General features: G+C 64.9%; 41 protein-coding genes and 2 rRNA genes (2 of these 43 running past the window's edge). 24 read left to right on the top strand and 19 right to left on the bottom strand.

All coding sequences use genetic code 11. The annotated features are described in order from the left end of the window. The 3 genes in view from ACR9Y6_RS16415 to ACR9Y6_RS16405 are tightly spaced (at most 16 nt apart) and all read right to left on the bottom strand, a layout consistent with a single transcriptional unit that may run on beyond the window. On the bottom strand, positions 1-301 hold the 5' portion of the coding sequence (locus ACR9Y6_RS16415; RefSeq protein ID WP_481282255.1) for a fimbria/pilus outer membrane usher protein. It extends 2,198 nt beyond the left edge of the window; the window shows 301 of its 2,499 coding nt (coding positions 1-301); it begins with the start codon at positions 299-301; the stop codon falls past the left edge of the window. A 16-nt stretch (positions 302-317) separates the two neighbouring features. Then, on the bottom strand, positions 318-1,019 hold the full coding sequence (locus tag ACR9Y6_RS16410) for a fimbria/pilus chaperone family protein (protein ID WP_481282254.1): 702 nt from the start codon (positions 1,017-1,019) through the stop codon (positions 318-320). Then, positions 1,019-1,660 carry a hypothetical protein gene (locus tag ACR9Y6_RS16405; protein ID WP_481282253.1) on the bottom strand — a complete coding sequence of 214 codons (642 nt, stop codon included), beginning with the start codon at positions 1,658-1,660 and terminating at the stop codon, positions 1,019-1,021. Before ACR9Y6_RS16405 ends, ACR9Y6_RS16410 begins: the two co-directional genes overlap by 1 nt. 122 nt (positions 1,661-1,782) lie before the next feature. Between ACR9Y6_RS16405 and ACR9Y6_RS16400 the strand changes: the two genes are divergently transcribed. The 10 genes from ACR9Y6_RS16400 to ACR9Y6_RS16355 all read left to right on the top strand — a co-directional run bounded on the left by ACR9Y6_RS16400 (position 1,783) and on the right by ACR9Y6_RS16355 (position 14,171). After that, positions 1,783-2,709, top strand: a complete 927-nt coding sequence (locus ACR9Y6_RS16400) for an AraC family transcriptional regulator (RefSeq protein WP_481282252.1) — start codon at positions 1,783-1,785, stop codon at positions 2,707-2,709. A 253-nt stretch (positions 2,710-2,962) separates the two neighbouring features. Next, entirely contained in the window at positions 2,963-4,327 is a 1,365-nt protein-coding gene (locus ACR9Y6_RS16395; RefSeq protein WP_481282251.1) for an ABC transporter substrate-binding protein, read from the top strand. Then, complete coding sequence (locus ACR9Y6_RS16390; protein ID WP_481282250.1) at positions 4,324-5,199, top strand: carbohydrate ABC transporter permease; 876 nt, start codon at positions 4,324-4,326, stop codon at positions 5,197-5,199. The genes ACR9Y6_RS16395 and ACR9Y6_RS16390 overlap by 4 nt, the downstream gene beginning before the upstream one ends. A gap of 10 nt (positions 5,200-5,209) precedes the next feature. Continuing rightward, positions 5,210-6,043: a carbohydrate ABC transporter permease gene (locus ACR9Y6_RS16385; RefSeq protein ID WP_481282249.1), complete on the top strand. Its 834-nt coding sequence runs from the start codon at positions 5,210-5,212 to the stop codon at positions 6,041-6,043. 11 nt (positions 6,044-6,054) lie between these two features. Further along, entirely contained in the window at positions 6,055-7,125 is a 1,071-nt protein-coding gene (locus tag ACR9Y6_RS16380; protein WP_481282248.1) for an ABC transporter ATP-binding protein, read from the top strand. A 10-nt stretch (positions 7,126-7,135) separates the two neighbouring features. Then, a complete protein-coding gene (locus tag ACR9Y6_RS16375; RefSeq protein WP_481282247.1) occupies positions 7,136-8,620 on the top strand; it encodes a mannitol dehydrogenase family protein in 1,485 nt (494 codons plus the stop codon). A gap of 78 nt (positions 8,621-8,698) precedes the next feature. Then, positions 8,699-8,857 carry a hypothetical protein gene (locus tag ACR9Y6_RS16370; RefSeq protein ID WP_481282246.1) on the top strand — a complete coding sequence of 53 codons (159 nt, stop codon included), beginning with the start codon at positions 8,699-8,701 and terminating at the stop codon, positions 8,855-8,857. A gap of 175 nt (positions 8,858-9,032) precedes the next feature. Further along, complete coding sequence (gene ubiA / locus ACR9Y6_RS16365; protein WP_481282245.1) at positions 9,033-10,040, top strand: 4-hydroxybenzoate octaprenyltransferase; 1,008 nt, start codon at positions 9,033-9,035, stop codon at positions 10,038-10,040. A 145-nt stretch (positions 10,041-10,185) separates the two neighbouring features. Continuing rightward, positions 10,186-12,675, top strand: a complete 2,490-nt coding sequence (locus ACR9Y6_RS16360) for a TonB-dependent receptor (protein WP_481282244.1) — start codon at positions 10,186-10,188, stop codon at positions 12,673-12,675. Then, entirely contained in the window at positions 12,675-14,171 is a 1,497-nt protein-coding gene (locus tag ACR9Y6_RS16355) for a CehA/McbA family metallohydrolase (RefSeq protein ID WP_481282243.1), read from the top strand. Before ACR9Y6_RS16360 ends, ACR9Y6_RS16355 begins: the two co-directional genes overlap by 1 nt. Positions 14,172-14,243: 72 nt before the next feature. Here the strand turns inward: ACR9Y6_RS16355 and ACR9Y6_RS16350 are convergent, their stop codons facing one another. After that, positions 14,244-14,969: a ComF family protein gene (locus tag ACR9Y6_RS16350; RefSeq protein ID WP_481282242.1), complete on the bottom strand. Its 726-nt coding sequence runs from the start codon at positions 14,967-14,969 to the stop codon at positions 14,244-14,246. 15 nt (positions 14,970-14,984) lie between these two features. Further along, on the bottom strand, positions 14,985-15,188 hold the full coding sequence (locus tag ACR9Y6_RS16345) for a hypothetical protein (RefSeq protein ID WP_371022294.1): 204 nt from the start codon (positions 15,186-15,188) through the stop codon (positions 14,985-14,987). Positions 15,189-15,324: 136 nt separating this feature from the next. Between ACR9Y6_RS16345 and bioB the strand changes: the two genes are divergently transcribed. Genes bioB through bioC form a run of 5 tightly spaced genes read left to right on the top strand, consistent with a single transcriptional unit; the run spans position 15,325 to position 19,972 of the window. Beyond that, positions 15,325-16,335: a biotin synthase BioB gene (bioB, locus tag ACR9Y6_RS16340; RefSeq protein WP_481282241.1), complete on the top strand. Its 1,011-nt coding sequence runs from the start codon at positions 15,325-15,327 to the stop codon at positions 16,333-16,335. Positions 16,336-16,358: 23 nt separating this feature from the next. Then, complete coding sequence (locus ACR9Y6_RS16335; protein ID WP_481282240.1) at positions 16,359-17,552, top strand: aminotransferase class I/II-fold pyridoxal phosphate-dependent enzyme; 1,194 nt, start codon at positions 16,359-16,361, stop codon at positions 17,550-17,552. 28 nt (positions 17,553-17,580) lie between these two features. Continuing rightward, positions 17,581-18,318 (top strand): sulfurtransferase, encoded by a 738-nt coding sequence (locus tag ACR9Y6_RS16330; RefSeq protein WP_481282239.1) that lies wholly within the window; start codon positions 17,581-17,583, stop codon positions 18,316-18,318. After that, positions 18,315-19,088, top strand: coding sequence for a pimeloyl-ACP methyl ester esterase BioH (gene bioH, locus ACR9Y6_RS16325; protein WP_481282238.1), 774 nt, complete (start codon positions 18,315-18,317; stop codon positions 19,086-19,088). The genes ACR9Y6_RS16330 and bioH overlap by 4 nt, the downstream gene beginning before the upstream one ends. Next, entirely contained in the window at positions 19,085-19,972 is an 888-nt protein-coding gene (gene bioC, locus ACR9Y6_RS16320; protein ID WP_481282237.1) for a malonyl-ACP O-methyltransferase BioC, read from the top strand. The genes bioH and bioC overlap by 4 nt, the downstream gene beginning before the upstream one ends. Positions 19,973-19,984: 12 nt before the next feature. On the opposite strand, the gene ACR9Y6_RS16315 is transcribed toward bioC, so the two are convergent. The 4 genes from ACR9Y6_RS16315 to ACR9Y6_RS16300 all read right to left on the bottom strand — a co-directional run bounded on the left by ACR9Y6_RS16315 (position 19,985) and on the right by ACR9Y6_RS16300 (position 23,546). Beyond that, positions 19,985-20,848 carry a DUF72 domain-containing protein gene (locus tag ACR9Y6_RS16315; protein WP_481282236.1) on the bottom strand — a complete coding sequence of 288 codons (864 nt, stop codon included), beginning with the start codon at positions 20,846-20,848 and terminating at the stop codon, positions 19,985-19,987. Between the two features lie 45 nt (positions 20,849-20,893). Then, a complete protein-coding gene (locus tag ACR9Y6_RS16310; RefSeq protein ID WP_481282235.1) occupies positions 20,894-21,442 on the bottom strand; it encodes a DNA-3-methyladenine glycosylase I in 549 nt (182 codons plus the stop codon). A gap of 143 nt (positions 21,443-21,585) precedes the next feature. Then, positions 21,586-22,545: a threonine ammonia-lyase gene (locus ACR9Y6_RS16305; protein WP_481282234.1), complete on the bottom strand. Its 960-nt coding sequence runs from the start codon at positions 22,543-22,545 to the stop codon at positions 21,586-21,588. Next, entirely contained in the window at positions 22,542-23,546 is a 1,005-nt protein-coding gene (locus ACR9Y6_RS16300) for an aldose epimerase family protein (RefSeq protein ID WP_481282233.1), read from the bottom strand. Before ACR9Y6_RS16300 ends, ACR9Y6_RS16305 begins: the two co-directional genes overlap by 4 nt. 75 nt (positions 23,547-23,621) lie before the next feature. Between ACR9Y6_RS16300 and pepN the strand changes: the two genes are divergently transcribed. The 6 genes from pepN to ACR9Y6_RS16270 all read left to right on the top strand — a co-directional run bounded on the left by pepN (position 23,622) and on the right by ACR9Y6_RS16270 (position 34,744). Then, positions 23,622-26,270: an aminopeptidase N gene (gene pepN, locus ACR9Y6_RS16295; protein WP_481282232.1), complete on the top strand. Its 2,649-nt coding sequence runs from the start codon at positions 23,622-23,624 to the stop codon at positions 26,268-26,270. A 490-nt stretch (positions 26,271-26,760) separates the two neighbouring features. After that, complete coding sequence (gene mnmG / locus ACR9Y6_RS16290; protein ID WP_481282231.1) at positions 26,761-28,635, top strand: tRNA uridine-5-carboxymethylaminomethyl(34) synthesis enzyme MnmG; 1,875 nt, start codon at positions 26,761-26,763, stop codon at positions 28,633-28,635. Positions 28,636-28,751: 116 nt separating this feature from the next. Next, positions 28,752-29,510: an RDD family protein gene (locus tag ACR9Y6_RS16285; RefSeq protein ID WP_481282230.1), complete on the top strand. Its 759-nt coding sequence runs from the start codon at positions 28,752-28,754 to the stop codon at positions 29,508-29,510. 104 nt (positions 29,511-29,614) lie between these two features. Further along, positions 29,615-31,960 carry a Tex family protein gene (locus ACR9Y6_RS16280; protein ID WP_481282229.1) on the top strand — a complete coding sequence of 782 codons (2,346 nt, stop codon included), beginning with the start codon at positions 29,615-29,617 and terminating at the stop codon, positions 31,958-31,960. A 235-nt stretch (positions 31,961-32,195) separates the two neighbouring features. Beyond that, on the top strand, positions 32,196-34,013 hold the full coding sequence (locus ACR9Y6_RS16275) for an autotransporter domain-containing protein (RefSeq protein ID WP_481282228.1): 1,818 nt from the start codon (positions 32,196-32,198) through the stop codon (positions 34,011-34,013). A gap of 239 nt (positions 34,014-34,252) precedes the next feature. After that, the gene (locus tag ACR9Y6_RS16270) at positions 34,253-34,744 is read left to right on the top strand and encodes a hypothetical protein (RefSeq protein WP_481282227.1); all 492 of its coding nucleotides are present in this window, start codon (positions 34,253-34,255) and stop codon (positions 34,742-34,744) included. Positions 34,745-34,826: 82 nt separating this feature from the next. On the opposite strand, the gene ACR9Y6_RS16265 is transcribed toward ACR9Y6_RS16270, so the two are convergent. From ACR9Y6_RS16265 to ACR9Y6_RS16250, 4 genes are all read right to left on the bottom strand, one after another. Then, positions 34,827-35,681: a YbaY family lipoprotein gene (locus ACR9Y6_RS16265; protein WP_481282226.1), complete on the bottom strand. Its 855-nt coding sequence runs from the start codon at positions 35,679-35,681 to the stop codon at positions 34,827-34,829. 307 nt (positions 35,682-35,988) lie between these two features. Beyond that, positions 35,989-39,030, bottom strand: a complete 3,042-nt coding sequence (locus tag ACR9Y6_RS16260) for a TonB-dependent receptor (RefSeq protein ID WP_481282225.1) — start codon at positions 39,028-39,030, stop codon at positions 35,989-35,991. A gap of 488 nt (positions 39,031-39,518) precedes the next feature. Further along, positions 39,519-42,548, bottom strand: coding sequence for a TonB-dependent receptor (locus ACR9Y6_RS16255; protein WP_481282224.1), 3,030 nt, complete (start codon positions 42,546-42,548; stop codon positions 39,519-39,521). Between the two features lie 475 nt (positions 42,549-43,023). After that, on the bottom strand, positions 43,024-46,104 hold the full coding sequence (locus ACR9Y6_RS16250) for a TonB-dependent receptor (RefSeq protein WP_481282223.1): 3,081 nt from the start codon (positions 46,102-46,104) through the stop codon (positions 43,024-43,026). A 556-nt stretch (positions 46,105-46,660) separates the two neighbouring features. On the opposite strand from ACR9Y6_RS16250, the gene ACR9Y6_RS16245 reads away from it, so the two are divergent. Then, positions 46,661-47,269 carry a helix-turn-helix domain-containing protein gene (locus ACR9Y6_RS16245; protein WP_481282222.1) on the top strand — a complete coding sequence of 203 codons (609 nt, stop codon included), beginning with the start codon at positions 46,661-46,663 and terminating at the stop codon, positions 47,267-47,269. A 58-nt stretch (positions 47,270-47,327) separates the two neighbouring features. On the opposite strand, the gene glyS is transcribed toward ACR9Y6_RS16245, so the two are convergent. Together glyS and glyQ are read right to left on the bottom strand one after the other, a co-directional pair. Continuing rightward, positions 47,328-49,472 carry a glycine--tRNA ligase subunit beta gene (glyS, locus tag ACR9Y6_RS16240; protein WP_481282221.1) on the bottom strand — a complete coding sequence of 715 codons (2,145 nt, stop codon included), beginning with the start codon at positions 49,470-49,472 and terminating at the stop codon, positions 47,328-47,330. Further along, on the bottom strand, positions 49,462-50,376 hold the full coding sequence (glyQ, locus tag ACR9Y6_RS16235; protein WP_481282220.1) for a glycine--tRNA ligase subunit alpha: 915 nt from the start codon (positions 50,374-50,376) through the stop codon (positions 49,462-49,464). The genes glyS and glyQ overlap by 11 nt, the downstream gene beginning before the upstream one ends. Before the next feature lie 65 nt (positions 50,377-50,441). On the opposite strand from glyQ, the gene tfpB reads away from it, so the two are divergent. Together tfpB and ACR9Y6_RS16225 are read left to right on the top strand one after the other, a co-directional pair. After that, positions 50,442-52,259: a type IV pilus assembly ATPase TfpB gene (gene tfpB / locus ACR9Y6_RS16230; protein ID WP_481282219.1), complete on the top strand. Its 1,818-nt coding sequence runs from the start codon at positions 50,442-50,444 to the stop codon at positions 52,257-52,259. After that, a complete protein-coding gene (locus ACR9Y6_RS16225; RefSeq protein ID WP_481282218.1) occupies positions 52,256-52,993 on the top strand; it encodes a glutamine amidotransferase in 738 nt (245 codons plus the stop codon). Before tfpB ends, ACR9Y6_RS16225 begins: the two co-directional genes overlap by 4 nt. Here the strand turns inward: ACR9Y6_RS16225 and ACR9Y6_RS16220 are convergent. The 4 genes from ACR9Y6_RS16220 to ACR9Y6_RS16205 all read right to left on the bottom strand — a co-directional run. Beyond that, a complete protein-coding gene (locus ACR9Y6_RS16220) occupies positions 52,982-53,665 on the bottom strand; it encodes a rhomboid family intramembrane serine protease (RefSeq protein WP_306849515.1) in 684 nt (227 codons plus the stop codon). The genes ACR9Y6_RS16225 and ACR9Y6_RS16220 overlap by 12 nt on opposite strands. A 2-nt stretch (positions 53,666-53,667) precedes the next feature. Beyond that, a complete protein-coding gene (locus ACR9Y6_RS16215) occupies positions 53,668-55,206 on the bottom strand; it encodes an ExeA family protein (protein ID WP_481282217.1) in 1,539 nt (512 codons plus the stop codon). Positions 55,207-55,610: 404 nt separating this feature from the next. Beyond that, positions 55,611-55,725 (bottom strand): 5S ribosomal RNA (gene rrf / locus ACR9Y6_RS16210). Positions 55,726-55,845: 120 nt separating this feature from the next. Beyond that, positions 55,846-57,671 (bottom strand): 23S ribosomal RNA (locus ACR9Y6_RS16205) (it continues 1,059 nt past the right edge of the window).

Raw genomic sequence — 57,671 nt, 5'->3', positions numbered from 1 at the left:
AACCCATGGCCTTTCCGTTGACCTCCAGGGAAACCACATGACGACCTTCCGTAAAGCGCGGAGCGCTGCGGAAGTACCTGGCGAGCTTCGGGTCGATGCCGCGAAGCTTCAACATACGCTCGTCGAACTCGATGTCGGCATCGGTGTCCCCGCCTTCGGACACGGAAGGCGGCATCGACGCCGCGTTGGCCGCCCCGGCATCGACCCGGGCGTTCGCCATGTCCGGCGCACACGCCAGCGGAAGGAGCGCCAGACGCAGCTGTGCGCCGCACAGGCGGCGCCCGGTCGTGGGCGAATTCACGAGTACAGCCTCGCACTCAGTCCGTGGCGATGGACAACGACGCGTCGTAGGAGTCCACCGCGAAGCCGTAGACGGTCGCCGGATACAACCGTACCGCCGTGGCGTTACGGGCGCTTTCGGGTAATGGCAGCGCGTGGCGGCTTCCCGGCAGCACATAACCGGCGGGAACCCGTACCGAGGCCATCATCGGCAGAACGACCACTTCCTGGCCCATGCGCACCACGTAAGGGGTGTCGTTGCGAACGACGAGCTCGCCCCGGGCGATGGTCCAGGTCAGTCCTTTCCACGGTTCCCGGTTCGGGGCCAGACCCTTGGGATGCAGGATCACCGGAAGGTTCTGGCGGATATTCACTGAAACCGTGGCACGACCCGGCTCCAGCTTGTTCTTCGGCTGCAGCCCTTCGAACACCACCCGCTTCAGACGCTGTGTCTTGAGGGGTGCGGCGTTACGCAGGATGAACCTGACGAGCTGGTTCTCACCGGGCTCCACGCGGGACACCGGAGGCGTGACGAACAACAACGGTTCGGTGTCTTCGGGAATGTCCTGCAACGTCACATGCAGGAGCGAGGGTTTCGGATCGCTGTTCCTGACATTGATCGTCGCCTCGCCCTTGTCTTCGTAGACGATGACGACGGAGGTCTCCGGCAGCATGCCGTCCGCGAAGACAGGCGCTGCCGGGAGTAACCCCGACAGCGCGACGGCAAGCATGCGGCGCATCAATAGAAGATTTCGATGGTGGCCCTTCCGGAGAGCGTCACGTCTTCGTTGACGACCGGGTCCTTCGCCAGCACGGCGTCGATCTTCAGCGGCACCGTCAGGTCGGCCAGGGCGGCCGGCTCGGTCGCGCCTGCATCGTTGGCGAAAGCGAACGCCTCGCCATCGTTATCGAATGCCACCATGCCGGTCGCTGGCGTACCCCATCCCGTGCCCCCGCCGCCGTCGGTGGACTTCAACACGTACTTCGATGTCATGGCGTCGGCGTCGATGCTCAGCTTGAAGTAGCCGTTCGGCTTGTTGCTGCCGCCCTGCTCGTTCCTGCCGAGGCTGTAGTGGTTGGCGCCGGCGGTGGAAACGCCTTCACCGGAATCGGTGGCCTTCAGGCGGAATCGTGCGGCGGTACCCTGGCAATCGATGCTCAGGCTCGCGTCCTTCGGCTCAAGCGGCAGGTCCTGGCCTGGGGTGAAATCCGAAAGCTTCACCGGATCGAGTTGCACTTCCGACGGGCCGAGGATCGACACGCTGCACGACGCCGGCGTGATCGTGCCGGATACCTTGAGTTCGGCGGTGTCGGCGGCCGTGGCGGCCAGCGGGGCCAGGAACGCCAGGGTGACGCCGGTAAACAGAGCAATATGACGCATTTCGCATGTTCTCCTTGAAGCGAGGCGGCATCGTAGTGATGGCACGGCGTCGGCCGATATAGGATCACTCCTAAAACCGACAACTACTTGGTCATGACGACCTGAAAGAGTAGGCTCGATGCATGAATCGCCGTGCCGCCCTGTCGCTGCCGCCGCCTCTCGCCGACACCTCGGCGCTCGGACGTGAGCAAGACCTGCTGGGTCTTTCCGACGAGCCGTCGATCCACTATCTCGACCACGGCTCGCGCAGCCGCCTGATCCGCTGGCACTACCATCCGGCGTACGAGTTGCACCTCATCGTGGCCACCGAGGGAACCGCCTACGTCGGCGATTACGAAGGCCGGTTCTCCCCATACACCCTGATGCTCACCGGCCCCAACGTGCCGCACAACTGGGTGACCGACGAGACGTGCGAGCCCGTGGCGCTGCGCGACCGGGTCATTCTTTTCTCCGAGGCGTTCGTTCGCCGTTGCATCGATTTCCTGCCATCGGCGCGTCACGTCAAGTCGCTGCTGCTGGAAGAAGCCCGCTACGGCATCGCGTTTTCGCCCGAACTCGGGCGCAGCCTCGAACCGTATTTCCGCCGGGTGGCGGAGCATCCCGGGTTGCGCCGCGTGGCCAGTTTCTTCGAGATGATCGAAGCCCTGGCCGAGGACACGACGCGGCATTCGCTCAGCAGCCGTCCCTTCCAGGCGTCGGCGGATCCCAGCCAGTCGATGAAACTGCATCTCGCGGTGACCTATATCGACCGCCACCACGCGGGCGACGTATCGTTGAAGACCGTCGCCGACCGGCTGGGCATGTCCGAGACCGGGTTCTCACGCTTCTTCCACCAGCACACCGGCTACCGCTTCATCGATTACGTGAACCAGATCCGCATCCAGCGTGCCTGCGAAAAACTGGTGTCGTCGACAGGTTCGATCACCGACATCTGCTACGAGGCCGGTTTCAGCAACCTGTCCAACTTCAATCGCCGCTTCCTGATCCTCATCGGAATGACGCCGCGCGAATACCGGATGCGCCATCGGCGGCCGCCCGCCGATCTCTGATGATGCGTCGCCGCACGGCGAGCGGCATCTCGCACGCCACGGCCTTCAATTCACATACTTTCATGCCGGCGACCCCGCTTGCTGCAATGCGGCAATATGGCCGGCGCGCGGCGCCTCGTGCGGGAGCGGCGCCACTCGCCATGGCAAGAAAGTATGTATTTTCACCATAAAACGACACGGCACGTATTGGTGAGCACCACCGCGCTGAACCTATAAACGCACATCCATTCGACCACCCACCCAGGGAGGCAAGATGAGCGATTACCGGAACCGGCTCGGCGCACTCGCCATCACCCTGTTCGCCACGCTGCCAGGCGTCGTGGCCGTGGCACGCGCCGACACGACGCTGACGGTCGGCACCGTGAACAATGCCGACATGGTGCGCATGCAGGCGCTCTCCTCCGAATACGAGAAGGCGCATCCGGACGTGCACCTCAACTGGGTGGTGCTGGAGGAAAACACGCTACGCCAGCGCCTCACCACCGACATCGCCACGCATGGCGGCCAGTTCGACGTGATCACGATCGGTGCCTACGAGGCGCCGCTATGGGGCGCCCAGCAGTGGCTGAAGCCGCTGGACAACCTTCCCGCCGACTACGCCGCCGACGACATCTTCAAGAACGTGCGTGAACAACTGACGGTGGACGGGCATCTCTATGCGCTGCCCTTCTACGCCGAAGCCAGCATCACCTACTTCCGGACCGATCTCTTCGCCAGGGCGAACCTGACCATGCCGGCCGCACCGACCTGGGACCAGATCCGCGGGTTCGCACGGAAACTCCACGATCCCGCGCACGGCGTGTACGGCATCTGTCTGCGCGGCAAGGCCGGCTGGGGCGAGAACATGGCCCTGCTCGGCACCATCGTGAACAGTTGGGGCGGCCGCTGGTTCGACGAAGGATGGAAGCCACAGATCGACACGCCGGAGTGGCACCAGGCCGTGAATTTCTATGTCGACCTGCTTTCGAAATACGGACCGCCCGGCCCCTCGGACAACGGGTTCAACGAGAACCTGGCGCTGTTCTCCGCGGGGCGTTGCGCGATGTGGGTGGATGCGAGCGTCGGCGGTGGCACCGTCGCCAATCCCAAGGAAAGCTCGGTGGCCGGCAAGGTCGGCTTCGTGCGCTCGCCACACCAGATCACGGACCGCGGTTCGTCATGGCTCTGGGTCTGGTCGCTCGCGATCCCCGCCAGCTCCCGCCAGGCCGACGCCGCACGTGACTTCATCCTCTGGGCTACGTCGAAACCCTACCTGCGCATGGTCGCCGAAAAATATGGCGAGGAATCCACGCCGCCCGGCACCCGCGAATCCACGTATGCCAACGAGGCCTATATCAAGGCCGCTCCCTTCGCGCGGGTGACCTACGATTCGCTGAAAGCGGTCGACCCCGCGCACCCGACGTTGAAGCCCGTCCCTTACAAGGGCATCCAGATCGTCTCGATTCCGGAATTCCAGGCCGTCGCCACCCTGGTCGGCAGGCAGATCGCCGGTGCGCTCGCCGGGCGCGGCAACGTGGATGAACTGTTGCATACGGCGCAGGGCGCCGTCGATCGCACCATGAAGCGCGCCGGGTACTACGACAAGAAACCGGTCATCCAGAAGGAGTCGTCGCCATGAACGCGCGCATCCGCAAACGCCCGGAACGATGGCTCGCGCAACCGGCCATCCTGATGCTTCTGGCATGGATGATCGTGCCGCTGGCGATGACGCTGTACTTCTCCACGCAGTACTACAACCTGCTTTACCCGGGGAAGTCGGCCTTCGTGGGCCTGGAGAATTTCGCCTATTTCTTCACCTATCCCAGCTTCTGGGCTTCCGTGTTCAACACCATCGTGCTGGTCGGCAGCGTGCTCGTCATCACCGTCGTGGGTGGCGTGCTGGTATCCGTTCTGGTGGACGAGACCTTCCCCGGCCAGGGCATCGTGCGCATGCTGCTGATCTCGCCGTTCTTCATCATGCCCACCGTGGCCGCGCTGGTCTGGAAGAACCTGCTGATGAACCCGGTGTCCGGCTTCCTCGCCTGGGTATGGAAGCTGTTCGGTGCCACGCCGGTGAACTGGTTCGCGGACTGGCCGCTGCTTTCGGTGATCGTGGTGGTCTCGTGGGAATGGTTGCCCTTCGCCATCCTGATTTTCGTCACCGCCCTGCAATCGCTCGACCGCGAGCAACTGGAAGCGGCGCGCATGGACGGTGCGCGCGGCATGGCGATCTTCCGTTACCTCACCCTGCCGCATCTCGCCCGGCCCATCGCGGTGGTGGTGATGGTGGAGGCGATCTTCCTGCTCAACATCTTCGCCGAGATCTACGTCACCACCAACGGTGGACCGGGTGACGCGACCACCAACATACCGTTCCTGGTCTACACCCAGGCCCTGCTGGAGTTCGACGTGGGCGCCGCCTCGGCCGGCGGCCTCGTCGCGGTGGTGCTGGCCAACATCATGGCGGTGTTCCTCATCCGCCTGATCGGCAAGTCGTTGACGGCGCGTTGAGGAGGACACCATGGCCCACAAGAAACCGCAGCGTCGCCTCGCCCGCACGATCCGCGCCATCGCATCGTGGATCGTCGCCCTCGTGGTCTTCTTCCCGATCCTCTGGATGCTGCTGACCAGCTTCAAGTCGGAGCTCGATGCGTTCAGCATGCCACCGCATTTCCTGTTCAAGCCCACGCTGGAGAACTACGAACAGGTGCTCGCACGCGCGAACTACCTGCACTACGCATGGAACTCGATCGTCACCGCCGGTGGCGCGACGGTCCTGGGCATGATCGTGGCCGTGCCCGCGGCCTATGCCTTCGCCTACCACCCGACGAAACGCACCAAGGACGTGCTGTTGTGGATGCTGTCGACGAAGATGCTTCCCGGCGTGGGCGTGCTGGTGCCGATCTACCTGATCTGCCGCGACCTGAACCTGCTCGACTCGAAGACCGCCCTTGTCGTGATCTTCGCGCTGATCAACCTGCCGATCATGGTCTGGATGATCTATACCTACTTCCGCGACATTCCCTACGACATCCTGGAGGCGGCGCGCATGGATGGCGCGAGCACGTGGCAGACCATGTTCCGGGTGTTGATCCCGGTCAGCCGCGGCGGACTCGCCTCGACGGCGCTGCTCTGCCTCATCCTGTCCTGGAACGAGGCGTTCTGGTCGCTCAACCTCACCACCACCAGCGCGGCGCCACTGACCGCGCTGGTCGCCTCGTTCTCCAGCCCCGAGGGACTGTTCTGGGCGAAGTTGTCCGCCGTGTCGACGCTGGCCTGCGCACCGATCCTGGTGCTCGGCTGGTTGTCGCAGCGACAGCTCGTCCGCGGCCTCACCTTCGGCGCCGTCAAATAGGAGCCCGTCCCATGTCCCGTCTGGAAATCCGTTCGCTGCGCAAGTCGTTCGAAGGCGTCGACGTCATCAAGGGCATCGACCTCGTGGTCGAGGACCGCGAGTTCTGCGTCTTCCTGGGCCCTTCCGGCTGTGGCAAGTCGACCACCTTGCGCCTTATCGCCGGGCTGGAGGAAGCCGACGACGGTCAGGTCCTGCTCGACCAGGACGACATCACCGATCGTGCCGTCGACAAGCGCGACCTCGCGATGGTGTTCCAGAGCTATGCGCTCTACCCGCACATGACGGTGCGCGAGAACATGTCCTTCGCCCTGAAGCTGGCGAAGATGGACCCGCGCGCCATCGACGAGAAGGTAGCCCGCGCGACCAAGATCCTCGCCCTGGAACCTTACCTCGAGCGCAAGCCGTCCGCGCTGTCGGGCGGGCAGCGGCAACGCGTGGCGATCGGTCGCGCGATCACCCGCGAGCCACGCGTATTCCTGTTCGACGAACCGCTTTCCAACCTCGACGCCGCGCTGCGCGCCGCCACGCGCCTGGAGATCGCGCGGCTGCACCAGGAACTCAACGCCACGATGATCTACGTCACCCACGACCAGGTCGAGGCGATGACCCTGGCCGACCGCATCGCCATCTTCAGCGAGGGACGCATCGAGCAGATCGGCAAGCCGATGGAGCTCTACCGCAAGCCGGTGAACCGTTTCGTCGCGGGATTCCTGGGCATGCCGCGGATGAATTTCCTCGACGCCACGGCGGAAGGGGGCACGTTCCGCCTTCGCAATGGCAACACGGTCGCCGTACCGGGCGCATCGGCGGGCACGGGTGCCGTCACCATCGGTATTCGCCCCGAGCATCTCCAGGTCTGCGACGGCGATGGCACCGGCGAAACCGTCACCGGCAAGCTCACCGTCGTCGAGCGGCTGGGCAGCGAGACCTACGCCTATGTCGACGTGCCGCAGGTCGGCTCGATCACGGTGCGTGCCGATGGCGACTTCGACCGCCGCGCAGGCCGCGATATCTGTATCCGCCTGGACCTCACCCACGCCCACCTCTTCGATACCTCCGGTGTCGCCATCCACCATCCGTAAGAACCCCGCCATGCCCGTTTCCCTGAGCAACGAGACCCTCGGCCAGCTGCCCCCGGGCGTCGAGCCGCCACCCTTCGACCGGCGCACGGTGAAGGCCGGCATCGCGCATATCGGCGTCGGCGCCTTTCATCGCGCACACCTGGCCATCTATACGAACCGCGTGCTCGCCGACGAGGACATGCGCGAGTGGGGCATCCTCGGGATCAACCTGCTCGAACACGACGAACCACTGGCCGATGCCTTGACGGCACAGGATGGCCTGTACTCGGTCAGCGAGTTCGATGCGAAAGGCGTACGCACGACACACCTCGTCGGCGCCATGGTGGACTACCTATATGCGCCCCGCGACGGCTCCCGGGTGCTCGGGCGACTCGCCGATCCTTCGATCCGGATCGTCTCGCTCACCATCACCGAGGGCGGCTATCTCATCGACGAACACGGAAACTTCCGCATCGACGATGCCACGGTGGCGCACGACCTGACGCATCCCGATTCGCCGCGCGGCGTCTTCGGTTATCTCGTGGGCGCGCTGGAACGGCGCCGTAACGCCGGCATTCCCGCGTTCACGGTGATGTCGTGCGACAACCTGCGGCATAACGGTGCGCAGGCGAAGAAGGCCGTCCTCGCGTTCGCACGAGCCCGTTCGCCGGAGCTTGCCGAATGGATCGAGCGAGAGGTGGATTTTCCCAACGCCATGGTCGACCGCATCACCCCCGCGACCACGCCCGCCATGCGCGAGCAGTTGAATGCCGCCACCGGGCTCGACGACCGGGCACCGGTGGTCTGTGAAGACTTCATCCAGTGGGTACTCGAAGATACGTTCCGCCATGGCCGTCCAGCGTGGGAGCGCCATGGCGCACAGATCGTGAGCGACGTCTCGCCCTATGAGGACGCCAAGATCCGCCTGCTCAACGGGTCCCACCAGATGCTCTCGTACCCCGCCTTCCTCGCCGGTCATCGCCGCGTGGACGAGGCCGTGAAAGATCCGCTGTTCAATCGATACCTCTCGGATTTCCTCGACCACGATGCGGGCGTCTGGTTGACCTCGTTGCCGGGCATGGACCTCGATCCGTACAAGAAGAAACTGCTGGAGCGCTTCAGCAACGCGTCGATCGCCGATCAGCTCGACCGGCTCTGCCTCGACGGCGGTTCGAAGATCCCCGGTTTCCTCGGGCCCACCCTCACCGCCTGCCTGGAACACGGCAGGGACGCACGCCGGCTCGCCTTCCTTCTTGCCGCGTTCGATCGCTACGTCCGCGTGGGCAAGGACGATCATGGCGAGGCCTATCCGCTGCGCGAACCGAATGCGATGCGGCTCGTCCAGCCGCTGATCGACGGCGGCTCGAAGGACACCCTGATCGAAAGCGTGGAACTGGTCGGCCCCCTGCCGGCCAGGGACCCGCGCTTCCGCAAGCAGTACGACACTTGCGTGGAGGCCCTCTCCTCGCACGGCGTACGGTGGACGCTGGAGCGGCTCGACGCCCTCCTCGACTGAAGCTTTACGGGGCCTACCCGGGGACTTCACCCACGCGAACCTAGGTTGGCATCCAACGTGGCCGAGTGGAGTCCGCACATGCCTTACACCCCGACAAATCCCCAACCCCCGTTCGCCGAGCCGGGAAAGAATCGCCCGGATGATGAGATCCGCAAACCGGGAAGTTACAAGCCCGAGCGCGACGCGGACCCCGAGCCGCCGGTGGACGACGATCCGATCGAGCCGCTGGAGCGCTAAAGACCCGCCTCGATAAGCACCCGGCTCGCTATGGGCGGCTCTTGTGGGAGCCGCTTCAGCGGCGATGGGTGCTCGCCGCAACCTGGCCCGCCACCGCGGGATCGCCGACAAGGTCGGCTCCCACAAGGCTGCGAAGTCGGCGATTCGTGCCGCCGGGTCGGCTAGACTTCTCCGCATGAGCCCCACCCCCCGCAAGCCTTCACCGCGTCGCAAGGCGACGCCCGCCGCGCGCAAGACCGCCGTGGCAGCGCCGGCAGCCCGCCCCGCCGACGCGTCGACCAACGCCGAGCGCGTGCTCGCCTTCCTGCTGAAAGGCCTGCCGCCCGCACGGCGCGAGAAGATCCACGCCTATCTCGTGCTCACGCGCATGGACCGGCCTATCGGCGCACTCCTGTTGATGTGGCCGACATGGTGGGCGCTGTGGCTCGCCGCGAAAGACTTTCCGCCCATCGGCCCGCTGGTCATCTTCACCCTTGGCGTCTTCGCCATGCGCTCGGCGGGTTGCGCCATCAACGACTATGCCGACCGCAAGCTGGACCCCCAGGTGACGCGAACGGCCGGGCGCCCCATCGCCAGTGGACGCGTGACGCCGCGCGAAGCGCTGATCGTCTTCGGCGGCTTGCTGCTGTTCTCGTTCATCCTGGTGCTGTTCACCAACAAGCTCACCATCCTGCTCTCCTTCGCCGGAGCGGCGCTGGCCGCGGTCTACCCGTTTACCAAGCGCTATACCAACCTGCCCCAGGTGGTGCTCGGCGCCGCGTTCGGATGGTCGATTCCCATGGCCTTCGCGGCGGTGACGAACACCGTGCCCCCGGTGGCATGGCTGCTATTCATCGCCAACATCCTCTGGTCGGTGATCTACGACACCGAATACGCGATGGTGGACCGCGACGAAGACATCAAGGCTGGCGCCAAGTCCACGGCCATCCTGTTCGCCGACGCCGATCTCGTGATCATCGGCGTGCTCATGGGCACGTTCCTGCTGGCGATGCTGCTCGTGGGAACGCGTTCAGCGCTGGCCTGGCCGTACTGGATCGGCCTGGCCGTTACCGCCGGACTGTTCGGCTACCAGCAATGGATCATGCGCGACCGCGATCGCGCCGCATGCCTCACCGCGTTTCGCCACAACAACTGGGTGGGGCTGGCACTCTGGCTCGGCATCGTCATCGCCCTCGCCTTGTGACCGGCATCACAGCGTGAAACGGCCGTCATCATTTGGCTCGATTGAAATCGGACCGTCATGAAACCTCAGCCGTTCCGTCATCGGTAACGCATAAGTTCTTGCGGGTCGCGGGCTTCCTGCCCCCACTCCCCCGGAAGACAAAAAGATGCGTAAGACCCTGCTCAGCCGCGCCGTGCGCGCGGCGCTCGCCGGTGCGTTGCTCGTTTCCGCCGCCGCCCACGCGCAAGACGGCAATCCCGAGAAGAAGACGACCGACCTCGACAACGTCGTGGTCACGGCACGCTCGGGCGTGGAAAGCCGGACCAAGGCCGAGACCAGCTACTCGATCACCACGATCGACGAAGACCGTCTGCGCATGCAGGCGCCGACCAGCGTCACCGAAGCGGTGAAATCCGTTCCTGGCTTCTGGGTGGAATCGTCCGGCGGCGAAGCCTCGGGCAACATCCGTGCGCGTGGTATCCCGGTGGACGGTTACGGGTCGGTGACCTTGCTCGAGGATGGCATCCCGGTGCAGCACGATCCCGCGCTGGGCTACCTCAACGCCGACCAGGCCTTCCGCCTCGACGAGACGGTCGAACGCGTCGAGGTGGTCCGCGGCGGTCCTTCGTCGGTGTTCTACTCGAATGCACCGGCCGGCGCGATTAATTTCATTCCGCGCAAGGTCGGCGACACGGCGGAAGGCCTGGTCAAGTACACCGTCGGCAATTATTCGCTGAACCGGCTCGACTTCTGGTACGGCACACCGATCGGTAGCGGCTGGAAACTCGGCGTCGGCGGCTTCTGGCGCGTGGACGACGGCGTGCGCCGCCCGCAGTTCCATGCCGATGATGGCGGCCAGCTGCGCGCGACGCTGTCGAAGGAACTCGAGCACGGGGATATCAGCTTCGACGTGAAGCACATGGACGACAAGGTCGCCCTTTACCTCGGCATTCCGATGCGCACCAACGCCAGCGGCGACATTCGCGCCGTGCGCGGCTTCAACGGCAACTACGGGACGTTGGCCGGCCCCGAGACCGAGCACCTGAAGATGCGCGAAGCCGGCGGTGGCCTCTACGATTTCGACAACACCGAAGGCACGCACGTGAAGCGCACCCAGGTGTCGTTCAAGTTCGACCATGACCTCGGCGACGACTGGAAGCTTGCCGAATCGATGCGCTACAGCACGACCGACACCCAGCGCAATGGCGTTTTCCCGAACGCGTTGCAGAGCGCCAGCTCGTTCATCACCCAGGACAGCAAGCGCCTTTCGAGCATCCCTGGCGCCACGGCGTTGCAGTTCCGCTACGTCGACAACCCGTCGCAAGTCTTCAACGTGGCGAACCAGAACGGCAACGGGCTGGTCGTGACCGAAGGCCTTCGCGGCGTGACCTTGCCGGTGGACGAATTCATCAACGATACGCGCGTACTGCGCAAGTTCGAGTTCGGCGACCAGAGCCACGACGTCACCTTCGGCTATTACCACGCCAACTTCGAGCAGGATTTCGACCGTTACTCCTCGACCGTGCTGACCGATGCCCGGGACAACGCACGGCTGCTCGACCTGGTGGGCGTGGATGCCAATGGCAACGTCGTGGGTTCGTTGACCGACCATGGCTTCTATCGCTACGGATACGAGTGGGAACACGCCAGCGGCAAGTCGAAGACCAACGCTTTCTATGCCTCCGACGAATGGCAGGTCACGCCGGAGTTGCGCATCGACGGCGGCGTGCGCTGGGAGAAGGTGAACGTGGAGGGCTACACCGAAGGCAAGCAGACCGTCGATATCGGCGGCTCGCCGGCGGCCACGCAGGTGCTCACCGGAAATGGAAAGCTCGCCCACTACGACCAGTCGTTCGACAAGACGGGCTGGACCCTCGGCGCCAACTGGCAGTTCTCGCCGCGCCAGGGCCTGTTCGCACGATGGACCTCGGCCTTCCGCCTGCCCAACCTCAGCACGTACATCACCAACCCGACGGCCACGCCGCTGCTGCAGACGATGGACCTCGCCGAAGCGGGCTGGAAGTACAGCGACCGCTTCATGGACCTGTACGCGACGGCGTTCTACACCAAGTACGACAACGTCAGCTTCACCAACAACGTGTTCGACCGCAACGGCAACACCTCCACGCCGCAGACGGGCTACGCGAACACCAAGACCTATGGCCTCGAACTCGAAGGCACGCTGTATCCGACGAAGTGGTTCGACGTGCAGTTCAACGCCACCTTGCAGGACCCGAAGTACAAGGGCCTGAGCTACACCGACGTGGTGGCCGGTGCGCCGGTGCTTCGCGATTACGACGACAACCAGCTGATCCGCGTACCCAAGGTGAGTTACCGCATCGTCCCCGGGGTGAACCTGCTCGACGGCCGCCTGCGCCTGCAGGTGTCGTATGAACATGAAGGCAAGCGTTACGTCGACACGGCTAACTCGGTCGTGCTTCCCTCGTACCACGTGGTGGGTGCCAGTGCGCGCTACGACGCGACGCCACAGCTTTCGTTGTTCCTCTACGCGGACAACATCACCAATTCGCTCGGACTCACCGAGGGCAACCCGCGCGCGGGCGAACTGGCCAGTTCCGACGCCGGCGCGAACACGTTCATCGCGCGCCCGCTGCTGGGCCGCTCGTTCCGCCTCGCCGCGATGTACCGTTTCTGATGCGGGCGTTGATCGCCCTCCTGCTGTGCTGCTTCGCCGCCGTCGCCATGGCGGCGGAGCGGGCGCCCGACCTCGTCCTCCGCGGCGAACTCACCGGTGCCGACCAGCACACGTATCGCGAGGTGCCCTTCGACGTACCCAGGGGCACGTCGCGGATCACCATCGACGTCGACTACACGGGTCGCGAGGAACGCACCACCGTCGACCTGGGCCTGCTCGGGCCGGGTGGGTTCGAGACGCAGGATGGCTTCCGTGGATGGAGTGGCGGCAGCAAGCGCCGCTTCACCGTATCGGCCACCGATGCCACGGCCTCCTTCCTCCCCGGGGCCATCGTGCCGGGACGGTGGCGGTTGCTGCTGGGCATCCCGAACATCCGCCCCGCATCGAAGGCCAGCTATACGGCGCGGATTTGGCTGTCGGGGGATGACGAGGGTTTTGGTCCGGAACATGGGCTGACCGCACCCCTGTCCACGACGGAGCGCTGGTATCGCGGCGACCTGCACATGCATTCGGCGCACAGCGACGGCAACTGCCTCAGCGCCTCCGGCACCAGGAAGGTGCCTTGTCCGCTGTTCTTCACGTTGGCTTCGGCCGCGAAACGCGGACTGGATTTCATCGCCGTCTCCGAGCACAACACCATGTCGCAGGTATCCGGCATGCGCGAGATGCAGCCGTACTTCGACACCATGTTGCTCATCCCGGCGCGGGAGATCACCACGTTCTCGGGCCACGCCAATCTGTTCGGCGTCTCCCGTGCCGTCGATTTCCGCGTGGGGAGCAAGCAGGTGCCGGGCTGGAACGCGCTCCTGGCCGACGTCGCGCGCGCCCACGGGCTGATCTCGGTGAATCACCCGCGCCGGCCGAACGACGAAACCTGCATGGGTTGCGGGTTCACGCCGGTCACGCCGGTGGACATGCACGGCTTTCAGGCCATCGAGGCCGTGAACGGCCGTGATGCCGAACGTGCCGACACCGGCATACCCTTCTGGGAGTCCCAGTTGAACGCGGGCCTTCGCATCACCGCCATCGGGGGTAGCGACAGCCATGTGGGCACGGATGATCCGCGTGATGCATTCGCCGGCGTGATCGGCACGCCGACGACGGTCGTGCACGCGCGTGAACTGTCGATGGAAGGCATCCTCGATGGCATCCGCGCGGGGCATGTATTCGTCGACACGGAGGGTTCGCGCGACCGGGCACTGGACGTGCTCGCGAGCAACGGCTCCTCGCGCGCCACGATGGGCGATGCGATCACGGTGGCTGGCCGCGCCACGCTCCATGTAGGCGTTCGTACCACGGCGCTGCAAGGAAACGACATCGCGGTGACGATCGACGGCAAGCCGTTCGACGGCGTGCCAGTGAAGCGCATACCGGCGAATGGCGAAGCGTCGTTCGACTGGACGAGCGATGGCAAGCCGCACTGGTTGCGCGTGGACGTACGCTCGGCGGAAGGCAAGCTGCTTGTCCTGGGCAATCCGGTTTATGTGAACTATTAGAGCATCGCCGACAAAGTCGGCTCCCACCAGGTTGCGGTGACCTGGTGGGAGCCGACCTTGTCGGCGATGCTTCTAGCTTCCGCCATGGCTCGGCAGCGGCGTCCGTGCCAGTGCCCACACGTCTACCCGCTCGACGCCCACCGCCAACAATGCGCCAGCACACTCGGCGAGTGTCGCGCCCGTGGTCATCACGTCGTCGACGACCGCCACGTGCTTCTGCCGTGGCACGCGGCTCACCGCGAACGCGCCGCGCACGTTGTCCTGGCGTGCGGCCGCGTCCAGATCGGTCTGCGCGTCGGTCGTTCGCGCGCGTAGCAGCACGTCGTGCGCAAGCGGCAAGCGATAGCGGCGCGCCAGCGGCCGGGCCAGTTCCAACGCCTGGTTGTAACCACGGGCGCGCAACCGGCGTCCATGCAACGGCACCGGCACGATCAGTTCGGGCATGAGCGGTGGCGGCCCGGCTTCCATCCAGCACGCCGAAAGGACACGCCCCGCCGCGAGGCTTCCGCCGAACTTGAAGCGCATCTCAAGCGTGTCGAGTGGCCACGCGTAGGCAAAGGGCACCCACACATCCGCCCAGGGGCGGGGATGCCGCTGGCAGGCATCGCATTCCGGTGTCGGCTCGGCCAGGGGGAGCGCGCAGCGGCCGCACGACGACAGGTTGCCGATCAGCATGGACCGGCAACCCGCGCATAGTTCGAGTCCGCCGCGACCGGAGCCGGCGCAAAGCAGGCAACGCGGCGGCAGGATGAAGCGCCCCACCGACGCCAGTCGCTCCCTCCAGCGGAACGCGTCCATGCGCGGGATGGGCGGTTACGGTCGGCGGAACATGGCCGCGTCGACAATCGACCACAGGTGGATGATCCAGCCCAGCCAGATCACCCAGAGCACCGCGGCGAGCACGAACATGATCAGCGCCTTGAAGACGCGTCCCTGTACCAGCTGGCCCAGGCCCGGGATGAAGAAACTGCAGATCGCCGCAAGCACGTTGCCACTGCTGCCCTGTCCATCGCTCATCGGTCGCCTCCTCGTGGGATTCGAAGCCATCGTACGGCAGGGATGGCGCACCCGATGTCAACTTGCAAAAGGTCGTTAAGGTTGACAGTGGCGACCGGGATTTACACACTGCGCGCCTTCGCCCCGGGAACCCACCATGACCGCAGCCATCCGCCACGACTGGTCCCGCGAAGAGGTCGAGCACCTTTTCGCCTTGCCGTTCAATGACCTGCTCTTCACCGCGCAGACCATCCACCGGCAATACCACGATCCCAACGCGGTGCAGGTCTCCACCCTGCTCTCGATCAAGACCGGCGGCTGCCCCGAGGATTGCGCCTACTGTCCCCAGGCGGCGCGCTACGCCACCGGCGTGAAGGCCGAGAAGCTGATGAGCGTGGAGGCGGTCCTGGCCAAGGCGCAAGCCGCCAAGGACGCGGGCGCGAGCCGCTTCTGCATGGGCGCCGCGTGGCGTTCGCCCAAGGACCGCGACGTGGCCAAGGTGGCCGAGATCGTCAGCGCGGTGAAGTCGCTGGGCCTGCAGACCTGCGCCACGCTGGGCATGCTCAGCCAGCCGCAAGCCGATACGCTGAAGGCCGCGGGACTGGATTTCTACAACCACAACCTGGACACCTCCCCGGACTTCTACGGCGAGATCATCCACACGCGTGAGTACCAGGATCGCCTGGATACGCTCGAACACGTGCGCGAGGCAGGCCTGCGGACCTGTTGCGGCGGCATCGTGGGCATGGGCGAGTCGCGCGCGCAGCGTGCGGGCCTGCTGGCGACGCTGGCCAACCTGCCCGAGCATCCGGAATCGGTGCCGATCAACCGGCTGGTGCAGGTCGCGGGCACGCCATTGGCCGGCACCGAGGCGCTCGATCCGTTCGAGTTCGTGCGCAGCATCGCCGTCGCGCGGATCCTCATGCCCGCGTCCGTGGTGCGCCTGTCCGCCGGCCGCGAAAGCATGGACGACGCGTTGCAGGCGTTGTGCTTCGCCGCCGGGGCCAACTCCATCTTCTACGGCGAAAAACTGCTGACCACCGGCAATCCCGACGTCGAGCACGATCGCCGCCTGTTCGCACGCCTCGGCCTCAAGCCGATGGAAGTCGAGGTCGAGCCAGGCACGGTGCACGCCGACATCGTCGCGCACGACCACGCCGCCGCGTGAACCGGCCCGATCTCCGAGCGCGCATGGACGCCGCCCGGAGCGGACGCGCGCAGGCCGGCCTGCTGCGCCAGAGCCGCGTCTGCGACGTTCTTGGCGGCGACCGGCGTCTCGTCGGCGGGCGCGTGCTGGCGGATTTCTGCGGCAACGACTATCTCGGCCTCGCCGGCCATCGCCATCTCGTCGCCGCGTTCACCCGCACGGCCGCCGCCGAGGGTGTCGGCACCGGTGCGGCCCACCTCGTGGCCGGCCACCGCGGCGAGCATGCGGCCCTGGAGGAGGAACTGGCCGACTGGACCGGCCGCGAACGGGCGTTGCTGTTTTCCACGGGCGTCATGGCGAACCTCGGCGCCCTGCAGGCGCTGCTCGGCGCGGGAGCGACGCCCGTGCAAGGCCGGCCGGATGCCCTCTGCGTGCAGGACCGGCTCAATCACGCCAGTCTCATCGACGGTGCCCATCTGGCTGGCGCGGAACTGCGCCGCTATCCCCATGCCGACGCGCACGGCGCCGCCCGCCAGCTCGACGCCCGTCCCGGACTGCCGGCGCTGGTGGCCACCGATGGCGTGTTCAGCATGGATGGCGACGTGGCGCCGCTCGCCACGCTCGCCGCCGTCTGCCAGGAGCGCGGCGCCATGCTTTACGTGGATGACGCGCACGGCCTGGGCGTCATGGGGCCGCAGGGTGCGGGTTCGGTCGCTGCGGCTGGCCTCGGCGCCAGGGAGGTTCCCGTCCTCATGGGCACCCTGGGCAAGGCGCTGGGTTGCGCTGGCGCCTTCGTGGCGGGCGACGCGTCCGTCATCGAGGCGATCACCCAATTCGCCCGCACCTACGTGTATACGACCGCCATGCCGGCGGCACTCGCCGCCGCCACCCGGGCGGCCATACGCCTCGTGCGTACCGATCCCGAAGGCCGCCGTGACCGCCTGGCGGCGAACATCGGGCGATTCCGCGCCGGTGCCGCTCAACTCGGCCTGCGCCTGATGCCCTCGGCGACCGCCATCCAGCCCCTGCTCGTCGGTTCCGCCGGGGCCGCCATGGCCGCCGCCGCCGCGCTGGAAACCGCGGGATTCCTGGTCGTGGCGATTCGTCCGCCGACCGTGCCACCGGGCGGCGCGCGGCTGCGCATCACCCTTTCCGCGACGCATTCGCCGGAGCGGATCGACGCCCTGCTGGACGCGCTGGGCCGCTTGCCCCGTGCCCTGGAAAGCGCGGCCGTATAATGGGCGGTCACACCCGCCGGTCATGACGATGACGATCCTCAACATCTCCGCCTATAAGTTCGTCGGCCTCGACGACCTGCACGCCTTGCGGGCGCGGATCGTCGAACGCTGCGAAGCCCTCGCCCTCAAGGGCACCATCCTGCTCGCGCCCGAAGGCATCAACCTGTTCCTGGCCGCACCCTCCGATGCCGTGGCCGCCTTCATCGGCTGGCTGCGCGAGGACCCGCGCTTCGCCGATCTCGCGCCGAAGGAAAGCGTGTCCGACGCACCACCCTTCCGCCGGATGCGCGTGCGCCTGAAGAAGGAAATCATCACGATGCACGCGCCGGCCATTCGTCCCGCGGAGGGACGGGCGCCGCACGTGCTGCCGGCGGACCTCCGCCGCTGGCTCGATCGCGGTCACGACGACGCCGGCCGCGAGGTGGTCTTGCTGGATACCCGCAACGATTACGAAGTGGCCGAGGGAACGTTCGAGAACACCGTCGACTACGGCCTCTCCAGCTTCACCGGCTTCCCCGCCGCCGTCGCCGCCGACCGCGAGCGGTTCGAGGGAAAGACCGTGGTCTCGTTTTGCACGGGCGGCATCCGCTGCGAGAAGGCGGCCATCCACATGCGCGAGATCGGCATCGCGAACGTGTTCCAGCTGGAAGGCGGCATCCTCAAGTATTTCGAAGAGGTGGGTGGCGCCCACTGGCGCGGCGACTGCTTCGTGTTCGACGAACGCGGCGCGGTCGATCCGTCGCTCGCGCCGAGCCGGAAGGCATGAGCGGCCTGCACATCGAAACCCATGGAGCCGGCGCGACGCCGCTGGTGATGATCCATGGCTGGGCCATGCACGGCGGCATTCTCGCGCCACTGGTCGAGGCGCTGGCGGCACGCTACACGATGTACGTCGTCGACCTGCCGGGTCATGGCTATTCCCGCGATTCCGACATCCCGCTGGAACCGCTCGCCTGCGCGCGTGAGATCGTCGCCGCGACGCCACCGGCCACGTGGCTGGGCTGGTCGATGGGCGGATTGGTGGCCCTGGCCGCCGCCCTGGACGTGCCGGAGGCCGTGCGAGCGGTGGTCCCCGTCTGTTCCACGCCATGCTTCGTGCGCGGCGAGGATTGGCCACACGGCAACGACGTGGCCATGGTCCACCGCCTGGCAGCCGACCTCGAGGACGACTACATGGCCACCGTGGAGCGGTTCATCGCTCTGGAGGCCATGGGCAGCGCCGATCCGCGCGCCGAGGCGCGCCGGCTGAAGGAGGAAGCGTTCTCTCGCGGCGAACCCGATCCGCGCGTGCTGCTGGAAGGCTTGCGCCTGCTCGAAACCACCGACCTGCGACCGCGCCTGGCCGGGCTTCGCCAGCCCAGCCTCTGGATCGCGGGCCGCCGCGACCGCATTGTCCATCCCGAGGCGATGCGCTGGTCCGCCGGAGCGGCACGTGGTCGTTTCGCCGAGATCGCCCATGCCGGGCACGCCCCTTTCATCGGACACGCCGCCGCCGTGGCGGATGTCCTGACACAATTCACCGACGCAGACGCATGAGCGACTTCCACTTCGATCGACGCCAGGTTCGCCGCAATTTCGGGCGCGCCGCCGGCAGTTACGAAAAACACGACGCGCTGCAGCGCGAGGTGCAGTCCACCCTGGTCGACCGGCTCGACATCTACGAATCGGCGCCGGAAATCGTCCTCGATGTCGGCGCCGGCACCGGCCGTGGCAGCGCGGCACTGAAGAAGCGCTATCCGAAGGCGCAGGTGATCGCGATCGATCTCGCGCTGCCGATGCTGAAACAGGCCCGGCATAACGCGTCCTGGCTGAAGCCGTTCGGCCGCGTCGTCGCCGACGCGTACACCTTGCCCGTGCCTGACCACAGCGTGGACGTGCTCTTTTCCAACCTCTGTTTCCAATGGTGCGAAGACCTCCCCCGCCTGTTCGCCGAATGCGCGCGCGTGCTGAAACCGGGTGGGCTGCTCACCTTCTCCACGTTCGGCCCCGATACCTTGAAGGAGCTGCGTGCGGCCTGGGCAGAGGCCGACCAGCACGCGCACGTGGCGCGCTTCCTCGACATGCACGACATCGGCGACGCCATGCTGGCCCAGGGCCTGCGCGATCCCGTGCTTTTCGCCGAGCGCTACACGTTGACCTATCCCACTCCACGTGCGCTGCTGGATGAATTGAAGGGCCTGGGCGCGAACAATGCCGATGCCGACCGTCCTCGTGGCCTGACCGGTAAACAGCATTACAAGCGCATGCTCGACGCCTACGAGGCCATGCGCAGCGAGGGTGTCGTCCCCTCGACCTGGGAAGTGGTCACGGCGCACGCATGGGGACCGCCCGCCGGGCAGTCGCGGCGCGAAGGCGGTGGCGAGATCGCCAGCTTCCCGATCGAGAACCTGCGTGGCTCACGTCGCAAGACCCCGTTCTGACTCCACCCGGGATCAGAGCAACGCGGCCAGGGCGTGCGCGTCGCCCGGGGCCTTCACCTTGGCGTCGTTATCGAAGTAAACATAGATGTCGCGGGACGCGCGCCTGGGCGGCGCCGACCTGGCGATACGCGGGTCTCCGGCAGGCTGCGCGCCACGACGCCATGCGCGAATGCGGCGCGCCCAGTCGGCCAGGGCCGCCTCGCCGTACCCGCTTGCATACAGTTCCTCGTCGCCGTGCAGGCGCACGTAGACGAACGGCGCCGTGACGTCGAAATAACGCGGATACTTGCCCGCCGTATCCGCCACGACGAAAGCGATACCGTACTTGCGCAACAGGGCGATGAACGAGGGATCGACGAAGCTTTCGTTGCGGATCTCCACGGCATGGCGCAAACGGTGATTGCGAGCCACTTCAAGGAAGGGTTTGCGTTTCAGGTGTGCGTCATGCTTGCGACCAAGCCTCGCGGCGGCCTTCACGTGGGTCGGCAACGAGGCAAGGAAGGCTTCGAACCGCTCCGGTTCGAAGCGAAAGCTCGGCGGAAACTGCCAGAGGATGGGGCCCAGCTTCTCGCGCAAGGCGAGCACGCCCGAGGCGAAGAAATTCGCCAACGGCCTTTCGATGTCGCGCAGGCGCAGGGTGTGCGTGATGAAGCGCGGGCCTTTCACGGCGAAGACGAAGCCCCTGGGCGTGGCCTCGTACCAGGACTGGTAGCTTTCGGGCCGCTGTAACGAGTAGAACGAGCCATTCAGTTCGATCGTCGGAAATTGCCGCGACGCGTAGGCGAGTTCGTCCCGCTGGACGAGATCGGAGGGATAGAAGACGCCACGCCAAGGCGAGTAGCGCCAGCCGGAGATGCCGATGCGAGTGGTAGCCATGCCCCATGGCAACGCGCCGCCGGTGCAGCGATGGTGAACGCGGCGTCATCGATAGCGATGACAGCCGACGACATGGTCGTTGACCATGCCCACCGACTGCATCACCGCGTAGCAGATGGCCGTCCCGGCGAAACGGAAGCCGCGCTTGCGCATCGCCTCGCTCATGCGGTCGGAGGCCGGGCTATGCACTGGCACCTGCGCGTCAAGCCGCCACGCGTTCTTCTGCGGAGAATCGTCGATGAACGACCAAAGGTAGGCGGATAACGAACCCACATCGTCGATAACGCGCAAGCTTGCACGCGCGTTGCCGCGTATGGACTCGATCTTGAGGCGGTGCCGGATCACGCCGCGATCGCGCAACACGGTGGCGAGCTCCGCATCGGTCATCGCCGCGATGCGTGCGATGTCGAAACCATGAAAGGCGAGGTGGTAGGACTTCCGCTTGGCGAGCACCGTGCGCAAGGCCAGGCCCGCCTGCGATCCGCGCAGCACCAGCCATTCGAACAGACCACGATCGTCATGGACGGGCACGCCCCATTCGGTATCGTGGTAGACGCGCTCCGCGTCGCTGCGTTCGGCCCATTGGCAGCGCATCCGCCACCCCCGTATCTGCACTTGAGGAAGGGCGAGGATAGCCACGCGACGCAGGAGCCGATGTCCGCTCGTCGCCTTGACACACGTCCGCATGCGATGACCAGAAGCGGCGCGGGCGGCCGTCATCGTGTTGGGCGGCGCCGTCAGCGTGAAGAAGGACTCCACGGCAGCGCGTCCAGGTCCACGTTACCCCCGGTGAGCACCGCGCCGACGCGACGCCCGGCGAAGCGCGCGGGATAGCGCAGCATGGCGGCGAGCACCGTCGCACTGGAGACTTCGACGACGATACGCAACTCGGTCCAGAGCAACTTCATCGCCTCGACGCACTCCGGGTCGCTGACGCGCAACGCGACCACGCCATGATCGCGCAGGGCGTGGAAGTTGGGCTCGCCGATCAGCGTGCGCAAGCCGTCGCAGATCGTATCGGCCACGAACGGCCCTACGCGTTCATCCGCCTCGAGCGAGCGGGCGGCATCGTCGGCACCTTCCGGTTCCGCGCCGAACAGCGCGATAGCCGGATCGATGCCATGCGCCGCGATCGAGCAACCGGAAGCCAACCCACCGCCGCCGATGGGAAACAGGACGGTATCCAGCCCCGGAGCCTGGCGAAACAGTTCAGGCACGAGGGTGCCTTGCCCCGCCATCACCCGTGCGTCCGCATAGGGATGGACCAGGGTCGCACCGGTACTGGCCTGCAAGGCGGAGGCCAGCGCCTCGCGCGCCGCGGTTGTCGGCGCACACCGATGCACGGTCGCGCCGGCGGCGACGATCGCATCGACCTTCGTCTTCACGGCGCCCTCGGGAATCACGACGTGGGCGGGAATGCCGCGCGTTCGCGCCGCCATGGCCAGCGCGTTGCCGTGATTGCCGGAAGAATGCGTTACCACGCCGCGTGCCGCCTCCTCGTCGGTCAGCGACCACACGGCATTCGTCGCGCCGCGGAACTTGAACGCGCCACCGCGCTGGAGGTTCTCGCACTTGAACACGACGGGCGTGCCGACGAGGTCGTCGATGCGGTCGCTGCGCAGCACCGGGGTGACCCGGGCGTGTGGCGCGATGCGGGCCGCCGCGTCGCGAATGTCCGCGAAGCTGGGAAGGTTCACGCGTCGAACTCCACGCCGCAGACGAAGCGACGCTCCTGGCCCGGCGCCAGCGTGACGAGCGGCGCGCAATCGTCACGATTGAACGCATCCGGCATGCATTCCATCGGTTCGAGCGCCACCGACTTGCGCGCGTCCCGGTCGGCCGTGTCGGCGGTGAATACCAGCATGACGCCCTTCTCCTGCCACACGGCGATGCCCATGCCGGATTTCGGATCGCGCAGGCGTGTACGCGCCTTGCCATCGGAATCCAGCTGGAGGTCCGCGTAGGTGTGGTTCAGCTGCATGTCGCCGATGGCTTTCGCCCTGCGGAAATCCAGTCCGCGATCGGCCTTGTCGATGGCCTGCCAGGCCCGCGTTCCCGGCAAGGGGATGAAATCCTTGTCGGTGGCGATCACCTTGTCGGCCGGCACGTGCAGCTCCCAGCCTTCGATCGGGTTGTCCGACAGGCGGAAGTAGGGATGCCAGCCGAAGAAGGTCGGCGCGGCGTGTTCGCCCACGTTGCGCGTCTTCGCTTCCACCGCGAGGCCACGGTCGCCGAGCGTGAACGTCACGCTGAAATCCAGCGCGAACGGGTAGCCGGCGTTCGCCTCCGGACGGATGGCGTGGGTGACCAGGGTAACGGACGCCTTGTCGTCGTCGGCATGTTCGCGCTGAACGTCGAAGAGAACGCCGCGCAGGAAACCATGGCGGCTGGCGCGATCGGCGCCCACGGCACCTGGCTGCAAATCGTAGGTTTTTCCTTCAAATGTATACCGCGAATCGTTAACGCGGTTTGCGAACGGCGTCATGATCGCGAAGCGGGAGCCCTTGTGGCCGACGAGTTCCCGCTCGTCGCGAAAACCATCCGCGATATTGCGCTGCTCGTCGCGCCAGCATGTGCCGATCGACAGGACGGTGGCGCCACGCCGGGCGATACGGACCTCGCGGTCGGCGTCGGCATCGACCAGGACCACCAGCTCCTGGGCGCCGAGACGGGAACGCGTAACGCTGAAACGGGACATGGGAAACTTCCTTTTGACGATTCCGAGCGCATGTTAGCCTGCCTGCCTTACCAGACAACCGTTAGTAGTGCCGCCATGAGCGATCGTTCCGACGCCCCCACCTCCGTCATCCGCCTTGCCGACTACCGTCCCCCGGCATGGTCGGTCGAGCACGTGGCCCTGGAGTTCGACCTCGGCATCGATCGTACGGAGGTGGCCGCCACGCTCGACCTCGTTCGCCAGGCGGACGAGCCGATACGACTGAACGGCGAGGGCGTGGAACTGCTGTCGCTGGGCGTGAACGGGCGGACCCTCGCCGAGGGCGAGTACATCCTCGCCGATGGGGTGCTGGAAATAGCCGTCGACACCGACCGCTGTACCGTGACCACGCGGGTGGCCGTGCGCCCGGCGGAGAATACCGCCTTCGAGGGCCTGTACCTGTCCGGCAGCCGCGACCGCGGGTTCCTGCTGACGCAATGCGAGGCGGAAGGTTTCCGCCACATCACCTTCTTTCCCGACCGGCCCGACGTGCTGTCGCGCTACACCGTGACCTTGCGCGCCGACCGCGACCGCTTTCCGGTACTGCTCGCCGGTGGCAATCCCGATGGGGAGGGCGTGCTCGCGGATGGCCGCCACTGGGCGCGCTTCGTCGACCCGCATCCGAAGCCGAGCTACCTGTTCGCCGTGGTGGCGGGCCGCCTCGAGCGGATCAGCCACGACTACACCACCGCCGATGGCCGCGCCGTCGCCTTGCATATCTGGGCGGAAGCGGATGTCATCGATCGTTGCGAATACGCGATGGATTCATTGATCCGCTCGATGCAGTGGGATGAACGGGCGTACGGGCGCAACTACGACCTCGATGTCTTCCATGTGGTCGCCACGCACGACTTCAACATGGGCGCGATGGAGAACAAGGGTCTCAACATCTTCAATGCGAAATACCTGCTGGCGGACCCGGATTCGAGCACCGACGACGAGTATCGCCACGTCGAGGCGGTCGTCGCCCATGAGTATTTCCATAACTGGAGCGGCAACCGCGTCACCTGTCGCGACTGGTTCCAGTTGAGCCTGAAGGAAGGCCTCACCGTGTTCCGCGAGCAGAGCTTCTCCGCCGACATGAACTCGGCGCCGCTCAAGCGGATCGAGGACGTGGCCCTGCTCCGGCGCGCGCAGTTCCCCGAGGACGCCGGCCCCTTGTCGCATCCGGTGCGCCCCTCGCAATACAGCGAGATCAACAATTTCTACACCGCCACCGTCTACGAAAAAGGTTCTGAACTGGTTCGCATGCTCGCCGGCCACCTCGGCCAGGAAGGCTTCCGCAAGGGCATGGACCGTTACTTCGACAGGCACGACGGCCAGGCCGCCACGATCGAGGATTTCCTCACGGCGCTCGGCGACGCCAATGGTGTCGACCTGTCGCCGTATCTCGCCTGGTACGGGCAGGCGGGCACGCCACGGCTATCCGCCGAAGGGCGATTCGATGCCGCGCAACGGCGGTATCGCCTGACGCTCAGGCAACGCACGCCCGCCACCGCGGGCCAGACCGCGAAACAGGCACTGCCCATCCCCGTGCGCCTCTCGCTGTTCGACCAGTCGGGCAAGGCCCTGCCGCTTCGCCTCGAAGGCGAAGCCACCGCCGGTGCGACGGAACGTACCGTGGTGCTCGACAGCGCGGAACGCAGCTTCGTGTTCGAAGACATCGAAGCGGTTCCGGTTCCGTCGCTGCTGCGTGGTTTCTCCGCGCCGGTCATCCTCGAATGCGACTACGTTCCCGGGGAACTCGCCGTCCTGCTGCGCCACGATCCCGATGGCTTCAACCGCTGGGAGGCCGGGCAGCAACTGGCCGGGCTGGCCTACGACGACTGCCGGGACGGTAACGTCGAAGGCTCGGCCCTGCGTGCATGGACCGAGGCCCTGGCCCATCTGTTCAACGACAAGGGCGTGGACGATGCCCTGCTCGCCGAATTGCTGACGCCGCCGGGCGAGATCGAGCTGGTGGAACGCCAGGCGGAACGCGATCCGGACCGCATCCGCATCGCCCGGCAATCCATGTTGCGCATGCTGGCCCAGCGCATCGGTGCGGAGGCCCTGCGTGCCCGCTATGCGGCGCTGCGTTCGGAGACCACCGCGGCGCTGGATGCCCTCAGCCAGGCGCGGCGCCAGCTGAAGCGCAGGGTCCTCGATCTGTACGCCTTGATCCAGCCGGGCGAGGCGCGGGAACTGGCGCGGGCGCAATACGAGCAGGCACCCGGCATGACCGACCGTCTCGCGGCCCTGACCACGCTGGCCACGCTCGACGCCCACGCCGCCGAAGCGCCGATCGCGCATTTCCGCCAGCGGTACGACGGCAACGCGCTGGCCCTCGACAAGTGGTTCGCCATGCAGGCGTTGCTGCCCGGGGCCGACGCCCTGGCGCGGGTCCAGACACTGGAAGACGATCAAGCGTTCATGCTGAAGAACCCGAATCGTGTCCAGTCCTTGCTGGGCAGTTTTGCCCGGGCCAATCCCACCGGTTTCCATCGCGCGGACGGGGCGGCCTATCGCTGGTTGGCGGATCGCCTGGTCGCGATCGATTCGCTCAACCCACAGGTGGCGGCGCGGATCGCGACGGCGTTCAACGGCTGGAAACGGCTGGAGCCCGTGCGACGGGAGGCCGCGCATGCCGTGGTGGCCGAACTGGCCAGTCGGAAGGACCTGTCGCGGGATCTCACCGACATCCTCGCCCGGGTCGCCCTGGGCTGAGGAAGAAATGTGCGCGGTGTCTCAATGTGGGGGAGAAACTGACGCACCGCGTCACCAATTGCCGATTTGGAGCACCTCGTTGACGAAAAAGTCACACACGGTTCATTCCGACGGTGTAATGTTCGACCCAACGAAGAAAGCCGCGGCATAGCCGCGGCTCTTTGTGCCAGTCACTCGGTTTCTGGCGCCCGGCAGCACGGTCATCCTGGATTCCCCCTGTTCCTGAGACCGCCGGGCGCCAGATCTCATTCGAACCGAATGGGGCATCCCTGCCCACATCCCGCTTCCTTCCTCCGGCACACGGCCAAACCCCTGTCGTTCGGCCTCGGCGCGCGTATCGTCGCGCAGCGTCTGCCCAGCGGAAGTGCGTCCATTGGCAAGCACGAGTCATGCCATGTCGTCGTGCCCGGGCCAGGGTTCCTGTCGAGCGGCGCCCGTCCGTACCGCGTAAAATCACGCCCTGCTTCCTGCCTTTCTACGCCTGATTCCCATGCTGCATAGCGAAACCTTCGATGTCATCGTGGTCGGTGGCGGACATGCCGGCACCGAGGCCGCGCTCGCGGCCGCGCGCGCGGGTGCGCGCACGCTGCTGCTCAGCCACAACATCGAGACCATCGGCCAGATGAGCTGCAATCCCGCGATCGGCGGGATCGGCAAGGGCCACCTGGTCAAGGAGATCGATGCGCTCGGCGGCGCCATGGGCATCGCGGCGGACCGCGCGGGCATCCAGTGGCGCACGCTCAATGCCTCGAAGGGCCCGGCGGTACGCGCGACGCGCTGCCAGGCCGATCGCAGCCTCTACAAGGCCGCCATCCGCGCCATGGTGGAGACGCAACCGAACCTCGTGCTGTTCCAGCAAGCGGTGGACGACCTCATCCTCGTCGGAGGGCGGGTCGCCGGCGTACGCACGCAGATGGGCCTCGACTTCCACGCCGCCGCCGTCGTGCTGACAGCAGGCACCTTCCTGGCCGGCAAGATCCATATCGGACAAGCACAGTACGCCGGCGGCCGGGCGGGCGATCCGCCAGCCTCGGCGTTGGCCGCGAAGCTGCGCGAACTGCCTGTCGCCGCCGACCGGCTGAAGACGGGAACGCCGCCGCGCATCGACAGCCGCAGCATCGATTTCTCCATGCTGGACGAGCAGCCGGGCGACGACCCGATGCCGCACTTCTCCTTCCTGGGCTCGGCGGCCGATCACCCACGCCAGGTGAGTTGCTGGATCACCCACACCACCGAAGCGACACATGACCTCATCCGCGGTTCGCTCGATCGATCGCCGCTGTACAGCGGACAAATCGAGGGTGTCGGTCCACGGTATTGCCCCTCGATCGAGGACAAGGTCGTCCGCTTCGCCGACAAGACCTCTCATCAGATCTTCGTCGAACCGGAGGGCCTGGACACCTTCGAGATCTACCCCAACGGCATTTCCACGTCGCTGCCCTTCGACGTGCAATACGCGCTGGTCCGCTCGATCCCGGGTTTCGAGCGTGCGCATATCACGCGCCCCGGCTACGCCATCGAATACGACTACTTCGATCCTCGCGGCCTGCACCCCTGGTTGGAAACCAAGGGCATTCCCGGCCTGTATTTCGCCGGCCAGATCAATGGGACGACGGGCTACGAAGAAGCCGGAGCGCAGGGACTCATCGCCGGCATGAATGCCGCGCTCGCCATTCGTGGCGAAGCGCCGTGGTATCCGCGCCGCGACGAAGCCTATATCGGCGTGCTCATCGACGACCTGACGACGAACGGAACGATCGAGCCCTATCGCATGTTCACCTCGCGCGCCGAATACCGGCTGCACCTGCGCGAGGACAACGCCGACCTGCGACTGACGCCGCAGGGCCATGCACGCGGCGTGGTGTCGGACGCACGCTTCCAGCGCCTGGAAGCCAAGCGCGAGGCCACCGAGCGCGAGACCGCGCGACTGCGCGGTTTATGGGCCGCCCCGGGCAACGCGTTGGGCGCGGCCATCGAACGCGCGCTCGGCATCGCCGTCAGCCGCGAGACGCACGCCCTCGACCTGCTCCGTCGTCCTGAAATGGACTACGCGAAGCTGAGGACGGTGGCCGAACTCGGACCTGGGGTGGACGACGCCGAGGTGGCGACGCAGGTGGAGGTGCAAGCGAAGTATTCCGGCTACCTGGAGCGCCAGCGCGAGGAGATCGAGCGCCAGCGGCGGCACGAGACCACCGCGATACCCGACGGCTTCGATTACGACCGCGTGCGCGGCCTTTCCGCCGAGGTCCTGTTGAAGCTCAAGCGCTCCCTGCCCGCGACGATCGGACAGGCCGCACGCATCAGCGGCGTCACGCCCGCCGCGATTTCACTGTTGCTGGTGCATCTGAAGCGCCGGGCGGCCTGAGGGGAACCCGGCGCGCCACGCGCCGCCGCCGCCGCTGCATGACCACCAGCAGTCGGCGTCGTCACCGGCCATCTGGCATCATCACTCCCATCGAGTTAGCGAGTGGAAGGACCACCATGCAAGTCTGGATCGGACGAAACGGCGAGCGCTTCGGCCCCTACGCGGACGATGAAATCCGCCAGTGGCTGCGCGACGGCACCTGCCGCCCGGAGGAACTCGGCTGGCATGAAGGCATGACGGACTGGCGTCCGCTGGGCGAATTGTTCCCGGACGAGCGCCCCGCTGCCGGCAGCGTCCCGCCGATGCCCCCGCCCGCGCCGCCACCCTTCATGGGCGTCACCGACGTCGCCGAACCCGAGTACGCCGGCTTCTGGCTGCGCTTTGGCGCCTGGGTGATCGACTACCTGATCCTGATGGTGCCCTTCACGATCATCAGCCTGAGCATGGGTCTGGGCGTGGCGATGACGAAACTCCTCAGCCAGATGGAATCGGACCGGACGGCGGCGATCTCCGCCTACGCCGTGGCCGTGCAACCGATCACCTACGTGCTGCTGGTGATCGGCTTCGTCTACTACGCGGCCTTCGAAAGCTCGAAGTGGCAGGCCACGCCGGGCAAGATGGCGGTGGGCATCCGCGTCACCGACACGGAAGGCAAGCGCATCAGCGTGGGCCGCGCCGCCGGGCGCAATGCGATTCGCCTGGTCAACGCCTTCACCTTCCTCGTCCCCATGGTCTTCTACGTCACGGCCGCCTTTACCCAGCGCAAGCAGGGCGTGCACGATCTCCTGGCCAGCACCTACGTGCTGACCGGGCGCGCCGACAAGGCTGCCGCACCCGCCCCACGTGGCGGCACGAGCGGCAGCTTCGACGCCTGACGGTTCCGCCCAACCCCGGCCTCCCGGCCGGGGTCTTCCCGTGCCTTGCTATCATCCCCGGCCCGGCCCGACGTTCGGCCGGCCGAGTCACGCACAGGAACGACATGCAGAGCATCGAACAACGTATTGCCCAGGACATCGCCGCCAAGCCCGAACAGGTGCGTGCGGCGGTGGAACTCCTCGATGGCGGCGCCACCGTGCCCTTCATCGCACGCTACCGCAAGGAAGTGACCGGAGGTCTCGACGACATCCAGTTGCGCCTGCTGGAAGAACGCCTGCGTTACCTGCGCGAGCTCGAAGACCGCCGTACGGCCATCCTCGACAGCATCGCCGAGCAGGGCAAGATGACCGACGCCCTGCGCGCCGACATCCTCGCCGCCGACACCAAGGCGCGCCTGGAGGACCTGTACCTCCCCTACAAGCCCAAGCGCCGCACCAAGGCGCAGATCGCCCGCGAGGCGGGCCTGGAGCCGTTGGCGACCGGCCTGCGCGAAGACCCGACGCTCGATCCGGAAACGTTCGCGGCTGGTTTCGTCGACCTGGAAAAGGGCGTGGCGGATGCCAAGGCCGCGCTGGATGGCGCCCGCGCCATCCTCATGGAGACGATCGCCGAGGACGCCACCCTGGTCGGCGAGTTGCGCGACTGGCTGTGGGAGAAGGGCCAGATCCGCGCGACCGTCGTTCCGGGTAAGGAAAACGAGGGTGCGAAGTTCCGCGACTATTTCGACCATGCGGAGCCCGTTTCGAAGATCCCTTCGCATCGCCTGCTCGCCCTGATGCGCGCGCGTAACGAAGGCGTGCTGGAGATCGACCTGAACCCGGGCGTCGACGCCGACCAGGGCCACGCCGAGGGCGAGGGCCGAGTCGCCGCTCGCGCCGGCATCGTCGACCGCGGCCGCCGTGCCGATGCGTGGCTGCGCGAGACCGTGCGCCTCACCTGGCGCGTGAAGCTGCACCTGCACCTCACCCTCGATCTCTTCGGTCGCGTGCGCGAGTACGCGGAAGACGAAGCCATCCGCGTGTTCGGCGAAAACCTCAAGGATCTGCTGCTGGCCGCGCCGGCCGGCGCCAGGACGGTGATGGGGCTGGACCCGGGCATCCGCACCGGCTGCAAGCTGGCCATCGTCGATGCCACGGGCAAGCTGCTCGCCTACGACACCATCTACCCGCACGAACCGCGCAACCAGTGGGACCAGTCCATCGCCCGCATCGCCCAGCTGGCCAGGCAGCATGGCGTGAACCTCGTTGCCATCGGCAACGGTACCGCGTCGCGCGAGACCGACAAGCTCGTCGGCGAGACGATGCGCAAGCACGCCGACCTGAATCTTTCCAAGGTCGTGGTGAGCGAAGCGGGTGCGTCGGTGTACTCGGCCTCCGAACTCGCGTCGAAGGAGTTTCCCGAGCTCGACGTCTCGATCCGCGGCGCCGTTTCCATCGCGCGGCGCTTGCAGGACCCGCTCGCCGAACTGGTGAAGATCGAGCCGAAGGCGATCGGCGTCGGGCAATACCAGCACGACGTGAACCAGGTGAAGCTGGCCCGCGCGCTCGATGCGCGTGTGGAAGATTGCGTGAACGCCGTGGGCGTCGACGTGAACACCGCCTCGGCCCCCCTGCTCTCGCGCGTGGCCGGCCTCTCCTCCAGCGTGGCCGAGAACGTGGTGAAGCACCGTGACGCGAACGGCCCGTTCCCGAGCCGCAAGGATCTGCTCAAGGTGCCGCGCCTCGGCGACAAGGCCTTCGAGCAGTGCGCGGGCTTCCTGCGCATCACCGGTGGCAGCAATCCGCTCGATGCCAGCTCGGTGCATCCCGAGGCGTATCCGGTGGTCGAACGCATCCTCAAGCAGTGCGGCCGCGAAGTGAAGCAGGTGATCGGTGACACGTCGTTTCTGCGTGGCCTCAAGCCCGAGGACTTCACCGACGAGACCTTCGGCGTGCCGACCGTGCGCGACATCCTCAAGGAACTGGAAAAGCCGGGGCGCGACCCGCGCCCTGAATTCGTGGCGCCGAGTTTCGCCGAGGGCGTCGAAGACCTGAAAGACCTCAAGGTCGGCATGGTGCTCGAAGGACGCGTGACCAACGTGGCCGCGTTCGGCGCTTTCGTCGACGTCGGCGTGCACCAGGACGGACTCGTACATGTGTCGGCGCTTTCGCACACGTTCGTGAAGGACCCACGCGACGCCGTGAAGGCCGGCGACATCGTCAAGGTCAAGGTGATGGAGATCGACCTGCCGCGTAAGCGCATCGCCCTGAGCATGCGTCTGGACGATGTACCGGGCGAAGCTCGTGGCGGCCGTCCGGGCGCGCGCGACGAGGCTCCTGCAGGCGGCGGCAACCGCCGTGGCCCGCAAGGTGGCCGTCCGGCACAACCCGCCAAGTCCACTGCCAAGCCCGCCACCGCGCCCGCCAACAGCGCGTTCGCGGATGCGTTCTCGCGGGCGTTGAAAAAGTAGGAAGGCTCGCGCCACCAGGGGATTTTCTCAAGCCGGATGCCGGACCTCACGGTTCCGGCCATGGCTCGATCGCCACAGGCTTTCCTCGCGCCGCTCCTGCACCGACAGGAGCGGCCGTCGTGCACGGCGCCAGGCCCGGCGCGTAGCCCGCCGCCCTACCGCAGCGCAGCATGCGCCGGCGTATGGCTTCCATTACCGTAACGTTTCTCTAACGCCCACACACGGAGTGAACCACATGCGTATTCGCCATCTTGCCGGTGCCATCGGCGCTGCCCTTCTGTTCAGTGCCGGCGCTCACGCCGACGGCTTTACGCAGGTCGTTTCCTTCGGCGACAGCCTCAGCGACAGCGGCAACGTCTCCAAGTTGATCGGCTCGCCGGTGCAACTGCGCTTCACCACCAACCCGGGCACGGTAGCGGTGGAGAACATCGCCGCCCACTACGGCTACACGCTCACCCCGTCCCTCCTGGGCGGCACCGACTACGCGTACGGCAACGCTCGCGCCGCGACCGTCAATCCCGTGACCGGCACGCCCCTGACCGTTCCGCCGACCTCCACCCAGATCCAGACCTATCTGGCATCGACGGGCGGCAAGGCCGACCCGAACGCGCTGTACACAATGTGGATCGGCGCCAACGACCTCCTGGCCGCCACGGCCAACCCGGCCACCGCCCAGGTCGTGGTCGCCACCGCGGCGCAGAACGAAGTCGCGCAGATCAAGGCACTGCAAGCCGCCGGCGCGAAGACCATCGTCGTCTTCAACCTGCCGGACGTGGGCAAGACGCCCGCCGCCATGTCGCAAGGCGCCGCCGCCTCCGCCGGAATCACCCAGTTGACCCAGGTGTACAACGGCATCCTCTCCGGCGGCCTGGCCCAGGCCAACCGCGGCATCGTGCCGATCGACACCTACGCGTTGCTCAACGAAGTCATCGCGAGCCCGGGCACCTACGGCTTCACCAACGTGACGACGCCGGCCTGCACCACGTCGAGCTCGCTGACCTGCACACCCGGCACGCTGCGCGACCCGAATGCGGCCAGCACCTATCTGTTCGCCGACGGCATCCATCCGACCACGGCGGCGCACGCACTGCTCGGCCAGTACGCGATCTCGGTGATCACGGCCCCGCAGCAGATCTCGCTGCTCGGCGAGGCCGGTCTCGCCTCGAACGCCGCGCACGTGCGCTCGCTGCGCAACCAGATGATGGCCGACAACTTCGGCGCCGATTCGCGCGTTTTCGCAGCCGTGGATTACGGCCAGCAGAAGTTCAAGAACACCGACACCTCGCCCAAGACCGATAGCGACAACGTCAACCTGACCATCGGTGCCGATGCGCGCGTCAACGATCACGTCTCGATGGGTGTGGCCCTGGGCATCGCGCAGTCCAAGGCTGACTTCCAGGGCGGTGGCGGCTACAAGATGCAGGACATCGCGGGCTCGGGCTACGCGTTCTACCACAACGGCGGCGGCTACTTCGGCGGCTTCGCCAGCTTCGGCCAACTGAGCTTCACCGACATCGATCGCCGTATCGACCTCGGCGCTGCCCGCCGCACGGAAACGGGCAAGACCGACGGTTCGCATGTCGGCGGCGGCCTCACCGGTGGCTGGTGGTTCGGCAACGAGACGCTGAAGACCGGCCCGTTCGTCTCGGTGGAGTGGGAGCAACTGCGCGTATTCGGCTACACCGAGCGCAACGACACCAGCACGGCGATGCACTTCGATAGGCAGACGCGTAACGCTCGCATCGAGACCGCCGGCTGGCGCCTGCAGGGCTCGTGGACCTCGGGCAACACCGTGCTGCATCCGTTCGCCGAAGTGGCCTACAACCACGACGGCCGCGCCGACGACCGCTACGTGACCGCAGGCCTCACGAACATGTCGGGCGAGTTCAGCGTGCAGGGCTTCACCCCGGACAAGACCTGGGTCACCGCCGACCTCGGCGTCACCGCCGAATTCAACCAGACCTGGAGCGGCTGGGTGAGCTACACGGGCCGCTTCGCTGATGATACGCAGCGGTATAACGGGTTGAATTTGGGTGTGAAGATGGCGTTCTGATCGGTTCGACATCAGAAGAAAGACGAAGACGCCGGCTTCGCAGCCGGCGTCTTCGTTTTTCGAGTCGCATGCCGTAAATGCGTAGGAAACTTCTGAAAACCATGTAGTCCACGGAGGAAACTGATTACTTGATGCGCGCAGGGGAAATGCGCCGCATAGACTCGACTCGGAGGGGGAGGGCTGTGATGCAACCATGCAGCATGGTTGCAACCCTTCGATCGACCTAAGGATCAATCACAATGAACCACCTCAAATTTCTCTTGCTAGCGCTCCTCGTCGTGCTCGGCGTAGGATTTTCGACGCCAAGCACCGCAGCCATCGCACGCGGTTACGAAGTCGTGTATTTCGACGCGAATGACAACATCATCGGCGAGGCAATCGATGATTGTCAGAACAACGCCTCCTGGGCAGGGCAAGTCAACCCGCGTAGTACAACCTACATTCGCATTGAATTCGGTTGTGGGAATACGCTGATCTCTTGCGGATCTCCCGTCTATTTACCTGGAATTCCCGATTCAACTCAGGGAGGTTGGGTTCCAAGTTGCCAGCCTGCAGGCGTGGACTATGGGTCCTCTATTAAGTATTTCCACTCGGCGACAGGCCGTTCGCAAAGTGACTACTGCAATGCGGGTCCGACAGGGCCGTTTGCGGGGAGCACAGGATGTGACGCGCCAGCACCATCGCAGGTGACCGTAGCCGGCCCGTTCTACGACGGCTTCCCTCCGCAGTAACAAGAAAAAACCCCCGGAGATTGGACGAGTGTCCGATCTCCGGGGGCCATTTCATGAATGGTTATTTGTAGCGAACGCCCGATTATTTCTTACCGCCGCCCTTCGCATACATCGCCTCGGCCTGCTTCTTCAGGTCGTTGGCGGCATCGTCGCTGAGCACGTCGACCTTGCCGCTGGCTTCGTTCTGCTTCAGCACCAGCTCGCCGGCATCGTTCCAACCCGCGCGCTCGATCGAGGTCGGCTTGCCGTCCTTGCTCGGCTTCTTCTCCTGGACGATAACCCAGGGCTTGCCATTCTTATAAGCGTAGTTCGTCGAGGTGAAACCCTTATCGCCGTAATCGACGAGCTCGATCACGAACTGGACGTCGTTGCCCTTCTTGAAGATCTGCCAGCCACGCGACTCGCCTTCCTTCAGCGCGGTGCCCTGGGTGACCTTCATGCCACCAATGTTCTTCTTCACACTGTTGAAGCCGGCCAGCTCCTTCTCACCCGGCGTGGCTTCGCCGACGAGCTGGATGTTGGCGACGTTCTTCGCGCCCTTGGTCAGAACCGGGGTCTTGAGCGGCGAGGAGTAATGGCGCTCGCCGTCCTGCAACGACACCTCGACGATGTACATGTCGTTCGGGTTGACGTCGGAGGGGTTGAAATCGAGCTGGAACTGCTGCGGCAAGGTGACCGGCTGGATCGTCTTGGATGCCAGGGGCTGCGAACCTTCGGCCGAGACGTCGACAAGCTTGAGTTCAAGCTTGGCGTCCGGCGATAGCTGCGCACCGGCGTCGCGAAGCGCGACCGTTCCGGTAACGGCGTTGGCATTGGCGGGAGCGGCATTGTCGCTGCCACCGGCGGCGGCCTGCTGGCCGTTGTTGTCGGAGCCGCCACTGCAACCGGCCAAGGCCAGGGCGGTCACGGATGCGAGCGACAAGAAGATCCTGCGCATGGTCGAGCCTCGTTACGAACGGAAAATTTTGTGGGTCACGGAAGATACGCGCGCGCATGGCGCGCAAGACCTGCCGGGGGGAATCTTGGAGGATACCGGCAAAAGTGGCTCTGGAAAAGTCAAGTGACGATCTAACCACTTGTCGGCTTTTGCGACACGGTTGGCAAGCCGCCGGTCAGATTTGCCGAAAAAGCTTAAATTGCTGATTTCCGTGAGTTTTTACGAAAAACGCCACCCGAAGGTGGCGTTTCTCTTCAGCCGGTCACGCTCGTGGGGAGCGTGACCGTCGATTTACGACATCGATGGATCAGAAGTCGTAGGTGATGCCGAAACGAGCGTAGCGCGGCGTGGTTTGGTACAGCGTCGTGCGATAGTTCGGATCGACGGCACCGATACCGCCTGCCTGCGGATACGTCGCCAGACGCTCACGCGTATTGAGCACGTTGAAGACCGTGACGTTGAAGGCAAGCTTCTTGTCGGCCCACGTCGGGCGGTATTCAGCGCTCAGGTCGACGAGCCAGGTCCAGGGGTTATGACCGACCTTGCCCGGGGCCGACGGCTCACCGTAGCAGTAGTGGTAGTAAGAGCCGTAACCGGTCGGATCGGATTCGTCGGCGCCGTAGAGACCCAGGCACGACTTCGGTGCGCCCGAGGCAACCGTCACATTACCCGAGAGCATCCACTCATCCGCAAGCTGATACGAACCATACGCCTTGATCACGTGCTTGCGGCTGTTCGAGAGCTCGCCGCTCGCGTAATCCATGAACTGCGGATAGTCCCAGTCAACCGTGGCCGAAACGTCGTCCTGACCGATGTCGGAACGGACCTGGCCTTCCGAGTTGCCGTAGCTCTTCGAGTACAGGTAATCCAGCTTGCCGTACCACTTGCCGTCGAACGGATGCTCGAGGTACATCTCGAGGCCGTAGTAGTTGCGCTTGAGCTGCGGGAAGCCGAAGTCGGCATTGGTGACGTGCGCGGTGTAATAGCCACCATTGAGGTTCGGCACCATGAAGTCCGAAGCACGGCCCGGGTTGAACAGGTAGCTGCCCTGGATCGGACCAACGGTCGCCAGATCCACACCCTGACGCTGCAGAGCGGCCGTGATGGCATCCGAATCGCCAACGTCGTCGATCGCGTTCTTCAGCTTGCGCACGGTCGCCTTGGCGCCGTAGACCCACTTGTCGCCCAGCGTCTTGTCGAAGCCCAGGATGAACTCGTCCTGGTATTCCGACTTCAGGCTGGTCGAGGCAGCGGTCTTCGGATCGCGCGGCAGACCGTATTCGCGGTTCGCCGAGATCGGTCCACCGGTCGCCGTTTCGATCGGGGTGAGGCCCGTCGGGATGCCGTTGGCGTCGATACCCGTGTAGTTGAAATACTCGCGGGTGTACAGCGACTGGCCCGCGGAACGCAGCGCCACGCTCGCCGGCATGGCGAGGTAGTAACGGCCAGCGTTCGCGTAGATCTTCAGGCTCGAATCACCATTGACGTCCCAGGTGGCACCCAGGCGCGGGGCCCACTGCGGGCTGGTAAGACGGAGATACGGCTGGCTGACACCGTTGTAGTTGGTGAACTGGTCGTTACGCAGACCCACCTTGACCAGCCAGCGATCGTTTACCTGCCACGAATCTTCGATGTACTGCGCGCGCTGCTTCACGCGAACCGATGCACGGGCGTCATAGACGTAGCGGTCGACGTAGAAACCCTCACCGCCCGGTGCCGCAACGTAGGTGCTGCCGCCAGGCGCACCAGCGATCGGCGTGTTCGGATCGTGCTGCTGGTACTCCCAGGCGTAGCCCGGACCCGACGTGCCTTGGCCGTCGTTCGTGTCGCGCACATCCTGATTGTCCATACCCGCAGTGATCGTGTGATCGCCGATGTGGTAGCTCAGGTCGACGCGGAAGTTCGTATTGGTCGACTTGTGCTGCGGATCGTAGACGCGGGTGGTCGGGTTCTCGTTGCTGATCGGGCTGCCGCCGTTGAGCAACGGGTCCTGGTTGTTCGGAGTGATGATGTGCGGCATCTGCGTCTGCGGAACCTGGCTGTAGTACGTGCCGTGCATCTTGCCGTACAGAACCGTCAGGGTCAGATCGTCGGTGATGTAGCTGGTGAACTTGGCGGTATACAGATCCGCGCCCGACTTGTTCAGCGGATTACCCGACGTGTCCTTGCCGATACGATCGCCACGCGTCAGGGTGCTGTAATCGAAGCCATAGACGTTGGCGTCGTAGTTCTGCTTGTTCGACGCACCCGTGACTTCGAGGATATTGCTGTCGTTGATGTTCCAGTCGAGCTTGCCGTAGAACTTCGGATTGCGGTACGTGCGATCGTAATAGTTCGGCGCGTCCTGCGAGGTGTAACGATCCTGGTTCACGCGCTCCTGCTCAGCGGCAAGGAAGATGTACAGCTTGTCCTTGATCAGCGGACCACCCACGTAGGCCGACTCGACCGTACGCATCTGGGTGTCTTTCTTGTTGTAGTTGTAGATCTCACCGGCCGACGTCGAAGGACCGTTGATGATGTAGTGGTCGTTACCCGGGGTCGAGCGGGTGCCGCGCGGTTCCCACAGGATCTGCGCACCGAAATGCCACTCGTTCGTGCCACGCTTGCCGACCTGGCTGATCACGCCACCGGCCGAACGGCCGTAGGCGGCACCATAGCCACCGGCCAGCACTTCCTGCTGGTCGATCGCGCCGTACGGCAGGGTGATACCACCGAAGCCGCTGAGCGGATCGGTCGTGTTGAATCCATTGATGTAGTACGCGTTCTCGGTGACCGAACCGCCGCCGATCGAAACCAGGGCGTTACCGGTAGGACCGGAGAAGTAACCGCTGCCGGCGACCGCACCCGGTGCCAACAGCGCGATGGCTTCGGCAGTACGGGCCAGCGGCAGCTTGGCCAGCTGTTCGGACGTGATGACGGTTCGCGAGTCGACGGTCGAGACATCGACCGGCGGCAGGCTATTCGCCGTGACGGTAACCGAGTCGAGCGATTGGGCGCTGCTGGCGGTGGCGGCGGCATTGAACGAAACGTCCGAGCCCTTGCCGACCGTCAGGTTCACGTTCTTGCGCGAATCGACGACGGCGCCATTGCGCTTGAGGTCGACCTGGTAGCTGCCAACCGGAAGGTTGTTGAACTGGTAACGGCCCGAAGCGTCGACAGGCACTTCGCGGGTGATACCCGTGGAGCCGCTGATCTGGACGGTGTCGCCCGGCTGGGCGCCGGTGCCGAAGATATTACCCGTGGTGGACTGCGCGAGGACGACGCCAGTGCCGCCCAGGCTGATCGCCAGCGCAAGCGCCAACGAGGAACGACGCAGGACGGAAGCCTGCCGGATGCTGCGAGAACTCATTGCAAATCTCCCCAGATCGGCCCTAACCGGGCCTGAAATCAAGCAAAACCGACCAAGGCCGGAAAAAAGTGGCCCGTACGGTGCAATGCTCCAGGGGACTTACCAGCGCTCTACTCCTCCCAGAGTGAACGCCCCCATTGGACCTGCTCCCGACAAGCCGTCGACTTCACCGGACCGGCCCTATCGTGGTTTACGAATGGGTCCGCCCAGAATCGTCGATGCCGAACATAGGCGTACGCCGACCACCGTGTCAACAAATTATTTACACGGGGTCGGCGGTTTTTCTAACGCTATATCCGTCGGCCTGAGGGGTGCAAATCTCAGGGAAACAGGGAATTTTGCTTACAGTTGAAACAGTTCCGCTAAAAAAGCGCCCTCGACCGGGAGGGGTGGAGGGCAATCTGGAGAGACGCTTTAACTTGCCGTGGAGGTGGTTTCCCACCCCCACGGCCTTTCTTCTTTTAGCTGCTTCTTACGGTCAGGCCCGATCAGAAGTCGTAGCTGATACCGAAGCGGGCGTAACGCGGCGTGGTCTGGTAGAGCGGAATGTCGTAGCGCGGGTTCGGCTTGGCTTCGCTGCCGTGGATCGGATAAATCTGCGTTTCCTTGCGCTGGTTCAGCAGATTGAACACGGTGACGTTGAAGGCGAGCTTCCTGTCGGCCCAATCCGGACGATATTCGACGCTACCCGTGACGATATAGGTCCACGGATTGTGACCTGCCTCACCCGGAGGCGACGGCTTGCCATCGCACCAGTGGTAGTACGAGCCGTAACCGAGGTTCGGATTCGTCTCGTCCGGCCCATAGAAGCCAAGGCAGCTCTTCGGTGCACCCGAGGCGATACCGATGTTGCCCGAGACGAGCCATTCCGGCGCCAGCTGATACGAGCCGTAGATCTTGAGGTTGTGCTTGCGGCTGTTCGCCAGTTCGCCGTTCGCGTACTGCATGACCTCCGCGTAATCCCAGTCGACCGTCGCCGAGACGTTGTCCTGGCGGATGTCCGAACGGACCTGGCCTTCCGAGTTGCCGTAGCTCTTCGAGTAGACGTAGTCGAAGCGAACCTGGTACTTGCCGTCCCACGCATGCTCCAGGTACAGCTCGAGGCCGTAGTAGTTACGCTTGGAGTGCGGGAAACCGAAGTCCTCGTTGTTCATCTTGACGCTGTAGTAGCCGCCGTTGGTGTTCGGGATCAGGAACGTGTTGGCGCGGCCCGGGTTGAACAGGTAGCTACCCTGGATGTCGCCGATGGTGTCCGGATCGATACCCGACCGTTCCATCTTGCTCAGGATCGCGCCACTGTCGCCGACATCGTCGATCGCGTTACGCAGCTTGCGCACCGTGGCCTTCGCACCGTACGTCCACTTGTCCGTCAAGGCCGCGTCGAAGCCGAGGATGAACTCGTCCTGGTACTCCGACTTGATGTCGGTCGCGGCGGCGGTCTTCGGGTCGCGCGGAATGCCGTACTCGCTGTTGGCCGAGATCGGGCCGCCGGTGCTGCTGAAGATCGGCGTCAGGCCGGTCGGGATGCCATTGCCATCGATACCCGTGTAGTTGAAGTACTCGCGGGTGTAGAGCGAGGCACCGGCCGAACGCAGCGCGACGGTCGCGGGCAGCGCGAGGTAGTAACGACCCGCGTTGGCGTAGATCTTCAGGCTGGAATCGCCGTTGACGTCCCAGGTGGCACCCAGGCGCGGGGCCCACTGCGGAGTGGTCAGCTTCAGGTAGGGCACGCCATCCTGGTTGTAGTTGGTGAACTGGTCGTTACGCAGACCCAGCTTCACCATCCAGCGGTCGCTGACCTGCCAGGTGTCTTCGATGTACTGCGCGCGCTGTGTCGTGCGAACCGACGCGGCGGTGCGGTAGACGTAACGTGCGACGTAGTAGCCACGGCCACCCGGCGGAGCGACGTAGGCGGCATCGGTCGGCGACGTGCCGATGATGGGCGTGCCGGGGGCGGTGTTCCAGTATTCCCAGGCGTAGCCCGGGCCGGTGGTGGAATCGCCGTCGTCCTTGTCGAGCACCTTCTGATTGTCGATACCGGCGACGAGCATGTGATCGCCGATGTGGTAGCTCAGGTCGACGCGGAAGTTCGTATTGGTGGACTTATGCTTCGGGTCGGCCGTGGTCGCGGAGGGATTCGCATTGGTGATGTTGCCACCAATGAGCGGATCCTGCTGGTTGGCCTGCAGGATCGACGGCAAGGACTGATCGCCACCGGACTGGGTGTAGTACGTGCCCTTCATCTTGCCGTAGAGCGCGGTGAGGGTCAGGTCATCGGTGATGTAGCTGGTGAACTTGGCGGTGTACAGATCCGCGCCTGATTTGTTCACACTGGCCGTGTCCTTGCCGACGAAGTCACCCTTGGTCTTGTCCGCGTAGCTGTACTCGTAGATCGATGCGTCGTAGTTCTGCTTGTTCGATGCGCCGGTGACTTCGAGGATGTTGCTGTCAGTGATGTTCCAGTCGACCTTGCCGTAGAACTTCGGGTTACGGTACGACTGCTTGTAGACGAACGGCGCCGCCGAACTCGTCTTCTGGTCACCTTCACGACGCTCCTGTTCCGCGGCGAGGAAGACGAAGAGGGTGTCCTTGATCAGGGGACCACCGGCATACGCGGAATACGTCGTGCGCCACAGCTTGTCGCTGCGGTTGTCGTCGTACAGCTTGCCGGCGTTCGGACCGACCTTGCTGTAGAAGTTCATCGGGTTGGCCTTGGTGCCGTTCGGCTCCCACAGGGCCTGGGCACCGAAGTGCCAATCGTTCGTGCCGCGCTTACCAACCTGGCTGATCACGCCACCCGACGAACGGCCGTAGGCCGCGCCGTAACCGCCGGCGAGGATTTCCTGCTGGTCGATGGCGCCGTATGGCAAGGTGATACCACCGAAGCCGCTGAGCGGATCGGTCGTGTTGAAGCCGTTGATGTAGTACGCGTTCTCGGTCACGGCGCTGCCGGCGATCGAGACGAGGGGGTTACCGGTCGGGCCGACGAAGAACGAGCTGCCGGCGACGGCGCCCGGCGCCAGCAGCGCGATGGCTTCGGCGGTGCGCGCCAGCGGCAGCTTCGACAACTGCTCGGAGGTGATGACGGTGCGCGAGTCGACCGCGCTGACGTCGATCGAGGGCAGCGCGTTGGCCGAGACGGTCACGCCTTCCAGGCTGGAGGCCGAGGCAGCCGACGCCGGAGCGCCAAAGCCCACTTCCGTACCGGCACCCACGCGAAGGGTCACGTCGGAACGCGAATCGACGGCGGCACCGTCCTTGTTCAGCGTCACCTTGTAGTTGCCCAGCGGCAGCGAGCTGATCGAGTAGCGGCCGGCTGCATCGACGGGAACGGTGCGGGAAACGCCCGTTTCATTGGTGGCGGTCACGGTCTGGCCAGCACCTGCCGGCACCTGGCCGAAGATGGAGCCCGTGGTCGACTGGGCGAACGCGGCACCGGACACGGTACCCAGGCCAATGGCGAGGGCCAATGCGGTGCGGCGGCCCAGGATAGCGGCGCGGTTGTAACGCGAATTCATTCTGTATCTCCCCGATGAAAATTCCGCTTCGCAAGCATCTGCGAAAAGCGGCAAGCCGATCCCGGCCCGGCTAGCGCCAGGCTTCTGAGAGATCGGAGGCTGAAAAATCCCCTTTCAACAGCAGGATCCGCGAAAGGACCCCGCACCCCGAATCGCCACAATGCATGTGACGTAGGACACGTATACCGTCGCTGTCATGCGACCGCAATACGAAAATCTCACAGGATTTTTACAAATCTAGGCAATTATCTACGTAGCAGGCGTAGCTCGTCGAAAAAAATCCATCGGACGCACAGGCAGTTACGAATGTGACTATTGTCACTTGCACGCCCACTGAGATTTTTACCTAGGAATCATTCCTAGAAAAAAAGCCCTCGTCGGGGGACGAGGGCGATCTGGGGAGACGCTTTGTTATCACCTCTGGGCGGTTCCCTCCGCCCGAGGCTCTTGTTGTTGAGAAGTCTTCGCTAACCGATCAGAAGTCGTAGCGCGCCGTGAAACGAACCGTGCGCGGATCGGTGTAGTTGAGTTCGCGGTCGTAGAGCGGGCTTACCGTCGAGCGCGACGAGGCATAACGGGGGTTATACGCCGTCGGAGTCTGCTTGTTGAACACGTTCAGCACGTCGACCTGGAACGTGAGGTTCTTGTCCAGCCAGTTCGGCGTGTACGCGGCATTGAGGTTGACGATATAGGTCCAGGGCGTGTTGCCGTGCGAACCGCGAGGCGAACGCTCGTAACCCGCCGTGCCGGGAAGACCGCACCAGTAATAGAACGCACCGTTGTAAAGGCCGGCATCAGCGGTCGGGTAGAAGCTCGTGCAATTCTTCGGACGGCCCGATGCGATGTTCAGGTTGGCGCCGAAACGCCAATCGTCGTTGAGCTGGTAGTAACCGAAGGCCTTGATCTGATGCGTGCGGTTGTTCGGCAGTTTTCCGTTGGCACCGACCATCAGCTGGGGCAGATCCCAGTCCTGAGTGACCGACACGTCGGCCTGGCCACCGTTGCCGGTATCAAGGTCGGAGGCCAACTGGCCTTCCGTGTTGCCGTAGCTACGCGACCAGGTGTAGTCGATGCGGCCGTACCACTTGTCGGCGAACGGATGCTCGACGTACAGGTCGACAGCGTAGTACTTGCGCTTCAGGTCCGGCAGTTGCAGGGCATCCTTCGAGTAATGCACCGTGACGAACGAACCGTCGTCCTGCTGCTGCAGGAAGGTGTTGCCGGTGCCCGGATTGAACAGGAAGCAGGCGCCACCCAGTGCGGGAGTGCAGGTGTCATCGATCGCGCTGCGCAGCTGACGCCAGGTCAGCTTGGCGCCCCAGTTGAAGGTAGGCGTGATGGCCTGGTCGAGACCGGCGATGTACTCGTCCTGGTAATGCGACTTCAGGCCCTTGGCGGCGACGGTGCGTGGGTCTGGAGCGATGCCACACTCGAGGTTCGCGGACACGGCGTTGCTGCCGCCGCAGGTGTAGCCCGAGGCCTGATTGACAGGCACGGAGACAAGCCCGGTCGGTGCGCCGGTTACCGGATCGGTTCCCGTATAAGTGAAGTACTCAGCCGTGCCGAGCGATCCGGAAGCGGCGCGAACCGCGACGTTATTCGGCATGGCCAGGTGGTAACGACCGGCATTGGCGTAGACCTTCAACGTGGAATCGCCCATGACATCCCACGACACACCGAGGCGCGGCGCTAGCTGGTGACGCTGCTTGGCGTAGACCTCGTTGTTCCCGTTGTAGTTCTTGAATTGTTCGTTACGCAGGCCGGCATAGATCATCCAGCGATCGGTGAGCTGCCAATGGTCATCGATGTACTGCGATTCCTGCACCGTCTTCACCTTCGCCGAGGTGGTGGTGTAGGTACGGGTCACATAGTAACCCTGCGTACCGAGACCGCCGGCGGCACTCGGGGCGCCTACACCGTGGCCTGCGTCGATGGCCTGGTTGGGATTGTTCTGCTGGTTATAGGTCCAGCTGTACCCGCCAGGCAACGATGTACCGGTGAACGACTTGGCTTCCTGGCGATCCGCGCCGAAGCGGATGTCATGGTCGCCAAGACGGTACTCGAGATCGAGGCGCCAGCCGTTGGTCTCGTCGTTGGCTCCCGGTACGCGAACCGCCGTGGAGGTTGTCTGGCAGCTGCCGTAGTTGATGCCAGGTGCACGGGAATTGGCGCTGGCGATGCTGATCAGCGGGCAGTCCGCGTTATAGCCGAAGGGCGTCTGCACGTGATCGATGCGCTGCTGCCCATACAACGCCGACACGGTGAAATTGTCGGTGATGTAGCCGGTGTACTTTCCGACGTAGAGGTCGCCGCCATCCTTCGTGTAGGTACCACCGTTCTGCACGTTGCCGTGCGTCTTCGTGGCATAGCTGAAACCATACGTACTCGAGGTGTATTCGGTCTTGTCCGAGGCACCGGTCAGCTCGATGTGGTGGTCGTCGGTGATGTTCCAGTCGACCTTCGCCAGCCAGCGGGGAATCTTGTACTGGTAGTCGTTCCAACCGTTACGGCCCACGGTTGCCGAGGTGACCGCGCCCGCACCGGTGCTCGCCGCGATACCGGAGCCTTCGCGGCGATTGATTTCAGCGTCGAGGTAGAAGAACAGCTTGTCCTTGATCAACGGGCCGCTGGCATAGGCGCCAATGGTGGACCGCCAATACTCGTTCTTCTTGTAGTACTGGTAGATCGTCCCGTCCGTGGCCGGATAGAAGCCCGTGTTGGGATAGTTCGAGTTACGCGGCGAGGCGCGAGTGCCCGACGGCTCCCAAATGGTGTAGACGCCGCCGTGCCAATCATTCGTACCGCGCTTGGTCACGATGTTGATGACACCGCCGGTCGAACGGCCGAACTCCGCGCCGTAACCACCGGTGAGCACCTGCTGTTGGTCGATCGCATCGAACGGCAGCTGTGTGAGGCCGATCGAGGTCAACGGATTGGTGACCGCATAGCCATTGATGAAGTACGCGTTCTCGGATGACGCGGAGCCACCGAAGCTGGGCACCGGATTACCGAGGGCATCCTTGTAACTGGAGTTGCCGATGACGCCGGGCGCCAGCAATGCGGCGGCGAGCACATCGCGCGTGATCGGAAGTTTGTTGAGCTGCTCCGCGGTAAGTACGGTACGCGTATCGACCGACGAGACGTCGATGGTCGGCATGGCCGTGGCGGACACCGAAACACCTTCGAGCGTGCTGGCCTCGGCGGCCGACGCGGTCGAGCCAAACGATACGTCCGAGCCGCCCGAGATCGTCACGGTGACGTTGTCGCGCGTGCTGACGACGGCCCCGTTGTTCTCGAGGGTGACCTTGTAGGTGCCGGGCGGCAGCGAACTGAAGCGGTAACGGCCGCTGGAGTCCACCGGCACGGTGCGCGAGAAGCCGGTTTCGGCGCTGGACACCGTGATGGCGGTACCTTGCTGCGGACTGACGGTGCCGAAGATCGAACCCGTCACGTTGGACTGGGCCAGCACGGCACCGGAGACGGTGCATAGGCCGATGGCGGCGGCTAATGCGGTCCGGCGACCGAACAGGGCCGCCCGGTAATTGCGTACATTCATTGAAATGCTTCTCCCCTGGAAAGTCGCAAATCGCATCTTCTTGCGATTCATGGCAAGCCGATCCCGTCCCGGCGGAGACCAGGTTTCGCGTCGATCGGCAGTGTGTTTCCCCTGCTGCGGCCCGTGTTTTCAGGCACCTGCCGCATCCCCTCGCATCGCGGTACGCCCGATGCCTTTTCACGTATACGTAAACCGTTGCGCTGCCGCAACACCTCGTTTCACGCAAAAATTACATGCCGGGACAGCCTTTCACGATCCAATCAGACAAGCGACGCAAAAACTTGCGCCCGGTCCGCCACTTACAGGGATCGCCACCGTGACCTTTGGCCTATATGCGATTTTCGCCTAGGAATCATTCCTAGAGAAAACGGGCAATTACTTACAGCCATCGACCAGCTCGCCGCAGGACTTCCCCATCGAGGCAGCGAGAAAATACGGAAACTTCCGGCATGAAAGGCTTTCGAAGGCTAGTCGCTGTACACCAACCATCAGGTTCGCGCGTTGGTTGCGCGTAATCGCCGGGGGGCGGCCTTCTGAATCACGAGGTTTCAATCGCATGAACGACAATTCACGGGGATCCATCCTGGCAGACGCCGCCCACGTGGGACTGGAAATCGGGCGTGTCGACACCGCGGTGCCGACGTCCTCGTTTGCCACCCGCGTGCGCGCGGTCATCAAGATGTGCGGCAGCGTCAGTGAGATCGCCCGCCGTTGCGGCTTCTCCGAGGGCGTCGTACGCAGCTGGCGGGACGGCAACACCGACCCCTCCCGGGGCCGGTGCGTGACGATGGCCAAGACCCTGGGCCTGTCGCTGGTCTGGCTCGCCGCCGGCGAGGGCCCGATGATGCTCGATGGCTCGGGCGACGACGCCGTGGCACGCACCGAGTCCTCGGAATCCACGCGTGGCCGCGACGGCCGCGAGATATCGGCCACCGCTCCGGGCATGCTGGACCCGTCGCGCCTCGCCGCGGCGATGAAGCTGCTGCAATCGGACATCGAGATGGCCGGCAGCCGCTTCTCGCCCGTGCGCCACGCCGACCTGGTAGCCGAGATGTATTCGATCCTCAGCCGTTCCGGCGAGCAGGACTACGCGGACCGGATGGTCGCCTTCAGGCGCACGGTGGTGTCTCGCATCCACGACGACAAGGGCGTCGCGGTAGCCTGATGCCGCGCCAACGCGTTGGCGCGCGAGTTACCGCGCGCCACACGTCACGGCCGTGAGATCACAGCCGTGAAATATCGGCGATCGCTCCGAAACTGGCTTTCAACTGCGCCAGGAGCGCCAGGCGATTGCTGCGCACGGCCGGGTTCTCCGCGTTGACCAACACGTCGTCGAAGAAGCGGTCCACGGGCGCTTGCAGCGCGGACAGCCGCGCCAGCGTGCCGGTGTAGTCGCCACCGGCCAGCAACGTCCGGGTATCCGCGCGAGCGGCATCCAGCGCCGCGTGCAACTCACGCTCCGCATCCAGCTCGAAATGCGCCGGATCGACCGTGCCCGGGACCGGCGCGGCGTTGGCTTCCTCCGCCTGCTTGCGCAGGATATTGGCCACGCGCTTGTTCGCCGCGGCCAGGCTGGCCGCCTCGTCACGGCGGGCGAACTCGGCCACGGCGCGCAGGCGGCGGTCGAAGTCGGGCAGCGTCGCCGGCGTCACGGCCAGGACGGCTTCGAACTGGTCGGCCGAATACCCCTGGTCGGCATAGTAGCCGCGCAGGCGATCGAGCACGAAGGCGTGGACCTCGTCACCAAGTTCGCGGCGGCGGGCGCCGATGTCGACGGTCGGAGCCTTGCCGTCCTTGCCGGGCTTCACGCCGGCGACCAGGGCGGCTTCCGGAACCAGTTCGAACGCCTCCGTCAGGGTGGCGCGCAGGTCGATGTCCAGGCCGCCCTCGATCAGGGTGCGCGCCAGGCCGAGCGCGGCGCGGCGCAGGGCGAACGGGTCCTTGTTGCCGCTGGGTTTCATGCCGACGGCGAAGATGCCCGCGAGGGTGTCCAGGCGTTCCGCCACGGCCAGCACCTGGCCGACCTTGCCGGCGGCGATGGCATCGCCACCGAAACGCGGCTGGTAGAAGCTGTCGAGCGCATCGGCCACCTCGGTCGCGATACCCTGGCGCGTGGCGTAGTAACGACCCATCACGCCCTGCAATTCGGGGAATTCGCCGACCATCCGCGTGAGCAGGTCGCACTTCGCGAGCGCGGCGGCATGGGTGGCCTGGCCGGCATCGACGCCGACCCGGTTGGCGATGATGCGCGCCAGTTCGGCGACCCGCACGGTCTTGTCCCATAGGCTGCCCAGCGACTGCTGATAGGTGACGTTCTTCAGACCTTCCTGGTAATCGGCCAGCGGTGTCTTGAGGTCTTCGTCCCAGAAGAACTTCGCGTCGGCGAAGCGCGGGCGGATCACGCGCTCGTAGCCTTTGCGGATCTCCGCGGGATCGCGGCTTTCGATGTTGGCCACGCCGATGAAGTGTTCCGTCAGCCTGCCCTCGGCATCGAACACCGGGACGAACTTCTGGTTGGTCTCCATGGTGGTGACCAGCGCTTCGGGCGGCACGTCCAGGAACTCGCGCTCGAACGTGCAGGCGATGGCGACCGGCCACTCGGTGAGGTTGGCGATCTCGTCGAGCAACCCTTCGGAGAGGCGCGGGATACCACCGGTGGCGAGGCGGGCGACCTCATCGCGTACCCGCTGGCGACGCGCGGCAGGATCGGCGATGACGTGCGCATGGCGCAACGCGTCGAGCCAGCTGTCGGCGTCCGCCACGTGCACCGGCTTGGGATGGTGGAAGCGATGACCGCTGCTGAGGCGGCCGCTCGTCAGGCCGAGGATCTCGCCGTCGACGATATCCGCGCCATGCAGCATCAGCAGCGTATGCACCGGGCGTACGAAGCTGTCCTCGCGATTGCCCCAGCGCATGGCCTTGGGGATCGGCAGCGCCTTGAGCGCCTCAGTCACGATCTCGGGCAACAGCGCCGCCGTGGGCTGTCCGGACTTCACGGCGCGGAAGACGAACCACGCCCCCTTGTCGGTTTCGAGCTTCTCCAGCGCGGAAACCTCGACGCCACAGGATTGCGCGAAGCCGACCAGCGCCTTGCTGGGCTCGCCATCGGCGCCCAGGCTGGCGGCCACGGCGGGACCGCGGCGTTCCACGTTCTGCTCGGGCTGGGCCATGGCGACGTCCGCGATGTGCACGGCGAGACGGCGCGGCGATGCGTAGGTTTTTGCCGAAGCGTAGTCGGCCGCGATGCCGCGCTTCTCCAGGCCCTCGACGACTCCGCGTGCGAAGGCGCCGGCAAGGTCATCGAGCGCCTTCGGCGGCAGTTCCTCGGTGCCCAGCTCGATGACGAGGGGCAGTCGCTTATCGGCCATGGGCGGCCTCCTTGTCGTTCTTCAGGCCCGGGAAGCCGAGCTTCTCGCGCTGGGCCACATAGGCCTCGGCCACGCTGCGTGCCAGCGTGCGCACGCGCAGGATGTAGCGCTGGCGTTCGGTCACGCTGATGGCGCGCCGGGCGTCGAGCAGGTTGAAGGCGTGGCTGGCCTTGCAGACCTGCTCGTACGCGGGCAACGGCAGGCCCGCGGCGATGAGCTTGCCGGCCTCGCTCTCGCATACGTCGAACCAGTGCAGCAGTTCGGCCACGTTGGCGTATTCGAAATTGTAGGTGCTCTGCTCCACTTCGTTCTGGTGGAACACGTCACCGTAGGTCACCACGCCGTGGGGGGCATGCGTCCACACGATGTCGTAGATGCTGTCGACGTTCTGCAGGTACATCACCAGGCGCTCGAGGCCATAGGTGATCTCGCCCGTCACGGGCCGGCATTCCAGGCCGCCGGCCTGCTGGAAGTAGGTGAACTGGGTCACCTCCATGCCGTTCAGCCAGACCTCCCAGCCGAGCCCCCAGGCACCCAGGGTGGGCGATTCCCAGTTGTCCTCGACGAAGCGCAGGTCGTGTACCAGCGGATCGATGCCCAGCGCCTTCAGCGAGCCGATGTAACGTTCGAGGATGTCGTCCGGGTTCGGCTTGAGCACCACCTGGTACTGGTAGTAGTGCTGCAGGCGGTTCGGGTTATCGCCGTAGCGGCCATCCGTCGGGCGGCGGCAGGGTTGGACATAGGCGGCGGCCCAGGGCTCGGGTCCGAGCGCGCGGAGGAAGGTGGCCGGGTGGAACGTACCCGCACCGACCTCGGTGTCGAGCGGCTGGACCAGCACGCAGCCCTGGTCCGCCCAATAGCGGTTCAGGGTCTGGATCACGTCTTGGAAGGTGGGCGCGGACATGGTTCCCGAGTCCTTGAGAAAGCGGGCTAGTATAGCGGCGTAGGATTCACACAGGGTCGGACGCAATGGCAGTCAATCCGCATCCCGGCGCGCTGCTCGGCCGCCGAGGCCGGCTGGAACTGGACGAGGTGCTCGCCTCGCTCGTCGTCGACGGGTACCTCACCGGCGAGGACGCCAAGCGTGTCCGCATGAGCTCGCGCAGCGGCAAGTCGGCCATCGAGTTGCACCCCCTCGTGCTGGTCGCCAACAGCAAGCTGGAAAACCGCCGGGAGACGGGGCGTCCACTCAGCCTGGAAACCCTGATGGAATGGCTGGCCGGCAAGGCCGACCTGCCCTACCTCAAGATCGACCCCATGAAGGTCAACGTGGCCCAGGTCACCCAGGTGGTGAGCAGCGCCTACGCGCAGCGCCATCGCATCCTGCCCGTGGCCGCGTCGTCCGGGGAGGTCACCTTCGCCACGGCCGAGCCCTTCGACATGGCCTGGGCGAACGACCTGGCCCACATGCTCCGCCGCGATGTCCGCCGCGTGGTGTCGAATCCGATCGACATCAACCGTTACCTGCTCGAGTTCTACGGCGTGCAGCGGTCGATCCAGCTCGCCCAGGACGCCAAGGGGGGCAGCGAACCCAACAAGATCATCAACTTCGAACAGCTGGTCGAACTCGGCAAGTCCGGCGAGGTCGGTGCGGACGATCGCCACGTCGTGCACATCGTCGACTGGCTGCTGCAATACGCCTTCGAACAACGCGCATCGGACATCCACCTCGAGCCGCGACGCGACGCCGGGCAGATGCGCTTCCGTATCGACGGCGTGATGCAGAAGGTGTTCGAGCTACCGCCGCCAGTGATGACCGCCGTGACGGCGCGCGTGAAGATCCTCGCGCGCATGGACGTGGCGGAAAAGCGCCGTCCGCAGGATGGCCGCATCAAGACGCGGTCGGCGGGGGGGCGCGAAGTGGAATTGCGCATATCCACCATGCCGACCGCCTTCGGCGAGAAGGTGGTGATGCGTATCTTCGATCCCGACCTGGTGATGAAGGATTTCGCGCAGCTGGGCTTTTCGGCCGAGGAAGATCGCATCTGGCGAGGCATGGTCGAGCGTCCGCACGGCATCGTGCTGGTGACCGGCCCCACCGGCTCGGGCAAGACCACGACGCTCTATTCGACGTTGAAGCATCTTGCGCGACCGGAACTCAATGTCTGCACGGTCGAAGACCCCATCGAAATGGTCTCGCCCGAACTCAACCAGATGCAGGTGCAGCCCGGGATCGAGCTGGATTTCGCCGCTGGCGTGCGGACGCTCCTGCGCCAGGACCCGGACATCATCATGATCGGTGAGATCCGCGACCTGGAAACCGCGCAGATGGCGGTGCAGGCCTCGCTCACCGGCCACCTGGTCCTGTCGACCCTGCATACCAACGATTCGCCCAGCGCGGTGACCCGCCTGCTCGACCTGGGCGTGCCGCACTACCTCATCCAGTCCACGTTGACGGGTGTCGTCGCCCAACGATTGGTGCGCACGCTTTGCCCGCACTGCAAGACCACGGGCATGCAGGATCCCGACGCATGGGGCGTACTCACCCACGGCTGGGATATTCCCGTGCCGGAACGCGTATTCGAACCGGTCGGGTGCCTGGAATGCCGCAAGACGGGCTTCCTCGGCCGCACCGGCGTCTACGAGATGATGCCTGTCTCCGCGAGGCTTCGTTCGATCATTTCGTCCGAACTCGACCTCGGCAAGTTCGGCGGCGCGGCCCTGCGCGAAGGCATGAAACCACTGCGCATCTCGGCGGCCATGCAGGTGGCCGCCGGGCTCACTACCGTACGGGAAGTACTCAATGTGCTCCCGCCCACCGATATCGACGACAGCATCCAACCATGAAGCCCGTTCTCATCGTTCGTACCGGGCGTGCGCCCGAGGCCATCAGCGCTCGTCATGGCGATTTTCCACGCTGGTTCCGGCTTGGCTTGCGTCTTCGCGACGCGCACGTCCGCGTGATCGACGTCGAGCAGGGCGATCGCCTGCCCGATCCCGATGACTGCGCGGGCGCCGTGATCACCGGTTCAGCGTCGATGGTAACGGAGAAGCTGCCCTGGAGCGAACGCACGGCGGCATGGATTCGCAACGCCATGGACGTCGACCTGCCGATGCTGGGCGTGTGCTACGGGCACCAGCTGATGTCGCATGCGCTGGGGGGCCGGGTGGATTACCTGCCCGGCGGCCGCGAAATGGGCACGCTGCGCATCATGACGCAGGGCGATGCCGTGAAGGACGCCCTCGGTGCTGGCCTGCCGCAGGAGTTCCATGCCCATGCCACGCACGAGCAGAGCGTCATGGAATTGCCCCATGGCGCGGTATCGCTGGCGCGGTCCGACCGTGATCCGCACCACCTCGTCCGCTACGGCAAGCACGCGATCAGCACGCAGTTCCATCCGGAGTTCTCCGCCGAGGTGATGCGCGCCTATATCCGGCGCAAGCACGACGTGCTGCGTGAAGAAGGCCACGCTCCCGATGCATTGCTTGCCGCGGTCGTCCCTACACCCGATGCGACGATGCTGCTGCGCAACTTCGTACGCGAGCACCTGCTCGCCTCGCGCGAGATGTCAGCCGCGTAAACGGCGGGCGATGGCGCCACGCGAGAACAGCGCGAACACGATGCCGAAGAGGAAGCCGCCGATGTGGGTCCACCAGACGACGGCACCGTAGCTGGCGCCCGCGTAGCTGAAAAGCAGCTGCACGAGGGCCCAGATGCCGATCAACACGAAGGCAGGCACGCGGACGAACTCGAGGTACAGGCCGAGCGGTAGGACCAGGCCGAGTTTCGCGCGCGGGAACAATGTGACATAGGCGCCCACCACCGCGGATACCGCGCCGCTGCAACCGATGATCGCCACGCGCACGCCGGTGAGCGAAATCGCACCGATAAGATTCGCCACCACGCCACCCAGCAGGAACAGCAGCAGGAACCGCGGCGATCCGAGGCTCCGTTCGGCGGGCAGGCTGAAGATCACGAGGAAGAGCAGGTTGCTCAGCAGGTGCAACCAGCCGCCGTGGATGAACATGGCCGTGAACAGGCGCAGTAGCGCGGGATCGCTCACCTGCTCCCACAAGGGCAAGCCGGTGCCGAACAGGTGCGCGGGCACCGTGCCCCAATGCAGCATGATCGAGATGCGCTCGGTGCGGCCACTCAGGGCCAGCGCGACGAAACTCACCACGCATACGATGACGACGAGCATCGTCGCCCAGCACAAGCGGGACCGCCGCCGGGTATCGACCTGGACGAACATGCTCAAGGCACGCCGCGGGCGAGGTGCGGCCCGTCGGCTTCCAGCGAAGACAGTGCGAACATGGTTTCCGGCCCCACCACGCCGTCGGCGGCGATGCCGAAGCGCTGTTGCAAGGCGAGCACGCGGGCTTCCACCGTGCGGTCGAAGGTGGCCGGCGCCGTGGCCTTGCCGCCGGCCGTGGGATCGGGCGGCAAGCGGCTGAGCAACCAGGCCATTCCGTCACCGCTGGCGCCACGGGCGAGCTTGGGTGGCATCGCCGGGTCGATGCGGAACACGGCGTAGAAACGCCCGTCCCAGATTTTCTCGAAGGCTTCCCGCGTCAGCTCGACGTACTTGCCACCGAGGTACAGGCGCACGGCATCGTCCCCCGCACCGACCAGCAGGACTTGCTGCTTCGCGTCGGCCTCGTCCAGTTCGAGGACGATGGGGCGGTCGAAACGTCGCAACTGGTCAAGGGAGCCACGACCGCTGACGCAGGCGAACCCGGGGAAGATGACGGCATCGCAGTTGATCGCGTTGGCGACGGAGGTTTCCTTCGATGTCACCTGCCAACGGGCGAGAAGCTCGCCCCAGACACGCACCTTGCCCACATCCGGGGTCGGCAGCGCATCGCGGAACCTGGCCAGCGCCTGCTCCGGCGTGACGGTCACCAGGTTCTTGGGCCGCGAGGGACTGTGGCCGGTGAGGAACCAGGTGGCCACTCCGCCGACGAACAGGATGGCCAGCATCGCCCCGATCGCGAGGATCGGCTTGCGATAACGCCGCAGCCAATAGCGCGCGTGCTGCGGCAGGGCCTCGCGCACCACGAAGCCCAGGGCGCGCTCGCCGATGGACTGTTCGCCACGTTCAGCCGCCCTTTCCAGCGCCCGGTGGGCGAGCGTGTTCAGGCGCCGCGGATTGCCTTTGCCATCGTCACGCAGACTGCGCAGGCCGAGGCGGCTGAAAGGCATGCGCGAGGTTCCTGCCACATGCAGCCGATGCCGGACATATCGCTCGCTTTCTTCGGCATTGAGCGGGACGAGAGGAAGCCTGCTGCGAATATGCCCCGTCAACTCGGGAACACCGGCTCCGGCGAAGCGCTCGCGAAGTGACGGTTCCCCGACAAGGACGATGTGAAATGGCGCGGCCGCCTTCTCGCACGCGTTGAACAGACGCGCGACGATGGCCAGGTCGCCGTCGCTGAGCTCCTCCGCGTCATCGAGGATGAGCAGGAAGCGATGGCTGACGTGGTGCGCGAGCCGCCCGAGGCCTGCGGCCAAACCGTCGACGAGATGTTCTTCGGTATTGGCTTCGGCGCTCAGCGGCAACGGCAGGCCGAAGCCGGCATAGAGGGAGCGGAGCCAGGCAACGGTTTCCAGGGCATAGTCGCCGGCACCGTGGCGCACCGCGCGCACGCCATGATTCGGCGCATCCGCCTCGATGAGCATGCATAGCAGCGTCTTGCCGATACCCGGCTCGCCTGTCACCAGACTGACGCTGGAGGTGCTGGAGCCAAGCTCGTATTCGACATGCGCGAGGATCTCCCGCTCGCGCGTGAACAAGCACGCAAACCGGAGGTCCGGTGCATCGCCGAACGGAGGCTCACGCAGCCCGAAAGTCTGTAGATACATGGGCCTAATGTAGCCGATCGGCCGTGATGGGTGGCATGACCCGATGGCCTCGGGAGCTGGTGGGCGACTACGCGGTGTGAGTGGCCTTGGCTCGGGCGAGGAGCCGCGCTGGCGCGGGTGGGAGCCGACCGTGTCGGCGATAGGTGCGTGGGGTGGTCTGGCCCGCTGCCGCGGGATCGCCGACAGGGTCGGCTCCCACCGGCAAAGAAAAAACCCGCCACGATAGCTCGTGACGGGTTTTTGGGATAAAGCCCCTGGCGGTGACCTGTTGCGGGTCGCGCTGCGCGCAAAGAAAAAACCCGGCCTCTGACGAGACCGGGTTTTTGGGATAAAGCCCCTGGCGGTGACCTACTCTTGCATGGCTTGAGCCACACTACCATCGGCGCATGCGCGTTTCACTTCTGAGTTCGGGATGGGATCAGGTGGGACCACGCCGCTATAGCCGCCAGGGAAGGGGTGGGAGCAGCGCAGATGCGCCGGCTCCACAGAGGGTGTAAACGAGTGACAAGCGTCCGGGTTTTCATCGAACCGCGAGTAAGCGATAAAGACGGTGAAGCGTCTTGGGGTTATATGGTCAAGCCTCACGGCTCATTAGTACGCGTAAGCTCAATGCATTGCTGCACTTCCACACCGCGCCTATCAACCACCTAGTCTTGATGGTGCCTTAAGGAGAGTCAAGCTCTCGGGAGATCTCATCTTGGGGCGTGCTTCCCGCTTAGATGCTTTCAGCGGTTATCACTTCCGTTCGTAGCTACCGGGCAATGCCATGGGCATGACAACCCGAACACCAGCGGAACGTCCACTCCGGTCCTCTCGTACTAGGAGCAGCCCCCCTCAAATCTCCAACGCCCACGACAGATAGGGACCGAACTGTCTCACGACGTTCTGAACCCAGCTCGCGTACCACTTTAAATGGCGAACAGCCATACCCTTGGGACCGGCTACAGCCCCAGGATGTGATGAGCCGACATCGAGGTGCCAAACACCGCCGTCGATATGAACTCTTGGGCGGTATCAGCCTGTTATCCCCGGAGTACCTTTTATCCGTTGAGCGATGGCCCTTCCATACAGAACCACCGGATCACTAAGACCTACTTTCGTACCTGCTTGATCCGTCGATCTCGCAGTCAAGCACGCTTATGCCTTTGCACACAGTGCGCGATGTCCGACCGCGCTGAGCGTACCTTCGTGCTCCTCCGTTACTCTTTGGGAGGAGACCGCCCCAGTCAAACTACCCACCATACACGGTCCCCGATCCGGATTACGGACCTAGGTTAGAACGTCAAGCACTTCAGGGTGGTATTTCAAGGATGGCTCCACCGAAACTAGCGTCTCGGTTTCATAGCCTCCCACCTATCCTACACAGAAGAACTCAACGTTCAGTGTAAAGCTATAGTAAAGGTTCACGGGGTCTTTCCGTCTTGCCGCGGGAACGCTGCATCTTCACAGCGATTTCAATTTCACTGAGTCTCGGGTGGAGACAGCGCCGCTGTCGTTACGCCATTCGTGCAGGTCGGAACTTACCCGACAAGGAATTTCGCTACCTTAGGACCGTTATAGTTACGGCCGCCGTTTACTGGGGCTTCGATCAAGAGCTTCGCCTTGCGGCTGACCCCATCAATTAACCTTCCAGCACCGGGCAGGCGTCACACCCTATACGTCCACTTTCGTGTTTGCAGAGTGCTGTGTTTTTGATAAACAGTCGCAGCGGCCAGGTTACTGCGACCCCTCGATGCTCAGTCACGCACGTGACCACACCAAGAGGCGCACCTTCTCCCGAAGTTACGGTGCCATTTTGCCTAGTTCCTTCACCCGAGTTCTCTCAAGCGCCTTGGGATTCTCACCCTGCCTACCAGTGTCGGTTTACGGTACGGTTTTTCTACAGCTGAAGCTTAGTGGCTTTTCCTGGAAGCGTGGTGTCAGTCACTTCGTCCTCATAGGACTCGTCTCGGTGCTCGGCATAGAGATTCCCGGATTTGCCTAAGAATCATGCCTACCGCCTTTCCCCAGGACAACCAACGCCTGGTAGACCTAACCTTCTCCGTCCCCACATCGCACTGTAGAAAAGTGCAGGAATATTAACCTGCTTCCCATCGACTACGCATTTCTGCCTCGCCTTAGGGGCCGACTCACCCTGCGCCGATGAACGTTGCGCGAGGAAACCTTGGGCTTTCGGCGGGGGGGCTTTTCACCCCCCTTATCGTTACTCATGTCAGCATTCGCACTTCCGATACCTCCAGCAAGCCTTACGACTCACCTTCACAGGCCTACGGAACGCTCCTCTACCGCGCACACCTCAAAAGGTGTGCACCCCGAGCTTCGGTGCATAGCTTAGCCCCGTTAAATCTTCCGCGCAGACCGACTCGACCAGTGAGCTATTACGCTTTCTTTAAAGG

This window comes from Luteibacter sp. TLI7-4A (genome assembly GCF_056754745.1).
Note: the sequence above shows the minus strand (reverse complement) of the source record. Positions and strands in the feature narration are given on the sequence as shown.

Bases quoted from the DNA above. Each gene is read 5' to 3' on its own strand.
- ACR9Y6_RS16410 (WP_481282254.1), bottom strand. From the start codon at position 1,019: ATGCGCCGCATGCTTGCCGTCGCGCTGTCGGGGTTACTCCCGGCAGCG.
- ACR9Y6_RS16405 (WP_481282253.1), bottom strand. From the start codon at position 1,660: ATGCGTCATATTGCTCTGTTTACCGGCGTCACCCTGGCGTTCCTGGCC.
- ACR9Y6_RS16400 (WP_481282252.1), top strand. From the start codon at position 1,783: ATGAATCGCCGTGCCGCCCTGTCGCTGCCGCCGCCTCTCGCCGACACC.
- ACR9Y6_RS16395 (WP_481282251.1), top strand. From the start codon at position 2,963: ATGAGCGATTACCGGAACCGGCTCGGCGCACTCGCCATCACCCTGTTC.
- ACR9Y6_RS16390 (WP_481282250.1), top strand. From the start codon at position 4,324: ATGAACGCGCGCATCCGCAAACGCCCGGAACGATGGCTCGCGCAACCG.
- ACR9Y6_RS16385 (WP_481282249.1), top strand. From the start codon at position 5,210: ATGGCCCACAAGAAACCGCAGCGTCGCCTCGCCCGCACGATCCGCGCC.
- ACR9Y6_RS16380 (WP_481282248.1), top strand. From the start codon at position 6,055: ATGTCCCGTCTGGAAATCCGTTCGCTGCGCAAGTCGTTCGAAGGCGTC.
- ACR9Y6_RS16375 (WP_481282247.1), top strand. From the start codon at position 7,136: ATGCCCGTTTCCCTGAGCAACGAGACCCTCGGCCAGCTGCCCCCGGGC.
- ACR9Y6_RS16370 (WP_481282246.1), top strand. From the start codon at position 8,699: ATGCCTTACACCCCGACAAATCCCCAACCCCCGTTCGCCGAGCCGGGA.
- ubiA (WP_481282245.1), top strand. From the start codon at position 9,033: ATGAGCCCCACCCCCCGCAAGCCTTCACCGCGTCGCAAGGCGACGCCC.
- ACR9Y6_RS16360 (WP_481282244.1), top strand. From the start codon at position 10,186: ATGCGTAAGACCCTGCTCAGCCGCGCCGTGCGCGCGGCGCTCGCCGGT.
- ACR9Y6_RS16355 (WP_481282243.1), top strand. From the start codon at position 12,675: ATGCGGGCGTTGATCGCCCTCCTGCTGTGCTGCTTCGCCGCCGTCGCC.
- ACR9Y6_RS16350 (WP_481282242.1), bottom strand. From the start codon at position 14,969: ATGGACGCGTTCCGCTGGAGGGAGCGACTGGCGTCGGTGGGGCGCTTC.
- ACR9Y6_RS16345 (WP_371022294.1), bottom strand. From the start codon at position 15,188: ATGAGCGATGGACAGGGCAGCAGTGGCAACGTGCTTGCGGCGATCTGC.
- bioB (WP_481282241.1), top strand. From the start codon at position 15,325: ATGACCGCAGCCATCCGCCACGACTGGTCCCGCGAAGAGGTCGAGCAC.
- ACR9Y6_RS16335 (WP_481282240.1), top strand. From the start codon at position 16,359: ATGGACGCCGCCCGGAGCGGACGCGCGCAGGCCGGCCTGCTGCGCCAG.
- ACR9Y6_RS16330 (WP_481282239.1), top strand. From the start codon at position 17,581: ATGACGATCCTCAACATCTCCGCCTATAAGTTCGTCGGCCTCGACGAC.
- bioH (WP_481282238.1), top strand. From the start codon at position 18,315: ATGAGCGGCCTGCACATCGAAACCCATGGAGCCGGCGCGACGCCGCTG.
- bioC (WP_481282237.1), top strand. From the start codon at position 19,085: ATGAGCGACTTCCACTTCGATCGACGCCAGGTTCGCCGCAATTTCGGG.
- ACR9Y6_RS16315 (WP_481282236.1), bottom strand. From the start codon at position 20,848: ATGGCTACCACTCGCATCGGCATCTCCGGCTGGCGCTACTCGCCTTGG.
- ACR9Y6_RS16310 (WP_481282235.1), bottom strand. From the start codon at position 21,442: ATGCGCTGCCAATGGGCCGAACGCAGCGACGCGGAGCGCGTCTACCAC.
- ACR9Y6_RS16300 (WP_481282233.1), bottom strand. From the start codon at position 23,546: ATGTCCCGTTTCAGCGTTACGCGTTCCCGTCTCGGCGCCCAGGAGCTG.
- pepN (WP_481282232.1), top strand. From the start codon at position 23,622: ATGAGCGATCGTTCCGACGCCCCCACCTCCGTCATCCGCCTTGCCGAC.
- mnmG (WP_481282231.1), top strand. From the start codon at position 26,761: ATGCTGCATAGCGAAACCTTCGATGTCATCGTGGTCGGTGGCGGACAT.
- ACR9Y6_RS16285 (WP_481282230.1), top strand. From the start codon at position 28,752: ATGCAAGTCTGGATCGGACGAAACGGCGAGCGCTTCGGCCCCTACGCG.
- ACR9Y6_RS16280 (WP_481282229.1), top strand. From the start codon at position 29,615: ATGCAGAGCATCGAACAACGTATTGCCCAGGACATCGCCGCCAAGCCC.
- ACR9Y6_RS16275 (WP_481282228.1), top strand. From the start codon at position 32,196: ATGCGTATTCGCCATCTTGCCGGTGCCATCGGCGCTGCCCTTCTGTTC.
- ACR9Y6_RS16270 (WP_481282227.1), top strand. From the start codon at position 34,253: ATGAACCACCTCAAATTTCTCTTGCTAGCGCTCCTCGTCGTGCTCGGC.
- ACR9Y6_RS16265 (WP_481282226.1), bottom strand. From the start codon at position 35,681: ATGCGCAGGATCTTCTTGTCGCTCGCATCCGTGACCGCCCTGGCCTTG.
- ACR9Y6_RS16260 (WP_481282225.1), bottom strand. From the start codon at position 39,030: ATGAGTTCTCGCAGCATCCGGCAGGCTTCCGTCCTGCGTCGTTCCTCG.
- ACR9Y6_RS16255 (WP_481282224.1), bottom strand. From the start codon at position 42,548: ATGAATTCGCGTTACAACCGCGCCGCTATCCTGGGCCGCCGCACCGCA.
- ACR9Y6_RS16250 (WP_481282223.1), bottom strand. From the start codon at position 46,104: ATGAATGTACGCAATTACCGGGCGGCCCTGTTCGGTCGCCGGACCGCA.
- ACR9Y6_RS16245 (WP_481282222.1), top strand. From the start codon at position 46,661: ATGAACGACAATTCACGGGGATCCATCCTGGCAGACGCCGCCCACGTG.
- glyS (WP_481282221.1), bottom strand. From the start codon at position 49,472: ATGGCCGATAAGCGACTGCCCCTCGTCATCGAGCTGGGCACCGAGGAA.
- glyQ (WP_481282220.1), bottom strand. From the start codon at position 50,376: ATGTCCGCGCCCACCTTCCAAGACGTGATCCAGACCCTGAACCGCTAT.
- tfpB (WP_481282219.1), top strand. From the start codon at position 50,442: ATGGCAGTCAATCCGCATCCCGGCGCGCTGCTCGGCCGCCGAGGCCGG.
- ACR9Y6_RS16225 (WP_481282218.1), top strand. From the start codon at position 52,256: ATGAAGCCCGTTCTCATCGTTCGTACCGGGCGTGCGCCCGAGGCCATC.
- ACR9Y6_RS16220 (WP_306849515.1), bottom strand. From the start codon at position 53,665: ATGTTCGTCCAGGTCGATACCCGGCGGCGGTCCCGCTTGTGCTGGGCG.